The 55,232-nt window shown below is 72.0% G+C and carries 55 protein-coding genes (1 of these 55 running past the window's edge); 33 read left to right on the top strand and 22 right to left on the bottom strand.

The features are described 5' to 3' along the window. From ACFYT4_RS29370 to ACFYT4_RS29350, 5 genes are all read right to left on the bottom strand, one after another. Positions 1–152, bottom strand: partial view of an NUDIX hydrolase gene (locus ACFYT4_RS29370; RefSeq protein ID WP_389275512.1) — the start only. It extends 277 nt beyond the left edge of the window; 152 of the gene's 429 nt are visible here — the first part of the coding sequence; its start codon is at positions 150–152; its stop codon lies beyond the left edge, outside the window. Beyond that, a complete protein-coding gene (locus ACFYT4_RS29365) occupies positions 152–1,411 on the bottom strand; it encodes a CHAD domain-containing protein (protein WP_389275509.1) in 1,260 nt (419 codons plus the stop codon). The genes ACFYT4_RS29370 and ACFYT4_RS29365 overlap by 1 nt, the downstream gene beginning before the upstream one ends. After that, positions 1,398–3,626 carry an RNA degradosome polyphosphate kinase gene (locus tag ACFYT4_RS29360; protein ID WP_389275506.1) on the bottom strand — a complete coding sequence of 743 codons (2,229 nt, stop codon included), beginning with the start codon at positions 3,624–3,626 and terminating at the stop codon, positions 1,398–1,400. The genes ACFYT4_RS29365 and ACFYT4_RS29360 overlap by 14 nt, the downstream gene beginning before the upstream one ends. A 587-nt stretch (positions 3,627–4,213) precedes the next feature. Next, the gene (mshD, locus tag ACFYT4_RS29355; protein ID WP_389275502.1) at positions 4,214–5,137 is read right to left on the bottom strand and encodes a mycothiol synthase; all 924 of its coding nucleotides are present in this window, start codon (positions 5,135–5,137) and stop codon (positions 4,214–4,216) included. Between the two features lie 44 nt (positions 5,138–5,181). After that, positions 5,182–5,757, bottom strand: a complete 576-nt coding sequence (locus tag ACFYT4_RS29350) for a TetR/AcrR family transcriptional regulator (RefSeq protein ID WP_389275499.1) — start codon at positions 5,755–5,757, stop codon at positions 5,182–5,184. Positions 5,758–5,866: 109 nt separating this feature from the next. On the opposite strand from ACFYT4_RS29350, the gene ACFYT4_RS29345 reads away from it, so the two are divergent. Next, a complete protein-coding gene (locus ACFYT4_RS29345) occupies positions 5,867–6,451 on the top strand; it encodes a dihydrofolate reductase family protein (RefSeq protein WP_389275496.1) in 585 nt (194 codons plus the stop codon). Positions 6,452–6,507: 56 nt separating this feature from the next. Here ACFYT4_RS29345 and ACFYT4_RS29340 read toward each other — a convergent pair whose 3' ends face one another. Beyond that, entirely contained in the window at positions 6,508–6,969 is a 462-nt protein-coding gene (locus ACFYT4_RS29340; protein WP_389275493.1) for a MarR family winged helix-turn-helix transcriptional regulator, read from the bottom strand. A 254-nt stretch (positions 6,970–7,223) separates the two neighbouring features. Between ACFYT4_RS29340 and ACFYT4_RS29335 the strand changes: the two genes are divergently transcribed. The 4 genes from ACFYT4_RS29335 to ACFYT4_RS29320 all read left to right on the top strand — a co-directional run bounded on the left by ACFYT4_RS29335 (position 7,224) and on the right by ACFYT4_RS29320 (position 9,786). After that, positions 7,224–8,072 (top strand): helix-turn-helix domain-containing protein, encoded by an 849-nt coding sequence (locus ACFYT4_RS29335; RefSeq protein WP_389275490.1) that lies wholly within the window; start codon positions 7,224–7,226, stop codon positions 8,070–8,072. A gap of 10 nt (positions 8,073–8,082) precedes the next feature. Continuing rightward, positions 8,083–8,283 carry a DUF397 domain-containing protein gene (locus tag ACFYT4_RS29330; protein ID WP_389275487.1) on the top strand — a complete coding sequence of 67 codons (201 nt, stop codon included), beginning with the start codon at positions 8,083–8,085 and terminating at the stop codon, positions 8,281–8,283. Between the two features lie 274 nt (positions 8,284–8,557). Then, a complete protein-coding gene (locus tag ACFYT4_RS29325; protein ID WP_389275484.1) occupies positions 8,558–9,013 on the top strand; it encodes a hypothetical protein in 456 nt (151 codons plus the stop codon). Between the two features lie 119 nt (positions 9,014–9,132). Continuing rightward, positions 9,133–9,786, top strand: coding sequence for a hypothetical protein (locus ACFYT4_RS29320; RefSeq protein ID WP_389275482.1), 654 nt, complete (start codon positions 9,133–9,135; stop codon positions 9,784–9,786). A 320-nt stretch (positions 9,787–10,106) separates the two neighbouring features. Here the strand turns inward: ACFYT4_RS29320 and ACFYT4_RS29315 are convergent, their stop codons facing one another. Continuing rightward, positions 10,107–10,535, bottom strand: coding sequence for a hypothetical protein (locus ACFYT4_RS29315; protein ID WP_389275479.1), 429 nt, complete (start codon positions 10,533–10,535; stop codon positions 10,107–10,109). Positions 10,536–10,711: 176 nt separating this feature from the next. Between ACFYT4_RS29315 and ACFYT4_RS29310 the strand changes: the two genes are divergently transcribed. From ACFYT4_RS29310 to ACFYT4_RS29290, 5 genes are all read left to right on the top strand, one after another. Further along, positions 10,712–11,884, top strand: coding sequence for a sensor histidine kinase (locus ACFYT4_RS29310; protein ID WP_389275477.1), 1,173 nt, complete (start codon positions 10,712–10,714; stop codon positions 11,882–11,884). Further along, positions 11,881–12,549 carry a response regulator gene (locus ACFYT4_RS29305; RefSeq protein ID WP_389275474.1) on the top strand — a complete coding sequence of 223 codons (669 nt, stop codon included), beginning with the start codon at positions 11,881–11,883 and terminating at the stop codon, positions 12,547–12,549. The genes ACFYT4_RS29310 and ACFYT4_RS29305 overlap by 4 nt, the downstream gene beginning before the upstream one ends. A 328-nt stretch (positions 12,550–12,877) precedes the next feature. Continuing rightward, a complete protein-coding gene (locus ACFYT4_RS29300) occupies positions 12,878–13,126 on the top strand; it encodes a hypothetical protein (RefSeq protein ID WP_389275471.1) in 249 nt (82 codons plus the stop codon). Further along, positions 13,123–15,327: an MMPL family transporter gene (locus ACFYT4_RS29295; RefSeq protein ID WP_389275468.1), complete on the top strand. Its 2,205-nt coding sequence runs from the start codon at positions 13,123–13,125 to the stop codon at positions 15,325–15,327. The genes ACFYT4_RS29300 and ACFYT4_RS29295 overlap by 4 nt, the downstream gene beginning before the upstream one ends. A gap of 531 nt (positions 15,328–15,858) precedes the next feature. Next, positions 15,859–17,685: a bifunctional metallophosphatase/5'-nucleotidase gene (locus tag ACFYT4_RS29290; RefSeq protein ID WP_389275466.1), complete on the top strand. Its 1,827-nt coding sequence runs from the start codon at positions 15,859–15,861 to the stop codon at positions 17,683–17,685. Between the two features lie 133 nt (positions 17,686–17,818). On the opposite strand, the gene ACFYT4_RS29285 is transcribed toward ACFYT4_RS29290, so the two are convergent. From ACFYT4_RS29285 to ACFYT4_RS29265, 5 genes are all read right to left on the bottom strand, one after another. Further along, complete coding sequence (locus ACFYT4_RS29285) at positions 17,819–19,222, bottom strand: sensor histidine kinase (RefSeq protein WP_389275463.1); 1,404 nt, start codon at positions 19,220–19,222, stop codon at positions 17,819–17,821. Further along, complete coding sequence (locus tag ACFYT4_RS29280) at positions 19,219–19,950, bottom strand: response regulator transcription factor (RefSeq protein WP_389275460.1); 732 nt, start codon at positions 19,948–19,950, stop codon at positions 19,219–19,221. Before ACFYT4_RS29280 ends, ACFYT4_RS29285 begins: the two co-directional genes overlap by 4 nt. 97 nt (positions 19,951–20,047) lie before the next feature. Continuing rightward, positions 20,048–21,028 (bottom strand): S1C family serine protease, encoded by a 981-nt coding sequence (locus ACFYT4_RS29275; protein WP_389275457.1) that lies wholly within the window; start codon positions 21,026–21,028, stop codon positions 20,048–20,050. Positions 21,029–21,240: 212 nt separating this feature from the next. After that, complete coding sequence (locus ACFYT4_RS29270; protein ID WP_389275454.1) at positions 21,241–22,263, bottom strand: LacI family DNA-binding transcriptional regulator; 1,023 nt, start codon at positions 22,261–22,263, stop codon at positions 21,241–21,243. Between the two features lie 24 nt (positions 22,264–22,287). Continuing rightward, positions 22,288–23,052: a winged-helix domain-containing protein gene (locus tag ACFYT4_RS29265; RefSeq protein ID WP_389275451.1), complete on the bottom strand. Its 765-nt coding sequence runs from the start codon at positions 23,050–23,052 to the stop codon at positions 22,288–22,290. A 384-nt stretch (positions 23,053–23,436) separates the two neighbouring features. Here ACFYT4_RS29265 and ACFYT4_RS29260 point away from each other — a divergent pair, with 384 nt between their 5' ends. The 3 genes from ACFYT4_RS29260 to ACFYT4_RS29250 all read left to right on the top strand — a co-directional run bounded on the left by ACFYT4_RS29260 (position 23,437) and on the right by ACFYT4_RS29250 (position 26,089). Continuing rightward, positions 23,437–23,691, top strand: coding sequence for a MoaD/ThiS family protein (locus tag ACFYT4_RS29260; RefSeq protein WP_389275449.1), 255 nt, complete (start codon positions 23,437–23,439; stop codon positions 23,689–23,691). 10 nt (positions 23,692–23,701) lie between these two features. Then, entirely contained in the window at positions 23,702–25,138 is a 1,437-nt protein-coding gene (locus tag ACFYT4_RS29255; protein WP_389275446.1) for a hypothetical protein, read from the top strand. Between the two features lie 198 nt (positions 25,139–25,336). After that, complete coding sequence (locus ACFYT4_RS29250) at positions 25,337–26,089, top strand: DUF2993 domain-containing protein (RefSeq protein ID WP_389275444.1); 753 nt, start codon at positions 25,337–25,339, stop codon at positions 26,087–26,089. Positions 26,090–26,331: 242 nt separating this feature from the next. Here ACFYT4_RS29250 and ACFYT4_RS29245 read toward each other — a convergent pair whose 3' ends face one another. Beyond that, a complete protein-coding gene (locus ACFYT4_RS29245; protein WP_389275441.1) occupies positions 26,332–26,952 on the bottom strand; it encodes a TetR/AcrR family transcriptional regulator in 621 nt (206 codons plus the stop codon). A 309-nt stretch (positions 26,953–27,261) separates the two neighbouring features. Between ACFYT4_RS29245 and ACFYT4_RS29240 the strand changes: the two genes are divergently transcribed. From ACFYT4_RS29240 to ACFYT4_RS29225, 4 genes are all read left to right on the top strand, one after another. Beyond that, a complete protein-coding gene (locus tag ACFYT4_RS29240; protein WP_350807544.1) occupies positions 27,262–27,345 on the top strand; it encodes a putative leader peptide in 84 nt (27 codons plus the stop codon). Positions 27,346–27,515: 170 nt separating this feature from the next. After that, the gene (locus ACFYT4_RS29235; RefSeq protein WP_389275439.1) at positions 27,516–28,361 is read left to right on the top strand and encodes a sulfurtransferase; all 846 of its coding nucleotides are present in this window, start codon (positions 27,516–27,518) and stop codon (positions 28,359–28,361) included. 30 nt (positions 28,362–28,391) lie between these two features. Continuing rightward, positions 28,392–28,679 carry a DUF1416 domain-containing protein gene (locus tag ACFYT4_RS29230; RefSeq protein WP_338671897.1) on the top strand — a complete coding sequence of 96 codons (288 nt, stop codon included), beginning with the start codon at positions 28,392–28,394 and terminating at the stop codon, positions 28,677–28,679. 121 nt (positions 28,680–28,800) lie between these two features. Beyond that, the gene (locus ACFYT4_RS29225) at positions 28,801–29,058 is read left to right on the top strand and encodes a DUF3099 domain-containing protein (RefSeq protein ID WP_389275436.1); all 258 of its coding nucleotides are present in this window, start codon (positions 28,801–28,803) and stop codon (positions 29,056–29,058) included. A gap of 387 nt (positions 29,059–29,445) precedes the next feature. Here ACFYT4_RS29225 and ACFYT4_RS29220 read toward each other — a convergent pair whose 3' ends face one another. Next, entirely contained in the window at positions 29,446–29,808 is a 363-nt protein-coding gene (locus ACFYT4_RS29220; RefSeq protein WP_389275433.1) for a DsrE family protein, read from the bottom strand. Positions 29,809–29,913: 105 nt separating this feature from the next. On the opposite strand from ACFYT4_RS29220, the gene ACFYT4_RS29215 reads away from it, so the two are divergent. From ACFYT4_RS29215 to ACFYT4_RS29190, 6 genes are all read left to right on the top strand, one after another. Continuing rightward, the gene (locus tag ACFYT4_RS29215) at positions 29,914–31,305 is read left to right on the top strand and encodes a hypothetical protein (RefSeq protein WP_389275430.1); all 1,392 of its coding nucleotides are present in this window, start codon (positions 29,914–29,916) and stop codon (positions 31,303–31,305) included. Further along, entirely contained in the window at positions 31,302–32,063 is a 762-nt protein-coding gene (locus tag ACFYT4_RS29210; protein WP_389275427.1) for a hypothetical protein, read from the top strand. The genes ACFYT4_RS29215 and ACFYT4_RS29210 overlap by 4 nt, the downstream gene beginning before the upstream one ends. Beyond that, a complete protein-coding gene (locus ACFYT4_RS29205; RefSeq protein WP_389275424.1) occupies positions 32,060–33,007 on the top strand; it encodes a hypothetical protein in 948 nt (315 codons plus the stop codon). The genes ACFYT4_RS29210 and ACFYT4_RS29205 overlap by 4 nt, the downstream gene beginning before the upstream one ends. A gap of 328 nt (positions 33,008–33,335) precedes the next feature. Further along, entirely contained in the window at positions 33,336–33,908 is a 573-nt protein-coding gene (locus ACFYT4_RS29200) for an FABP family protein (protein WP_389275421.1), read from the top strand. Between the two features lie 29 nt (positions 33,909–33,937). Beyond that, positions 33,938–34,522, top strand: a complete 585-nt coding sequence (locus ACFYT4_RS29195) for a Fur family transcriptional regulator (RefSeq protein ID WP_389275419.1) — start codon at positions 33,938–33,940, stop codon at positions 34,520–34,522. 9 nt (positions 34,523–34,531) lie between these two features. After that, positions 34,532–35,506, top strand: a complete 975-nt coding sequence (locus tag ACFYT4_RS29190; protein WP_389275416.1) for a YgfZ/GcvT domain-containing protein — start codon at positions 34,532–34,534, stop codon at positions 35,504–35,506. A gap of 249 nt (positions 35,507–35,755) precedes the next feature. On the opposite strand, the gene dtd is transcribed toward ACFYT4_RS29190, so the two are convergent. Further along, positions 35,756–36,193 carry a D-aminoacyl-tRNA deacylase gene (gene dtd, locus ACFYT4_RS29185; protein WP_389275413.1) on the bottom strand — a complete coding sequence of 146 codons (438 nt, stop codon included), beginning with the start codon at positions 36,191–36,193 and terminating at the stop codon, positions 35,756–35,758. Positions 36,194–36,339: 146 nt separating this feature from the next. Here dtd and ACFYT4_RS29180 point away from each other — a divergent pair, with 146 nt between their 5' ends. The 3 genes from ACFYT4_RS29180 (at position 36,340) to ACFYT4_RS29170 (ending at position 39,273) form a co-directional block, all read left to right on the top strand. Next, positions 36,340–36,981, top strand: coding sequence for an ABC transporter substrate-binding protein (locus tag ACFYT4_RS29180; RefSeq protein WP_389275410.1), 642 nt, complete (start codon positions 36,340–36,342; stop codon positions 36,979–36,981). Positions 36,982–37,046: 65 nt separating this feature from the next. Continuing rightward, positions 37,047–38,003 carry an asparaginase gene (locus ACFYT4_RS29175; protein WP_389275407.1) on the top strand — a complete coding sequence of 319 codons (957 nt, stop codon included), beginning with the start codon at positions 37,047–37,049 and terminating at the stop codon, positions 38,001–38,003. 25 nt (positions 38,004–38,028) lie between these two features. Further along, positions 38,029–39,273, top strand: a complete 1,245-nt coding sequence (locus ACFYT4_RS29170; RefSeq protein ID WP_389275404.1) for a GNAT family N-acetyltransferase — start codon at positions 38,029–38,031, stop codon at positions 39,271–39,273. A 36-nt stretch (positions 39,274–39,309) separates the two neighbouring features. On the opposite strand, the gene ACFYT4_RS29165 is transcribed toward ACFYT4_RS29170, so the two are convergent. After that, a complete protein-coding gene (locus tag ACFYT4_RS29165) occupies positions 39,310–39,477 on the bottom strand; it encodes a hypothetical protein (protein ID WP_389275401.1) in 168 nt (55 codons plus the stop codon). Positions 39,478–39,703: 226 nt separating this feature from the next. Here ACFYT4_RS29165 and ACFYT4_RS29160 point away from each other — a divergent pair, with 226 nt between their 5' ends. From ACFYT4_RS29160 to ACFYT4_RS29150, 3 genes are all read left to right on the top strand, one after another. Continuing rightward, entirely contained in the window at positions 39,704–40,588 is an 885-nt protein-coding gene (locus tag ACFYT4_RS29160; RefSeq protein WP_389275398.1) for a GntR family transcriptional regulator, read from the top strand. 124 nt (positions 40,589–40,712) lie between these two features. Next, on the top strand, positions 40,713–41,471 hold the full coding sequence (locus tag ACFYT4_RS29155; RefSeq protein ID WP_389275395.1) for an HAD family hydrolase: 759 nt from the start codon (positions 40,713–40,715) through the stop codon (positions 41,469–41,471). 186 nt (positions 41,472–41,657) lie between these two features. Next, positions 41,658–42,782 (top strand): phosphotransferase, encoded by a 1,125-nt coding sequence (locus ACFYT4_RS29150; RefSeq protein ID WP_389275392.1) that lies wholly within the window; start codon positions 41,658–41,660, stop codon positions 42,780–42,782. A 129-nt stretch (positions 42,783–42,911) separates the two neighbouring features. Here ACFYT4_RS29150 and ACFYT4_RS29145 read toward each other — a convergent pair whose 3' ends face one another. Continuing rightward, positions 42,912–43,676: an ABC transporter permease gene (locus ACFYT4_RS29145; RefSeq protein WP_389275389.1), complete on the bottom strand. Its 765-nt coding sequence runs from the start codon at positions 43,674–43,676 to the stop codon at positions 42,912–42,914. Continuing rightward, the gene (locus ACFYT4_RS29140; RefSeq protein WP_389275386.1) at positions 43,669–44,814 is read right to left on the bottom strand and encodes an ATP-binding cassette domain-containing protein; all 1,146 of its coding nucleotides are present in this window, start codon (positions 44,812–44,814) and stop codon (positions 43,669–43,671) included. Before ACFYT4_RS29140 ends, ACFYT4_RS29145 begins: the two co-directional genes overlap by 8 nt. Before the next feature lie 82 nt (positions 44,815–44,896). On the opposite strand from ACFYT4_RS29140, the gene ACFYT4_RS29135 reads away from it, so the two are divergent. The 3 genes from ACFYT4_RS29135 to ACFYT4_RS29125 all read left to right on the top strand — a co-directional run bounded on the left by ACFYT4_RS29135 (position 44,897) and on the right by ACFYT4_RS29125 (position 48,736). After that, positions 44,897–45,664: a TetR/AcrR family transcriptional regulator C-terminal domain-containing protein gene (locus ACFYT4_RS29135; protein WP_389275383.1), complete on the top strand. Its 768-nt coding sequence runs from the start codon at positions 44,897–44,899 to the stop codon at positions 45,662–45,664. A gap of 68 nt (positions 45,665–45,732) precedes the next feature. Then, on the top strand, positions 45,733–46,407 hold the full coding sequence (locus ACFYT4_RS29130) for a TetR/AcrR family transcriptional regulator (protein ID WP_389275380.1): 675 nt from the start codon (positions 45,733–45,735) through the stop codon (positions 46,405–46,407). A gap of 58 nt (positions 46,408–46,465) precedes the next feature. Then, on the top strand, positions 46,466–48,736 hold the full coding sequence (locus ACFYT4_RS29125) for a HelD family protein (RefSeq protein WP_389275377.1): 2,271 nt from the start codon (positions 46,466–46,468) through the stop codon (positions 48,734–48,736). Between the two features lie 141 nt (positions 48,737–48,877). Here ACFYT4_RS29125 and ACFYT4_RS29120 read toward each other — a convergent pair whose 3' ends face one another. From ACFYT4_RS29120 to ACFYT4_RS29105, 4 genes are all read right to left on the bottom strand, one after another. Further along, complete coding sequence (locus tag ACFYT4_RS29120; RefSeq protein ID WP_389275374.1) at positions 48,878–49,960, bottom strand: selina-4(15),7(11)-diene synthase; 1,083 nt, start codon at positions 49,958–49,960, stop codon at positions 48,878–48,880. Positions 49,961–51,170: 1,210 nt separating this feature from the next. Next, positions 51,171–51,587 (bottom strand): VOC family protein, encoded by a 417-nt coding sequence (locus ACFYT4_RS29115; protein WP_389275371.1) that lies wholly within the window; start codon positions 51,585–51,587, stop codon positions 51,171–51,173. Between the two features lie 10 nt (positions 51,588–51,597). Beyond that, positions 51,598–52,122: a helix-turn-helix transcriptional regulator gene (locus ACFYT4_RS29110; RefSeq protein WP_389275574.1), complete on the bottom strand. Its 525-nt coding sequence runs from the start codon at positions 52,120–52,122 to the stop codon at positions 51,598–51,600. Between the two features lie 91 nt (positions 52,123–52,213). After that, positions 52,214–53,278 carry an ArsR/SmtB family transcription factor gene (locus tag ACFYT4_RS29105; RefSeq protein WP_389275368.1) on the bottom strand — a complete coding sequence of 355 codons (1,065 nt, stop codon included), beginning with the start codon at positions 53,276–53,278 and terminating at the stop codon, positions 52,214–52,216. Between the two features lie 67 nt (positions 53,279–53,345). Here ACFYT4_RS29105 and ACFYT4_RS29100 point away from each other — a divergent pair, with 67 nt between their 5' ends. Next, complete coding sequence (locus ACFYT4_RS29100) at positions 53,346–54,569, top strand: MFS transporter (RefSeq protein WP_389275365.1); 1,224 nt, start codon at positions 53,346–53,348, stop codon at positions 54,567–54,569. Positions 54,570–55,232 lie beyond the last annotated feature (663 nt).

The raw sequence follows: 55,232 nt of genomic DNA, 5'->3' as shown, positions 1-55,232 counted from the left end.
CGCGCGTCCTCACCGTGCTTCAGTTTCCCCTTGGGGTGGGACCAGTCGTCGTACCTCGGCCGGTGTACGAGACAGATCTCCGGGCTCTCGGCCCCGTACGGGGAGCGGCGCCACAGGACGCAGCCCGCCGCCCGGATCGTGGTGTCGTCCATCAGGCCCTCGCCTTCACCGCGATGGAGCCCGGCCAGATCTCCTGGAACGCGAACCGGGCCGCCTCGACCTCATGGCGCTGATCGGCGTGCAGGACACCGAGGGCGTACGCCGTCGCCGGGGCGATGCGCGGGGTGCGCGCCGCCGCCGCGGCGGCCTCCGCGGCCTCGGCGGCGTCACGGTGGCGGTCCAGCAGGCGGCCCGCCCGGGTGAGGACGGGGGCCGAGGCGTCCGGGCGCAGGGCCTCCAGGACCTCCAGGGCGTACCGGTGCAGCCGCAGCAGCCGGCGGACCTGGTGCCAGGGCGCGTCCTGGGACTCCTCCGCCGGGGCGGCGGCCAGACCGTGGACGAGCGCGTCCGCGTTGTACGGATGGCCCGCCCGGCTCAGCGGCAGTGCGGTCACCGCCTCCAGCAGCCGCCGTTCCGCCGTTTCGGCCGACGGGAACAGCACCTCGGCGGCCGGTGAGGCCGCGACCGGCCCGAGCGGCAGTTCCGAGGCGAGCACGGCGACGGCGTCCGCGACCGCGTGGAAGCGGGAGGAGCCGAGCGCCTGGAGCGCGGCGGAGTGCGCCCGGGTCCGTGCCAGGGTCAGCTGCCGCTCTAGCAGTGCTCCGGCCCGTGCGGCGCCGACCGTGACGGTGCCGGCCGCCGGGGCCGTGCCCGCGCCAGGGCCCCCGGCCGGTCCGGACCCCTGCCGTCCGCCGCGCGGTGCGGGCGCCGGTGACACCCCCGACAGCCGTGACAGGGCGTCCAGCAGCCGGTTCAGCTGTGAGGTGCAGGCGTGTTCCCGGGCCAGCGTGGCGGAGAGCCAGGCCAGCTCCGCCCGGAGTCCGTCCGCCCACACGGGGTCGAGCAGCGGGCGGAAGGTGTGCAGGGTGCCGCTGATGCGCCGGGACGCCATCCGCAGACAGCGGGCGGCCTCCGCCACGGCGGCCGTGTCCGCCCCGCTCTCGCCGTGCAGGCGCAGACTGCGCAGGAAGTCGCCCGCCCGCGCGTGCAGATACGCGGCGAGCGTGTCGCCCGCGGGTCCCGCCGCGGAATCCCGTACGGGAGCACCGGCCCGGCCACCGGTCGCGGCCGGCACCCCGGCCGGCGCCGCCGGTGCCTCTGCCGGAACCCCGGCCGGAATCGCCGCCTCCACCGGAACCCCGGCCGGAGCCACCGCGGCCACGACCCCGGCCGGCGGTTCGGGAACCCCGGAGCCCACCGGGGCGTCATGCCCCTGCCGCGGGACACGGGACGACAGATCAGGGCTGTGCACGCCTGCGCCTCCGGGCGTCAATGAGCATCTCCTGGACATTTCGCAGCGGCTGCCCGTCCGCGTCCGTCGAGTGCCGGGTCCAGGCACCGTCCGGGCCCAGATGCCAGGACGAGGTGGTGTCGGACATACCCGTCTCCAGGAGCCGGGTGAGCGCCGCGCGGTGGGCGGGGTCGGTGACCCGCACCAGCGCCTCGATACGGCGGTCCAGATTGCGGTGCATCATATCGGCGCTGCCGAACCACACCTCGGGCTCACCGCCGTTGCCGAAGGCGAAGATCCGCGAGTGCTCCAGGAAGCGCCCGAGGACCGAGCGCACCCGGATGTTCTCCGAGAGACCGGGCACGCCGGGCCGGATCGCGCAGATCCCCCGTACCCAGATGTCCACCGGCACACCGGCCATCGCCGCCCGGTAACAGGCGTCGATGATCGCTTCGTCGACCATCGAGTTGGCCTTGATACGGACATACGCGGGCCGCCCGGCACGGTGGTGCGCGGCCTCCTTGTTTATCCGCGAGACCAGACCGTCGCGCAGCGACTTGGGCGCGACGAGGAGCCGGCGGTAGGTCTCGCGCCGCGAGTAGCCGGACAGCCGGTTGAACAGGTCGGACAGGTCCGCGCCGACCTGGGGGTCGGCGGTCAGCAGCCCCAGGTCCTCGTAGAGCCGCGCCGTCTTGGGGTGGTAGTTGCCGGTGCCGACGTGGGAGTAACGGCGCAGGATCTCGCCCTCCTGGCGTACCACCAGGGACAGCTTGCAGTGCGTCTTCAGGCCGACGAGCCCGTAGACGACATGGCAGCCCGCCTCCTCCAGCTTGCGCGCCCACTTGATGTTGGCCTGCTCGTCGAACCGGGCCTTGATCTCGACGAGGACGAGCACCTGCTTGCCGGACTCGGCCGCGTCGATCAGCGCGTCGACTATCGGCGAGTCGCCGGACGTGCGGTACAGCGTCTGCTTGATCGCGAGGACGTCCGGGTCGCCCGCGGCCTGCTCCAGGAACGCCTGCACGGAGGTGGAGAAGCTGTCGTACGGGTGGTGCAGCAGGACGTCACGCTCGCGCAGCGCCATGAAGATGTCGGGCGCGGACGCCGTCTCGAACTCGGCGAGGTCCCGGTGCGTACCCGCGATGAACTTCTGGTACTTCAGCTCCGGCCGGTCCAGTGCCGCTATGCCGAAGAGACCGGTCAGATCGAGCGGGCCGGGCAGCGGATAGACCTCGGCGTCGGAGATCTTCAGCTCGCGCACGAGCAGATCGAGGACGTACGGATCGATCGACTCCTCGACCTCCAGGCGTACGGGAGGCCCGAAGCGCCGCCGCATCAGCTCCTTCTCCAGCGCCTGGAGCAGATTCTCGGCGTCGTCCTCCTCGACCTCCAGGTCCTCGTTCCTCGTGACCCGGAACATGTGGTGCGCCAGCACCTCCATGCCGGGGAACAGCTCCTCCAGATGAGCCGCTATGACGTCCTCAAGAGGTACGTAGCGCTGCGGGGAGGCTTCGAGGAAGCGGGACAGCAGCGGCGGCACCTTGACCCGGGCGAAGTGGCGATGGCCGCTGACCGGGTTGCGCACCACGACCGCGAGGTTGAGCGACAGCCCGGAGATGTACGGGAAGGGGTGCGCCGGGTCCACCGCCAGCGGGGTCAGCACCGGGAAGATCTGCTGCCGGAACAGGGTGAACAGGCGCGCCTGCTCCTTCTCCGTGAGGTCCGGCCAGCGGATGAGGTGGATGCCCTCCTCGGCGAGCGCGGGGGACACGTCCTGCTGGAAACAGGCGGCGTGCCGGGCCATGAGCTCGCGCGAGCGCGTCCAGATCAGATCCAGGACCTCGCGCGGCTGCAGGCCGGACGCGGACCGGGTGGCGACCCCGGTGGCGATGCGGCGCTTGAGTCCCGCGACCCGGACCATGAAGAACTCGTCCAGGTTGGACGCGAAGATCGCGAGGAAGTTAGCCCGTTCGAGTAGCGGGGTGGCGGGATCCTCGGCCAGTTCGAGCACCCGCTCGTTGAACGCGAGCCAGCTGCGCTCCCTGTCCAGGAACCGCCCGGGGGGAAGCTCCGTGCCGGAGCCGTTGTGGTCTTCCTCGTACCCGTCGAGATCCGCGTCGAGATCCGGCTCCAGATCCGACACCGTGGCGGCGACGGTGTGCGGCCGGTGCGCGGCGATCGAACCGACGGACGGCTGGGGGTGCTGAACCGATGCCTCGGCAGGCTGCTGACTCATAAACCCATTCTTCCGCGTGGAAGGGGTGACAGGCGCGTCGGAGAGTGCCGGGAGGAGGTGGATTTTCCCGTTGGGGGAGCCTGTCCGTGGCGGGGGGACGGAGTCGGGCACAGCTGGCTGCATGGGGCGAGGGTCGCAAGACAGTCTGAATGCCCGGTAACGACGACATGACATACGGGAACCGGAGGCGGGCCCTCGCCGGAGAGTCGGGGGCATCCGGGCCGGTGGGGGCCTCCGGGGCCGCGCGTGGGCGGATTCCGGACATCGGCCGCGGTGGTCACCGGAGGTGAGTTCCCTGTTGCTCTCCGTGTGGAGTCGGTGTCGGGGACTGTACGGACCGGTGGTACGGACGGCCCTGCCCGCGCGGGGTCGAGTCGCGCGGGCAGGGCCGCGCCGACCGGGCGGGGTGCGGCGGCCGGGCGCCCCGGGCGGTGGGCCGGGGTGGCCGGCCGTCGCCCGGGCGCCCCGGGAGTGCCCCGGCACGGGCGACCCGGGCGCTCCGGGGCGGACCCGGTGGGGACCCGCCCGTGGTGCGGTGCGTCAGCCCGTGGTGCGGGACACCAGGTCCGTATGCCAGGTCCGGTACATCAGGTCTCGGTGCGGTACATCAGGTCGACCTCGTACGTGGAGAAGCCCAGCCGTTCGTACACGGTCACGGCCGCCGTGTTGTCCGCGTCGACGTAGAGCATCGCGGTCGGCAGCCCCTGCGCGGCGAGATGGCGCAGCCCGGTCGCGGTGAGCGCCTTGCCGAGGCCGCCTCCCTGCGCGTCGGGCCGGATGCCGACGACGTACACCTCGCCGAGCTGCTCGGTGGCGTGGACCTTCGTCCAGTGGAAGCCGACGATCTTCCCCTCCCGTTCGGCGAGGAAGAACCCCTTGGGGTCGAACCAGGGCTCGCTCATCCGGTCGTCGAGGTCCCGCTGGGTGAGGGAGCCCTGTTCGGGGTGGTGCGCGAAGGCGGCGGCGTTCACCGCGAGCCAGGCGGCGTCGTCCTGGCCGGGGACGAAGGTGCGTACGCTCACCCCGGCCGGGTACACCGGCTCGTCGATGTCCGGCGGGCTCAGGGGCCGCCGCATCTGCCGCAGTTCGCGGAAGAGGGTCAGACCGAGTACCTGGGCCAGATGCCGGGCGGCGGACTTGCCGCCGTGCGCCCACATCCGCAGCCGCTTGCCGGAGGCGGCGAGCAGCGCGTTCCCGAGGGCCCGGCCGTGTCCGCGGCCCCGGTGGGAGGGGTGGACGACCAGCTCGGCGGCCGGGGCCTCCACCGGATCGGTGTCCTCCAGCTGCGCGTATCCGACCAGTTCACCGCCGACGGTGAGCAGGAGGTGCCGTACGCCCTCCCGCTTTCCGCCCCGGAGCTGCAGCCTGCCCTGCTCGGAGACGGCCTGGGTTCCGTCCGCGGCGGCGGCCTCGGCGAGCATGGCCAGCACGTCCTCGGCCCGCTCGGGTGTCAGTGCGTCGAGGCTCTCGATCTGCCGGCCGGGCTCCGGAATCACTGCGTCAGTCGTCATGCCACGAGCCTACGGCGGCGGCCCGGCCGACCGGGGTGCCCGGGTCAGCGCGGCGGGACGACCCGGCTGACGACGGTGTCCACGATCGCGTCCAGCTCCCGGTCGGAGAGCATCCCGGGCAGGGTGAAGTGCTCCAGCAGCACCCCGGTCATGGCGAGGTAGAGGACGAGCACGGTGTCCTCGTCGCCCGGCAGGCCGAAGTCCAGATGGAAGCGGACGCCCTCGTCGAAGGCGGCGCGGACGGCGCGGTTCAGCTCGATCTGGAGGGCGGGGCGGCGGGTGGCCTCCAGCCGCAGTTCCAGCAGGGCGAGATAGCCGGTGCGCTCATCGGTCATCCGGCGCACCAGCCAGCGCATCAGCTCCTTGACCAGCTCGCGGTCGGGCGCCGCGCGCATGGTCTCGTCGACCTGGAACGGGTCGGGGGTCATCCGCACATGGATCCGGCTGCCCGCCTGGGTGAACAGATCGTCTCTGCTCGTGAAGTAGTTGGACGCCGTGCCGACGGGGACGCCGGCCTGTTTGTCGACCGCGCGGAAGGTGAGCCCGCGCGCGCCCTCGCGGGCGAGCACCTCGATGGCGGCGTCGACGAGGGCGGTCCTTCGCCCGGGGTTGCTGACCATGTGCGGCTGCCTCCTGGCATGTGGTGTCGGTCATGGCGCTTGCCTTAACCACTACATGTGAAGCACTATATTCGAAGTGGTTGCGGTCTCGGAAGGAACGGGGAACACCTTGCGCAAGCTCACCTACTTCATCGCCTGCTCGATCGACGGCTTCATCGGGGACCCGGGCGGTGACGCCTCGTCCATGTTCAGGTTCGTCGACGAGGAGTTCCTGGCCTTCCTCACGGCGGAGTACCCGGAGACGATCTCCTCCGAGGGCCGGACGGTCCTCGGCCTCCAGGACATGGAGAACAAGCACTTCGACACGGTGATCCAGGGGCGGGCCAGCTATCAGCTGGCGCTGGACGTCGGTACGACCTCTCCGTACGGACAGATGCGCGAGATCGTCGCCTCCCGGACGATCGAGAAGTCGCCCGACCCCCATGTGGAGCTGATCTCCGGCGATCTCGTCGGCAGGGTCCGCGAGCTGAAGGCGGAGGGCGGCGGGCTCGGCATCTGGCTCTGCGGGGGGTCGCGGATCGCGGGCGAGCTGCTCGACGAGATCGACGAGCTGGTCATCAAGACGTATCCGGAGGTGTACGGCTCCGGGATGCCGATGTTCGGCGCCGGCTTCACGCCCAGGGAGTTCACGCTGGAGTCGGTGCGGGCGTTCGGGAACGGGGTGCTGGTGCGGACGTACGGCCGCAAGCGGTGACGGTGCCGGGCTGAGCCCCGGCGCCTGAACCCCGGCGCCCGGGCCCCGGGGCGGGTCTAGCCGGGGGGCGGGCCGGGGGTGGTGAGGCCCGTGAGGAGCTTGGCGGAGATGCGGCTCAGCTGCGCCAGTTCGGTCCGGTCGAGGTGGCGGCCGAGGGTTTCGTCGAGGACGCGGAGGTGGGTGGCCCGCGCGCGGGTCATCGCCTGCCGTCCGTCGTGGGTGAGGGCGGCGTACACCTCGCGCCGATTGCTCGACGGCCGGTTCCGCTCGATCCACCCGCGCGAGACGAGCCGGTCGACGATCCGGGTCAGGCCCCCGGGTGTCACACCGAGCCGGCCGGCCAGCTCCCGCATCCGCAGACCGCGTTCGGGCGCGGCCGACACCCCGGCGAGGAGGTCGTGCTCCAGGAGGGAGCACGCGGCCTCCTCGGAGAGGCGGCTGTCGAGCGCCCGGCGGACCGTCTCATCGGCGAGAGCGAGATTCCGCCAGGTCAGGAGCACGGCTCCGTCGGCTTCCACGGCGTGACAGTAACACCCTGTTGCCCGGCCGATATGTGTCACCGCGATCACTGCCCGAGCGATGATTCGGCGCCGTCCCCACTCCCTGACGGGCACTCAGAAGGGCCTGTGCCGACCGCCGCCGGGTGCCGGACGGGTGCCGTGGCGGGCCCGGCCCGGGGGCGGTGCAACAGTGGTACGGCTGTCGCATCCCGACGGGTGGACCCGTGGCAGAGTGGGGCGCACACTCGTATCCACGGGAAGGGGAGGGCGTCATGCCGCCGAGGAGCTATCCGACCGCCCGGCAGAAGCGGTTGGGAGCCGAGCTGCGGAAGCTGCGCGAGCGGGCGGGCATGACGGGCAGCACCGCGGCGGCCTTCCTGGGCGGCGAGCGGGCGCAGATGAGTCATATCGAGTCGGGCCGCTACGGCGTCAGCGCCGAACGGGTCCGCCGTCTCGCGTCCCACTATTCCGCGACGGACAGGCATCTCGTCGACGCCTTGGCGGCGATGGCCGAGGAGCGCACCAAGGGCTGGTGGGAGGAGTACCGGGGTGTCCTTCCGCCCGGCTTCCTGGATCTCGCGGAACTCGAACATCATGCGACATACATGCGTCGAATCCATATGCTGCACATTCCCGGCCTCTTCCAGACGAAGGAATACGCCCGGGAGCTGATTCTCGGCGGTGTTCTGGACCTGCCGGCCGCGGAGCTGAATCCGCGTGTGGAGCACCGTATGGCCCGGCGGGGCATCTTCGACCGGCCGCGGCCCCCGGAGTTCGAGGCCCTGGTCCACGAGGCCGCCCTGCGCATGCGGTACTGCGCCACCGACACCATGCGCGACCAGCTCGAATTCCTCCACGAGGTGTCGATGTGGCCGAGCGTGACCGTACGGGTCATCCCCTTCGGCGCGCAGATCACGGGCTCGGTGCAGTCGATGCTGTACGCGGGAGCCTCCATCCCCCCGCTCGACACCGTCCAGATAGACAGCGCATTCGACGGTGGATTTCTGGACGCGGAGGCGCAGTTGGTGTGGTATCGATCCTTGCTCGACTCGGTCAGAGAGATCACGCTCACCCCGGACGAGTCACGTAAAACCATCCGACGCATCGCAAGGGAAATGTGAGTCAAGGCGCATGACCGACCGAATAGTTTGGCAGAAGTCCTCGTTCTCGGGGCCGGACAACAACCCGGACTGTGTGGAGCTGGCCAGCGTGGACGGCCTGATCAAAATGCGTGAGAGCGACGATCCCGACCGGATCATCACCACCTCCGTCGACAAGCTCCGTGCGTTCATCCTCGGTGTCAAAGCAGGGGAGTTCGACCACCTGGTCTGATGCGCGCGCACGTCCGGGCGCCCCTCTCCCCCGGGTGAGGGGCGCCCGGCATATGCCGGTGCAACAGTGTGCCGTCCCACTGTTGCGCCACTGCATGCTGTAGCGCTACGGTCGCTGTGCGTCGCCGCTGCGGGCCTGATCCGGCAGGAGCATGCCCGGCCGCGGTGTGGCTCCCCTGCTCCGCGCCTGCGAGGGGATTCGCCGGTTCCTCCGCCCGCGTCGCCGGTCAGCGCGCGGGAGGGGCACCTCATGCCGATGCTTCAGGAGGCGAGACATGCACATGCCGCCCCTCTCGACATCCCCGCGGGGGACAGCGCGACCGGCCCGGCCGGCTCCCGCCCCGCTCATCCGGTCCGGCCTCTGGTTCGAGTCACTGCTCTGCGCCCCCTGTCCCGACGGCGACGGGGACGGTGATCACGAACGCACCCCGCAGCCCCAGGAGTTGCGGGCCCCCGCCTCCCCGCGGGAGGCCATCCGCATGATCCGGGAGTCCGTGCACGCCACCGCCTCCCGGATGCGGCCGCGCCAGCGCCGCGCGATGCTCGACGCGCTCGACGACCAGGACGACGGGACGGGCGACCCGCGCCCGGGGGACATCAGGGCGCTCGCCTCCCTCCACCGGGGGCAGCCGGTCGCGTTCGCGTACACCGCCGTCGACGGCGTCCACTTCGAATGGGCCGTACGCCCCGTCACCTTCCTCGTCCTGACCCGGCGGGACGACGTCCCGTGAGCCATGTCACGTACCACCGCGGCCGTTCGAACGGAACCGGACGAGATCCTTCTCCTCTTGACCACCGAGATGGTCCGGATAATCATCCTGGGCACGGCGCTCTCTGGTAGGAACGAGAGATGACCGCACAGGACGAGGAATCCCCTCTAGCCGATGAGGAGTTCGAGTGCAGCATCGAACTCGGGCCCGGTTGGGTCGACATGACGCTGCGTACGGGGACGACGGCCGAAGCGGAGGCGCTGGCCGGGCAGATCGTGGGACTGCGCGGCGCGCGGGCCATGACGATCGACAAAGGGGCGTTCTTCGCGGATCTGGTCGAGCGTGCCGTCCGGCTCAATGACGGCGGGCCGATCATGGCGGCCGTGTGCTACGCCGAGAACGGCGAGGCACTGGCCGACTTCGTGATCGATTCGTACCGGGAGGAGGGCCCGACGCGGCCGCGCCGGGCGGAGGTCCACACCCTCCTGCTGAACTGGGCGGGCGTCGAGACCACCGGGGAGAACGAGGTCACCTATCCGGACCTCCCCTCGGGTCCCGCGGTACGCGTGCGGTCCAAGGTGCGGACCAAACAGATGCTGGGGCTCTGGCACCAGGACAGCGGGACCGTCCGGTACGCCGTGGCCCCGCCCGGACTGCGGAGCCTGATCGTCGTCACGGCCAACTGGCAGAACATGGACCGGTCCGACGAGATCGCCTGGCTGGTGGACGAGTTGATGCTCACCCTCCAGGTCACCATCCTCGAAGCCCACGGCGACCCCGTCCCGGCGGCGTAGCGGACCCGGCGCAACCCACCCCGCCCAACGGACCCGGCGCGGCGGATTCCGGGCCGGGGACGGGCGGCCCCCGGCACGGAGGCACCGGGCGGGCCCGGAGAGCGGACGGCGGACGACACGAAAGGCGCGGCCGGTGCGGCGGCCCGCCCCGGGGGTCGCCCGGCTCGCCCCCGGAGTCGCCCGCCCGGTCGCCTGCCCCGGGTGCCGGCCGCCCCGGCTCGCGCCACCTCACCGAACACACACCCGCGGGCGCGTACGGGACCTCCGCGCCGTCGCGCCCGGGACGTGCCCGCGCGGAGGGCCGACTTCCGGCCTCCGTCTCAGGAGGGCGTGCCGCGCATCCGGCGTACACCCATCGCCAGCGCCCCGCAGGCGGCGCCCCACAGGGCGTTGACCAGACACAGCGGGACGAGCGCGTACGGCCGTGCCAGCGGGCCCTCCAGCCGGCCGAGCAGGATGGGGGACAGGACGGCGCTCAGGACCGTCACCGCCAGGGCGTAGGCGAGGCCCGTGACCACCAGTGTCAGCAGCGGATCGCGGTCACGGCGCAGCCCGACCGTGAGAATCCAGGTCAGCGAGATGACCGCCGTGAGGATCAGCGGGGTCGCCGGTTTGCCCAGCGCGTCGCTGAGCCCGGCGGTCGACATCAGCGGGCGGACGAGCGCGACGGCCGTCAGCACGGCCACCAGGGGCCGGTTGAGGGCGCGCAGCCGCTGTGTGAGGGAGAGATCGGTCCGCGGTGCGTTCATGGTGCCCAGCGTCGGGGCCGGGAGCGCGTGCGGCATCGGGCCCCGGCTGACACCGTGCCTACCCCAGTGGTTGCGGGTCCACGGGCCTCGCGTACCCCCGTGGTTGTCGAACGGGCAGATCCGTTTCCGCCGTACGGACGGAGGCGCCCACCCGTCCCCCGCCCTAGGCTGACCACATGTTTGCTGGAGCGCTGTCCCGTCTGGGGCTCGGGCTGCCGCACGGGCGCGCGGCGGACGCGGCCGTCGCCACGGGTGTCCTGGCGCTGGTGTCGGTCGGCAGCCTCCGGTCGCTGATCGGGGAACGGGAGGAGCCGTGGCCGGCCACGGTCCTCGGCTGGACCCTCCTCGTCCTCGTCTGCGGGTCGCTGTACTTCCGCAGGCGCCACCCGGTGGCCGTCGCCGCGTTCACGATCGCCGGCGGGGCCGCGTACTACCTCACCAGCACCTATGACGGGCCGTTGCTGGTCTGTGTGGTCGTGGCGCTGTACGCCGTCGCCGCCGAGGGGCGGCTCCAGGCGGCCGTCGCCCTGGCGTCCCTGACGCTCATCGCCACCGGGATCGGCACGCTCTCCGGGAACGAGGACGTCAACAGCGTCGCCCTGTTCATGCTGACCGGCTGGATCGTGGGCGTCGTCGCGCTCGGCCGGCTGCGGCACAGCCGCCTCGTCCACGCCCGCGAGGTGGAGCAGCGCGCGGTGAGCGAGGAGCGGCTGCGGATCGCGCGCGAACTGCACGACGTCATCGGGCACCACATCTCCCTCGTGAACGTCCAGTCCGCCGCCGCGCTGCGCCGTCTGCGCAAGGATCGCGCCGCCGGGGCCGCGCAGGCCGAGGAGGCCCTCGCCGCGATCAAGGACTCCAGCCGGGAGGCCCTGCGGGATCTCCGGGCGACCCTGGGCGTGCTGCGGGAGTCCGGCGAGGCGGCGCCGACCGCGCCCGCGCCGGGACTCGACCGGGTCGGCGAACTGGTCGAGTCGGCGCGGCTCGCCGGACTCGATGTGCGGACGCGGGTCGGCGGGGAGCGCCGCCCCCTGCCGACCGAGGTCGATCTGGCCGCGTACCGCATCCTCCAGGAGTCCCTGACGAATGTGACCCGCCACGCCCGCGCCACGGCCGCGACCATCCAGGTCGGCTACGGACCCCGGGAGCTGACCGTCGAGGTCACCGACAACGGCCAGGGCGCCGCGCTCCACGGCACCGGCGCCGTCGGCAGCGGTATCACCGGAATGCGGGAGCGCGCCCGCGCCCTCGGCGGGGAGTTGACCGCGGGGCCCCTGCGGGAGGGCTTCGGGGTACGGGCCCGGCTGCCGTACGCGTCCCACAGGAACGGAGTGTCACCACTGCCATGATCAGAGTTCTGCTGGCCGACGACCAGCGTCTCGTACGCGCCGGATTCCGGTCGATCCTGGAGGACGAGGACGACTTCGAGGTCGTCGGCGAGGCGGGCGACGGCGCCGAGGCCGTCGCCGCGTGCCGTGAACTGCGCCCCGACGTCGTCCTCCTCGACATCCGGATGCCCGGTGTCGACGGGCTGGAGGCGGCCCGCCGTATCGGCGCGGACCCGCGGCTCGACGCCGTCAAGGTCGTCATCCTCACCACCTTCGACCTGGACGACTACGTGTACGGCGCGCTGCGCGCCGGGGCGAGCGGCTTCCTCGTCAAGGACACCGAGCCCGAGGAACTCGTCCACGCGGTACGGGTGGCCGCGCGCGGCGACGCCCTGATCAGCCCCGGGATCACCCGCCGGCTGATCTCCGAGTTCGCCGGACGCGTCAAAGCGCCCTCCCCGAGTCCCCGGCTGAACGCGCTCACCGGGCGGGAGCGCGAGGTGATGCACCTGGTCGCGGCGGGCCTCACGAACGACGAGATCGCCGAGCGGCTGGTACTGAGCCCCTCGACCGCGAAGACCCACGTCAGCCGCATCATGACCAAGCTCGACATCCGCGACCGCGCGCAACTGGTCATCCTGGCCTATGAGTCGGGCATGGTCCGCCCGGGGTGGCTGGGCGGCTGACCCCGGGGGCGCGGGGCCGCGGGGCTGATCCCGGGGCCGGATCAGGGGCCGCGGGGCTGACCTCGGGGGCGGGGCGCGTGCCGGGAGTGCCGACGGCCGGTGGTGCGGGGCGGGTTCGCAGGTACGGGCGGCGCTCGCCGGTCCGCGTGCGCTCGCGGTGCCGGGGACCCCGGGGCCCTGTGGTGCGGGGTTCCTCACGGTGGCGCCACAGCCGCCGACCGCAACCGCGGGTGTACGCGTGCCACGGTCATCCGCTACCGCCGTCGTATGCCCACTGTCCGCTCCCGGCCGACGCCCGCGCGCGTACCGTGACCCGAGCCTGAGGGGCATGAGCACACACGCACACTTTCCGCCGGGCAAGGCGGGCGCAGCGGTTGTCGGAACACTGGCCGGGGGAGCCGCCGGATTCCTCGTGGCCGAACTGGTGGCCGTGTTCCTCGGCTCCGTGCTGGGCTGGACGCCGGACGAGGACGGCTCCGTGCTGCCGGCCCCGTTCCTCATCGGCGCACCGGTGGTCTGCGCCGTCGTCGGCACGGTCGTCGCCGTACGGCTCGCGGGGCGGGGGCGGCGGTCATGACCCCGGCGAACGGCAGGACGGCGCCCGCCACCCACCGCGCGGGGGTGTTCGCGCGGCTCGCCTCCTGGGCGCAGCGGCGCCGCTGGGGCGCGCTGCTCCTGTGGCTCCTGGTCGTCGCGGCGATCACCGCCGCCTCCCAGGCCGTGGGCAGCAGGTACCAGAACGACTTCTCGCTGCCCGGCACGGACTCCCAGACCGCCACCGATCTGCTGCGCGAACACGGTTCCGCGCAGGCGGGTGACAGTGTGCAGATCGTCTTCAAGGACGGCGGCGGGCTGAACGCCCGGCGCGACGGCGTCGAGAAGATGCTCGCGACCGTACGCGGCCTCCCCGGGGTCGCGGACGTCCGCAGCCCGTACGAGGACACCTCCGCCCTCTCGAAGGACGGCACCATCGGCTACGCCACCGTCACCCTCGACGGCAAGGCCGAGGAGGTGCCGAAGGCGGAGGTCACCGCGATCATCGACACCGCGCGGGCCGCGGCGGCGGACGGGCTGGAGGTCCAGCTCGGCGGGGACGCCGTCAGAGGGGCCCAGGAGGAGTCGGGCGGCGGGGCCGAAGGCGCCGGAATCCTCGCCGCTCTCGTCATCCTGGTGCTGCTGTTCGGCTCGCTGCTGGCGGCGGCCGTGCCGCTGGTGACCGCGCTGTTCGCGGTGGGCAGCGCGATCGGGCTGATCGCGCTGGCCTCCCGGGTGTTCACCGTCGCGGACTTCACCCCGCCGATCATGATGCTCGTCGGGCTGGGCGTCGGCGTGGACTACGCGCTCCTCATCTTCTACCGGTACCGCCACGAACTGATCCGGGCCGCCGAACGGAACCCCGGATCGGCCCGTACCGGCGGAGCCGCAGCGCTCGCCGACCGGGACGCGGCCGTCCGTACCGCCCTGGACGCCGCCGGGCGGACCGTCTTCTTCGCCGGCTGCACCGTGATCATCGCGCTGCTGGGGCTGGTGGCTCTCGGCCTCGGGTCGCTCCAGGGCGTCGCGCTGGCCGTGGCGCTGACGGTGCTGGTCACCATGGCCGCGTCCCTGACGCTGCTGCCCGCACTGCTGGCGGTGTTCGGCGCGCGCATCCAGCGCCAGGTGCTCCGGCGCGCGGCCAGGGCGAAGGCGAAGGGCAGGCGGGAGGGCAACCGCTGGCGTGCGCTGGCCACCGCCGTGCAGCGCAACCCGCTGCCCGCGCTGCTGGCCTCCGTCATCGCGCTGCTCGCGCTGTCCGCGCCCGCGCTCGGGCTGCGCCTCGGCTTCGCCGACGCGGGCAACGACGGTGCCGACACCACCAGCCGCCAGGCGTACGACCTGCTCGCCGAGGGCTTCGGGCCCGGCTTCAACGGGCCGCTCGTCGTCGTCAGCCGGGGCGACGAGGCCGCCGCCCAGCGGCTGCGGTCCGCCCTGGACCGTACGGACGGGGTCGCCGCCACCACTCCGCCGCTGCCCACGGAGGACGGCGCGGTCTCCACGGTCATCGTCTTCCCCACGACCGCGCCGCAGGACGAGGGCACGGCCGATCTGGTCCACACCCTGCGCGACGAGGTCCTGCCGCCGCTGGGGCGGGAGACGGGCGCGGAGTACCTGGTCGGCGGAGCGACCGCCGCGACCCAGGACTTCGCCGACGCGGTGTCGTCCCGGATGCCGCTGTTCGTGGCGATCGTGGTGGGGCTGTCGACGCTGCTGCTGATGGCGGTGTTCCGTTCGCTGCTGATCCCCCTGAAGGCCGCGCTGCTCAATCTGCTGTCCGTGGCCGCCGCGCTGGGCACGATCACGCTCGTCTTCCAGCACGGCTGGTTCGGTGTGGAGCCCGGACCCATCGAGGCGTTCATCCCCGTGATGATCTTCGCGATCGTGTTCGGGCTCTCCATGGACTACGAGGTCTTCCTGATCTCCCGTATCCACGAGGAGTGGGAGCGCACCCGGGACCACTCGGGCGCGGTACGCGAGGGGCTGGCCGCCACCGGCAAGGTGATCACGGCCGCCGCGGCCATCATGATCGTGGTGTTCGCGGCCTTCGTCCTGAGCCCGGGCCGCATGCTCCAGCAGTTCGGCCTGGGCCTCGCGGCGGCGATCCTGCTGGACGCGGTGGTGATCCGCTGCCTCGTCGTCCCGGCGGCGATGGAGCTGTTCGGCCGGCGGGCCTGGTGGCTGCCGGGGCCGCTCGCGAAGGTCCTCCCGAAGATGGCCATCGAACGGCCCGGAGGGAGCTGATTTTTTTGTGGCTCCTCCCATTTTTTGTGGCTCGGTTCGCCTCCGGGCCGCTTCAGCGTGTGTCGACGGTCGACCGTGCTCGATCCTTCGTTCCTCAGGATCTCCGCGCGCTCTCCCTTTCGACACCCGCGCGGCCCTTCGGCTCACTCGCCCAAGGGGCGAGGGTCTCCGCGTGCTCGGCTTCCCGCTTGGCCCCGGCTCGCCTGCCGGTACCCCGCGCGGCCCTTCGGCTCACTCGCCCAAGGGATGCGGGGCCTGTACCGGCTCGGCACCCGGGGCGGGGGGGGGGGGGGGGCCCCCCCCCCCCCGCCCGCCCCCCCCCCCCCCCCCCCCCCCCGGCCCGCACCCCGCACACAGGTGCGGTCCCGTTGGTTCCGCTCCTTCCGATGGCCGGAAGAAGCGGGTGAAGGTAACCAGGTCGTCACCCCTTCCCCCTGTTGCGCTACGCGCGTTGACCCTAGGCTGCCGCTCGCAGCGCTCCATCACCCGCCGAGCCGTCAACGAGCCGTCAACGAGCCATCAAGGGGAAAGATGTCAGCCAGCCCGCACAGGACGAGACCCCCCAGGCCCCACAAGAGTCGCCGCCGTATCCTCGCCGCGGTCGCCGGACTGACCACCGTCGGCGCGCTGGTCGCCGCGGTGCCGGCGGGCGCCCAGGAGAGCCGGGAGCACCGGGACCGGGGCCACAGCCACGGCCGCACCGTCGACGTGCAGTTGCTGTCCTTCAACGACCTGCACGGCAATCTCCAGCCGCCGTCCGGCTCGGGCGGCCGGGTCACCCACACCAACCCCGACGGCACGACCCGGACCGTCGACGCGGGCGGTGTCGAGTACCTCGCCACCCATCTGCGCGAGGCGCGCGAGGGCAACCGCTACTCCATCACCGCCGCCGCCGGTGATCTGATCGGCGCCACCCCGATGCTCTCCGGCCTCTTCCACGACGAGCCCACCATCGAGGCGCTGAACCGGCTGAAACTCGACGTCACCTCCGTGGGCAACCACGAGTTCGACGAGGGCGCCGTGGAGCTGGCCCGTATCCAGAACGGCGGCTGTCACCCCACCGAGGGCTGCTTCGAGCAGGGCAAGAAGTTCAAGGGCGCCGACTTCCCCTATCTCACCGCCAATGTGACGCACGAGAAGAACGGACGGCCGCTGCTCGACCCGTACGTCATCTGGGAGCGCAACGGCGTCCGGATCGGCTTCATCGGCGTGACCCTGGAGGGCACACCGGACATCGTCAACGCCGCGGGCATCAAGGGCCTGAAGTTCGGCGACGAGATCGAGGCGATCAACAAGTACACCAGGATCCTGGAGCGCAAGGGCGTCAAGTCCATCGTCGCGCTGCTGCACGAGGGCGGGGCACCGGCCTCCTCCTCGTACAACTACGACTGCGACAGCCCGGGTCCCGGCGACGGCATCTCCGGCCCGATCGTCGACATCGCCAAGAAGGTCAGCCCGCAGGTCGACGCCCTGGTCACCGGCCACACCCACCAGGCGTACGCGTGCACCGTCGCGGACCCGGCGGGCAAGCCGCGCACGGTCACCTCGGCGGCCTCCGCCGGACGGCTGTACACGGACACGACGCTGACGTACGACCGCCGTACCAGGGACATCGTCCGTACCTCCGTCGCCGCGGCCAACCACGTCGTCACCCGCGACGTGCCCAAGGCCGCCGACATGACCCGGCTGATCGACCGCTGGAACACGCTGGCCGCGCCGGTCGCCAACCGTCCCGTCGGCCATGTCTCGGCCGACATCGACAACCCCGCCGCCGAGGAGCGCCCGCTGGGCAATCTGATCGCGGACGCCCAGCTCGAAGCCCACGCGCCCGCGGACAAGGGCGGTGCGCAGCTCGCGCTGATGAATCCGGGCGGCATCCGGGCGCCCCTGGTCCACAAGGCGTCCGGGAGCGAGGGCGACGGGGTGGTGACCTACGGCGAGGCGTTCACCGTCCAGCCGTTCACCAACATGATGAACGTCGTCGACCTCACCGGAGCGCAGCTGATCACCACGCTCCGGCAGCAGGTCAGCGGCCCGAACCAGGCGTCCCCGAAGATCCTTCAGGTGTCGCGGGGCTTCACCTACACCCTCGATCTGACCAAGGCGGGCGCGGACCGGATCGTGACGGGCTCCATCAGGCTGGGCGGTGAGGCGATCGACCCGGCGAAGACCTACCGGGTCGCCCTCAACGAGTTCCTGGCGGGCGGCGGCGACGGATTCTCGGTCCTGAAGGAGCACAGCAACAAGCTCGTCGGCACGTCCGACCTCGATGTCCTGATCGCCTACCTGGGCGCCCACTCCAGCGCGTCGTCCCCCCTCGCGCCGCCGGCCCTCGGCCGCATCACCGTCGTCAAGTAGCCCGCACCCGCCGAAATCCGCCGAAGAGCCGAGATCCGCCGAAATCCGCAGAAGAGGGGAGGGGGCGCTAACGCTCCCTCCCCGCGGCCGGAACGCCGGTGTCCGCTCCCGGCCGTCGAGGACCCGCGCCCTCTCACACCCGCTCCGGCGGCGGCTCCCCCGCCCCCGGCAGGCGGATGACCGCCACCGTCCCCCCGCCCTCCGCGGGCTCCAGCCGGATCTCGCCGCCCGCCTGCTGCACCGTACGCGCCACGATCGACAGCCCCAGCCCGGACCCCGGCAGCGCCCGCGCCGACGGTGAGCGCCAGAACCGCTCGAAGACGTGCGGCAGCTCATCGGCCGGAATGCCGGGCCCGTGATCCCGTACGGTCAGCTCGCCGTCCTTGAGCCGGACGTCCACCGTCCCGCCCGCCGGCGAGAACTTCACCGCGTTGTCCATGACATTGACCAGCGCCCGTTCCACCCCGGCCGGCTCCGCCCGTACGTACCAGGGGTCGAGATCCGCCGCGAACACGAGCTCCGGCCCCCGCAGCCGCACCCGTTTCACCGCAGTCTCCGCGATCTCGTGCAGCGGCACCACGGTCAGCGGCCCGCTCTGGGCCGCGTCCGGCCGGGACAGCTCCTGAAGGTCGCCGATCAGCGCGGCCAGCTCCGCCATCTGCGCCTTCACCGACGCCATCAGCGCCAGACGGTCGGCGGGCGGTATCGCCCGTCCCGTCCGTTCACTGCGCGCGAGGAGTTCGATGTTCGTCCGCAGGGACGTCAGCGGCGTACGCAGCTCATGCCCCGCGTCCGCGATCAGCCGGGCCTGCCGGTCCCGTGAGGACGCCAGCGCCGCGGTCATCGAGTTGAACGAGCGCGACAGCCGGGCGATCTCGTCGTCGCCGTCGGCGGGAATGCGTACGGCCAGATCCTCCGTCCGCGCCACATGCTCCACCGCTTCGGTGAGCCGGTCCACCGGCTTCAGCCCGGCCCGCGCCACCCACAGTCCCGCAGCCCCGGCGCCCAGCACCCCGACGCCCGCGAGTCCGGCCAGCAGCAGGGCGAGCCGGTTCAGCGAGGTGCTGATCTCGTCCAGCGGCCGGGACACGGAGACGGCCACCCGGTTCCCGCCGACGGTCGTGTAGGTGGTGTGCACCCGTACGGGCTGCCCGGTGCTCGTGACACTGTCGTGGAGGGCGTACTCCAGCGAGCCGTTCGCGACCCCGACGTCCACCGCCTTGACCCGCACCGGCAGGTCGTACTGGGAGACGCAGCGGGAGCCGTCGTGCAGCACGACCTGGGTGTACGCGAACGTCGCGGACCCCTCCCGGGGCACCGGGTTGTCGATGCAGTCCACCAGCGCGTTCCGTACGACCTGTTCCGGCGCGCGGGTGTTCTTCAGCGAGGTGTTCAGCTCGTCGTTGAGCTGCGTCCTGGTCAGCAGCCAGGCGGCGACCGACACGGCGGCGACGGCCGCGGCGACGGCGACGGCCACCAGCAGCGCGAGCCGGGATCGAAGCGGCAGGCTGCGGAACCGGTGGACCAGTCCCGTCACGCCTCACCGCCGCCGGTACGCAGCACGTACCCCACCCCGCGGACCGTGTGCACCAGCCGGGGTTCACCGCCGGCCTCGGTCTTCCGCCGCAGATACATCACATACACATCCAGTGAATTGGAGCTGGGCTCGAAGTCGAAGCCCCACACGGACTTGAGGATCTGCTCCCGGGTCAGCACCTGCCGGGGGTGCGCGAGCAGCAGTTCGAGGAGCGTGAACTCGGTACGGGTCAGCTCGACGGGCCTGCCGCCGCGGTGGACCTCACGCGTCGCCAGATTCATCCTCAGATCCGCGAACCCCAGGACGTCCTGGTCACCGTCGCCGTCCGCGCCGCCGCCCATGGCGTACGAACTGCGCCGCAGCAGCGCGCGGATCCGGGCGAACAGCTCGTCCAGTTCGAACGGCTTGACCAGGTAGTCGTCGGCGCCCGCGTCCAGTCCGGTGACCCGGTCGCCGACGGTGTCGCGCGCGGTCAGCATCAGGATCGGCACGGTCGAGCCGGAACCCCGCAGCCGGCGGGCGGCGGTCAGCCCGTCCATACGCGGCATCTGGATGTCGAGCACGATCAGGTCGGGGCGGTACACGTCCGTCTTCTCCAGCGCGTCGAGCCCGTCGACGGCGACCTCGGTGCCGTACCCCTCGAACGCCAGACTGCGCTGGAGCGCCTCTCGGACGGCGGGCTCGTCGTCGACGACGAGGATGCGGTCGCCCTCACGCGAATCAGTCATGCCTTCAGCGTCCCACGCGCTGTACGGGCCGGGGTCGTGACCGGGGCCGGGCCCGGGGTCCGGGCACACGGGCCCGGCGGGATCCGGAGGGGAGGTTCTAACCGCCGGAGCGGAGGTCATCGAGAACGCCCTTCACCGTGTCGACCGGGATGGCGAACCCGAGACCGACACTGCCCGCGGTGGAGCCGTTGGAGGCGCTCGGCGAGTACATCGCGGAGTTGATCCCCACGATCTGCCCGCTCATGTTGATGAGCGCGCCGCCCGAGTTCCCGGGATTGAGGGAGGCGTCCGTCTGGATGGCCTTGTACGTGGTCTTCGAGTCACCCGTGTCCCCGTTGAACTGCTGCCCGCCGAACTCGAAGGGCCACTCCCCGTCCGGCTGCCGCCCCTGCCCCGGCCCGGGCTCCTTGGCGACGGTCACATCCCGGTCGAGCGCCGAGACGATCCCGCTGGTCACCGTGCCGGTCAGCCCCTCCGGCGAGCCGATCGCGACGACCTCCTCGCCCACCTTCAGCTGGTCCGAGTCACCGAGAGCCGCCGCCTTCAGACCGCTCGCGCCCCGGAGCTTGACCAGCGCGAGGTCCTTGTCCGGGGCGGTGCCGACGACATCGGCGGTGTACGTCCTCCCGTCGCTGAGCCGTACCTTCACCGCGTCAGCGCCCGACAGGACGTGGTTGTTCGTGACGATCTCGCCGTCCCCGGTGATGATCACGCCCGAGCCGGTCGACTGCCCCGAAGCCGTCTCCGCCCTGATCTCCACGATGCTCGGAGACACGGCCTGGGCGACCCCGGCGACCGTGCCCGTGCTGCTGCGCGCCACATTGGTCCCGGCCACCCCGGTCCCGTCCGTGCCGCCGCCGTCCCCGGTGAACCGGTCCACGAGCGCGGACGCCCCGCCCCCGACCGCCGCCGCCACGATCGCCACCGCGACGAGGAGCGCCACCGGCCGCCTGGCGCGCGCCCGGGACCCGGCGGCGGCCTGCTGCGGAGGCGGCGGCCACGCACCCGTGCCGTACGCCGTGGAGTAGGGGTCGGTGGGCGGCGGGGGCTGCGACTGGTCGCGGTAGTAGTCCGTCATGGCAACGACTGTCCGTCCCCCGGATGAGAACAGTCTGAGGTGCCACTGAGAAGGGGGGCAGAACTGTGCAGGACCCGCCTAAGGACGCGGGACGCGTGTGGCGGACGCGGGACCCGGCCGAGGACACAGGACCGGCCGGAGACCCGGTACGGGGACCGGCCCCGCTCCCCGACCCGGCCTGATCCACCCCGGCCTGATCCGAACGAAAAACGTCAGCCGCAGCCGCACGAGCGGCGGATCACCAGTCCCGACGGGAACTGCTTCACCCGCTCGCGCCGCGAGCCCGTCACCCGCAGGCTGTCGTCCAGCACCAGGTCCACCGCCGCCCGTGCCATCGCCGGCCGGTCCGAGGACACGGTCGTCAGCGGCGGGTCCGTCAGATGCGCTTCCTTCACATCGTCGAAGCCGGCGACGGCCAGCTCCCCGGGCACGTCGATCCGCAGCTCACGCGCCGCGCGCAGCACACCGAAGGCCTGGTCGTCGGTGGAGCAGAACATCGCCGGCGGCCGGTCGGGGCCCGACAGCAGCTTGAGCGCCACCTGATACGCGTCGTACCGGTTGAAGGGCGCCTGGAAGAGCCGCCCCTCCACCTCGCGCCCGGACTCCACCATCGCGCGCCGCCAGCCCTCGACATGGTCGGTGACCGGGTCGCCGACGGGCGGGGTGTCGTCGGGACCGCCGAGGCAGGCCACGTACGCGTAGCCGTGCTCCAGCAGATGCCGGGTCGCGAGCTGCGCGCCGCCGATGTCGTCGAGCACGACGGCCACGTCGTCGATCGCCTCGGGGCGCTCGTGCAGCAGCACCACGCGCGCGTCCCACGCCTCTATCTCCTGCGCCGCCTGCTCGGTGAGCCCCTGGCTGACGAGGATCAGCCCGGAGACCCGCATCCCGAGGAACGCCCGCAGATAGTGGACCTCGCGCTCACGGCGGTAGTCCGAGTTCCCGACGAGGACCATTTTCCCGCGCTCGGCGGCGGCCTGTTCCACCGCGTGCGCCATCTCCGCGAAGAACGGCTGCCGCGCGTCCGGCACGATCATGCCTATGAGGTCGGTGCGCCGGGAGGCCATCGCCTGGGCGACCCGGTCGGGCCGGTACCCCAGCTCCTTGATAGCGGCGAGTACCCGCTCGCGTGTGGCCGGGGCGACCGGCCGGGGTCCGTTGTTGATGACATAGCTCACGACAGCGGTCGACGTACCCGCCAGTCGCGCCACATCGTCCCGCGTCACCTTGGCCACACGCGGCAGTCTACGCGGGGTGACCTACCTCTGGGCAGGGCGTACGGCGGATTCCTGCAGCTCGGCCGGGTCTTCCGTACGGGTGACGGCGGCCGCGCCCGCGGCCTCGCGTTCCGCTTTTTCCGGCGCCACGAACCGGTAGCCGACGTTCCGTACGGTCCCGATGAGCGACTCGTGCTCCGGGCCGAGCTTCGCGCGCAGCCGGCGCACATGGACGTCGACCGTCCGGGTGCCGCCGAAGTAGTCGTACCCCCAGACCTCCTGGAGGAGCTGCGCCCGGGTGAACACCCGCCCGGGGTGCTGCGCCAGATACTTCAGCAGCTCGAACTCCTTGAAGGTCAGATCGAGGACCCGCCCCTTCAGCCTGGCGCTGTAGGTCGCCTCGTCCACGGACAGATCGCCGTTGCGGATCTCCATGGGGGAGTCGTCCGTACCGAGCTGCCGTCGGCCCGTCGCCAGCCGCAGCCGTGCCTCGACCTCGGCGGGGCCCGCCGTGTCGAGGAGGACGTCGTCCACGCCCCAGTCGGCGGTGACGGCCGCGAGGCCGCCCTCGGTGACCACGAGGATCAGCGGGCTGCCGGGCCCGGTCGACCGCAGCAGCTGGCACAGCGACCGCACCTGCGGCAGATCGCGGCGGCCGTCGACGAGGATCACGTCCGCGCCGGGGGTGTCCACGAGTGCCGGGCCCTCGGCGGGGGCCACCCGCACGTTGTGCAGCAGCAGTCCGAGGGCGGGAAGCACCTCCGTCGACGGCTGGAGTGCGTTGGTGAGGAGCAGCAGAGAGCTCATCGCGCCCCACCTGCCCGGGTCTTTCTGCTGTTGTGCACGGTTCGCTCGCCCATAACGTCGGTTCCTCCTCGGTCCCTGCGAGGACGTTGTGCTGCGGCCCTGCTCTGGCTGTACGGTGCGTCCCGTTCACCTGCCTGTAACAACGGGCAGGAAACGCAAAAGGACCCGGGGGCTGCTTTGCCCGGATCCTGATCTCAGCAGGATAGCCCACATGCCGTCCGGGCCAGAGGGCCGATTTCACACTGTGGGATGTCTCCCAGTTCCCTTCCGGGCGTCGGCACGCAAGGCTCCGGACCTCCGATGGTGTCCGGATTGAGGCGATTTTTCAAACCAGTGGGCCCGCGTGCATGGCCCATGATGGAGGCCGACGAAAGGAGTGGCGCCATGGCAGCGGGGACGATCCGCTACTGGGCCGCGGCCAAGGCGGCGGCCGGGACGGCGGAGGAGCCGTACCGGGCGGTGACGCTCGCCGAGGCACTCGAAGGAGTCCGCACGCGCCACCCGGGTGAGCTGACGCGGGTGCTGAAGAGGTGTTCCTTCCTCGTCGACGGCGATCCCGTCGGGACGCGCGACCATGAGACCGTACGGCTTGCGGAGGGCGGCACGGTCGAGGTGCTGCCGCCGTTCGCAGGAGGGTGAACCGGACAGCATGAGCAGCGACCAGCAGTTTCCGTACGATCCGTACCGGCAGCAGCCGCAGCGGCCGTACGACCCCTACGCGGAGCCGCACCCGGGCCAGTCGGGTCACCCCGGGCGCCTGAGCCAGTCGGGTCAGCCGGGTCACCCCGGCCAGTCGGGTCACCCGGGACCGTACGACGGGCAGGGGTACGGGCAGCCGTACCCGCGGCCCCAGCCGTCGCCCGTGCACCAGGACCCGGCCCAGACCTGGGAGGGCGAGACCTGGGACACCCAGTACCAGCCGGCGGTCCCGCCGGCCGGGACCGCCGCGGCCGGTCCCGGTGAGCGGACCGCGTATCCGCCGCCCGTCCCTTCCGCGTACACCGCCGGCCCTGCCGAGGAGACGGCGTATCTCCCGCCGGTCCCGCCGATCCGCTCCGAGCAGGGCGGCCACGACATCGGGCCGGCCGAGGAGACCGCGTATCTCCCGCCCGTGCCGCCCGTGCACACGGCCGGTCCCGCCGAGGAGACGGCGTATCTTCCGCCGGTCGTGGGGGGCTCCCGTCCGCTGCCGCCCGAGGTGCCGTACGGAAGCGCCACCGCGGGTCCCGCGGGCCCTGCCTCGCCGGTCGCGCCCGCGCCGCCCGTCCCGTCGGCGGGCGCCGCCCCGGCCGAGGGCTACAGCAGTCCCACCGTCGGCGGCAACACCCGGGTCACGGACGCCCAGCGCGCCCGCGCCGAGGGCCGTTCGCCGATCATCGCGCCCGGGATCCAGCCGGCCGGGCTGACCGCCGTGCTCGGGCTGCTGCTCGCGGGTGGCGCCGCCATCGGCTCGTACGCGCTGCTCGTCCCGCTGGTCGTGCTCCAGGCGGTCACCGCGGCCGGGTGGTTCCGGCTGAACGGCATGTGGCCCGCCCGCCAGGGCATCGCGCTCGCCTTCGCGGGCGGCCTGGCGGCCGACGCGGTGCTGCTCGGGGTGGGCCGCCAGAACGCCCCCGCCGCGATCATCGGCACGCTGGGCGTGTGGGTCCTGATCACCCTCGTGCTCCAGCTCCGCAGCCACGCGGGCGCCGACGAGCGGATGCAGGGCCTGATGGCGACGGTCGCCTCGGCCGCGCTGACGATTCTCGCGGCCGGGTATCTGGCGTCGGCGGACGACGCCGTGGTGATCGGCGGTATCGCGGTCGCGGTCGCGGCGGTGATCCGTGCGCTGCCCCTGCCCGCCGTCGCCTCCGTGGTCCTGTCGCCGCTGGCGGCGGCGGGCGCGGGAGCCGTGGCCGGAGCCCTGACGGACGTGGGGCCCCGGGGTGCGCTGCTGGGGCTCACCGCGGGCGTCCTCGCGCTGGTCGGACTGCGGGTGGCGAGCTACGACTACCCGTCGCGGTTCGTCCACTTCACCGCCGGGGTGGCCCTGCCGCTGACGGCCGCCGCGCCCGCGCTGTATCTGCTCGGCCGGGCCCTGACGTAGCCACGAGCGGGTCGCGGGACGGGGTCATCGGGCGGCGGCACGGAGGGGGTCACCGGACGGGTGAGCCGGACCACCCCGGCGTGGTTGCGGAACCATCGCCACCGTTCGGACGTCGATCAGTAACGACAAGGCGTCGTCCCGACCGGCTCAGGCTCGTGGGCGTCACGGGGCCGGACGAATCATGGGGGACAACGGGTCATGCGCGCGTTGCGAATACTTCTGATCACCGCGGTGATCCTCGGCGGCCTTTTCATCGCCGCGGACCGGATAGCGGTGAACATGGCCGAGTCGGAGACGGCCGACCGGATCAGGAGCAGTCAGGGCCTGTCCGCCACGCCCGAGGTCTCCATCAAGGGCTTCCCCTTCCTCACCCAGGTCGCGGGCAAGCAGCTCGACGAGGTCGACGTCAGCCTCGCGGGCATCACCGCCACCGCCGGCGGACACACGGTCAATGTCACCGAGGTCACGGCGGAACTGCGCGATGTGAAGGTCAACAGCAGTTACTCGTCCGCCGTCGCGGGCAGCGCTGACGGCTCCGCCCGGATCTCGTACGAGGACCTGACGAAGGCCGCTCCCGAGGGCGCGACCGTGAGTTACGCGGGCCCCGAGCGGGCCGCCAAGGGCCAGGTCAAGGTCACCGGCCCGCTGCTCGATCTGCTGAAGGGCGCGGGTGTGGACATCCCCGGCCGCGCCGAGCCCCTGCTGAAGGGCGCGGGCGATGTCACCACGTACAGCTCGGTCGTGCTGAAGGGCGGCACCACGGTCCAGCTGAAGGCCGAGACCCTGCCGGGCATCCCGGTGCCGGGCTTCGAGCGGAAGCTGCGGGAGATCGTCGACTACGACCTCAAGATCGAGGGGATTCCCGCGAGCCTGAGCCTGGACCGGGTCGAGACGACGGCGGACGGGCTGAAGTTCGCGGGCAAGGGCACGAACGTGGCTCTGGTGGGCTGACCCGGACAGCCGGACAGCCGGACAGCCGGAGAGCCGGACAGCCGGACAGCCGGAGAGCCGGACAGCCGGACAGCCGGACAGCCGCGACCCGGCGGCTCGTCGGCAGGACCGGCGGCGGAGTTCAGGCGCCCGAGGGCTGGGCGACGGGCGGGCCGGTCAGGACATGACAGCGCGCAGGACATACAGAGCGCAGGACGTACAGCGTGTCAGGCCGTACGTCGGCTCAGGACGTACAGAGCGCGTCAGGGCGTCGAGAGGGAGATCAGCCGGGCGAGATGGCGGCCCGCGAGCAGCAGCGGCTTGTCGTCGCGGGAGACCTGGGCGGCCAGTTCGGCGCCCTCCAGGGTGCTGATCACCGTGCAGGCCAGATCCGACGCGTCGTCCTCGGGGACCCCGGCGGCCCGGAGGCTGTCGAAGACCAGGGACTGCCAGTGCGCGAAGGCCGCGGCGGCGGCCTGCTGGATGTCGGGGAAGCGCCCGGCGGTCCCGAGCGCGGTGGCCGTGACCGGGCAGCCGTCGGCCCAGTCCGACTCGCGCAGCCCGTCGGCGAGGCTGCGGGCGCAGGCCATGACCGCCTCGGCCGGGTCCCGCTCGCCGTCGAGGATCTCCCGCAGGATCGTGGCGAAGTCCTGCTCGCCGTGGCGCACCGCCGCGGTCGCCAGCTCCTGCTTGCCGCCGGGGAAGAAGTGGTAGACGGAGCCGAGCGTGGCGTCCGCCTCCTGCGAGATCTGCTTGATCGAGGTGCCGTCGTACCCCTGGCGCTGCATCAGTACCGAGGCCGCGCGGACGATCCGCTCACGGGTGCCGGGGATACCGCCCCACGCCGTCGCTGCCGTCGCGTGCTCTCGTGCCGTCGTCTTCACCGTGCCAATCTAGTGGATGGAACGACCACTACAGAGGGGTACGGCCGGTCGGCGGCGCTCGGACGGCCTCGGGAACACGGTGTGTGACGGGCAGTCGCCCCTCGGTCGATCCGCGGGGCGGCAGCCGGAACGCATGGCCGGATGGTGAGACGGGCCCGTCCGCAGGGTAGGAGCACGAGGAGCCCGAAGGGCCGCGCGGGCCCCGGCGGGGACCTCGCACCCTCCACTCGTATCGCATGGCGGACGATCGTGTCTCAATATGCGACACAACGGTGACATTGCGGCCGACTCGTCCCTACGATCGGACGCATGAAGCAGCGACAGGCGGATCTCACGAAGCGGCGGGCAGTAGACCTGTGCCGCGTCGCCGCCATGCTCTGTCGCGCCGTCTGAGCGGGAGCCCCGCTCCCGTATCCCCTGGCCCGTCGACCACCGATCAGGGCCGCCCCGTGCGGTACACCGCCCTTCCGCGTACGTGCACCACCGCCCGCGTGACCCCGCGAACCGCACCGCACAGCTCTCCCGTTCCACACCGCCGCACACTGCCCCGGAGGAGAAACACAATGAGCCGCAGCGACGTCCTGGTAGACGCCGACTGGGTGGAGTCCCACATCGACGACCCGCAGGTCGCGATCGTCGAGGTCGACGAGGACACGTCCGCCTACGACAAGAACCACATCAAGAACGCGATCCGGATCGACTGGACCAAGGACCTCCAGGACCCGGTCCGCCGCGACTTCATCGACCAGGAGGGCTTCGAGAAGCTCCTGTCGGCCAAGGGCATCGCGAACGACACCACGGTCGTTCTCTACGGCGGCAACAACAACTGGTTCGCCTCCTACGCGTACTGGTACTTCAAGCTGTACGGCCACGAGAGCGTCAAGCTCCTCGACGGCGGCCGCAAGAAGTGGGAGCTGGACTCCCGCGACCTCGTCGACGGCGCCCAGGTGCCGAACCGCCCGGCCACCGACTACAAGGCCAAGCCGCAGGACGCCTCGATCCGCGCCTTCCGCGACGAGGTCGTCGCCTCCATCGGCGCGCAGAACCTGGTCGACGTGCGCTCGCCCGACGAGTTCAGCGGCAAGCTGCTCGCCCCGGCGCACCTCCCGCAGGAGCAGTCGCAGCGCCCCGGCCACATCCCGACCTCCCGCAACATCCCGTGGTCGAAGAACGCCAACGACGACGGCACCTTCAAGTCGGACGACGCCCTCAAGGCGCTGTACACCGACGAGCAGGTCGACCTGTCGAAGGACACCATCGTCCTGTGCCGTATCGGCGAGCGCTCGGCCCTGACCTGGTTCGTGCTGCACGAGCTGCTCGGTGTCGACAACGTCAAGAACTACGACGGCTCCTGGACCGAGTACGGCTCCCTCGTCGGCGTTCCGATCGAGCTCGGCGCCCCCAAGTAATCCCGACCAACGGACTTTTGGAGTAACAGCATGTGTGGAGCGCAGGTCGGGGGCCCCGACGCCTCGACGATCAAGCCCGGTGAGACGACCATCCAGGGCCAGGTGACCCGCGACGGCGAGCCCGTCACCGGTTACGTCCGTCTGCTGGACTCGACCGGCGAGTTCACCGCCGAGGTCCCGACCTCGGCGACCGGACAGTTCCGCTTCTACGCGGCCGAGGGCACCTGGACCGTACGCGCCCTGGTGCCCGGCGGCACCGCGGACCGCACGGTCGTCGCGCAGACGGGCGGCCTCGCCGAGGTCGCGATCGCGGTCTGAGCGACCGCTCTTCCGCAGACCGGCCGAAGGGCCGCACCCCCGGGGGTTGGACGCCACTGGGATCGGGGTGCGGCCCTCCGGTCGTCTGTCCGCGAGGGCCCTTCCGCCGTACCCTGGAAGCATGTACGCACAACGGCGGCGTGCCTATTTCCTGCTCATGGGCGGGTGCATCTTCCTCTTTGTCTCCGCCTGGGCGGTCGTACGGCTCTGGTCGGTCCCGGCGGCGATCGCGATGTGTGTGGTCGCCATGGTCATCCCGCCGATCGCGGCGATGGTGGCGAACCACCGGGGCCCGGAGGACCGCTGGTGGGACGATCCGTCCGGAGACCGCCAGTCGGACGAGTGGTGGGACGAACTCGACGGCAAACGCCGGCGGTGATTCCGTCCGGCCTGTACGGAACAGACGCCGTACGGACTCGTCTGCGCACGGGCTTCCCCGGTCGGTCCCCCCTACCGCGGGTCCGCTCATCTGCTTCCCTGCCCACCGGGCTCCCGGGCCCGTCCATACTGCCGACCCGTCCCGGCGCCTCGTCCGTGCACCCGCTTCCTGGTCCGTTCCGGTGGCTGGTCCGCGTACAGGTATCCCGCCCGGTCCGTCCCCGGCGGCGGGCTGCCTACCCGCGCCCCGGTCCCTTCCCGGCGGCGGTAACCTGCCCGCGCGCCCGGACGGCCGACGCGCGCCCGGTCGGCAGGCGCCGTCCCGGCCGTCCACCCGCGCCGGTTCATCCGCGGATCGTGCCCCGCGCGGTAGCGCCTTCGCGTGGGCTCAGTAGACGAGAGCCTGGACGCCGTCGGCCATGATCTCGCTCACGAAGACCTGAGCCCCCGCGATCCGTACACCGTCGAGCACGTCCTTCTCCGTGATGTCCCGGCGCGCGGCGCACTGGGTGCACAGCGTGACCTGCCCCGCCGCCTGGATCGACTCGATCAGATCGGGCAGCGGCGCGGCATGCGGCAGCGCGAACTCCGCCGCCCGCCCCGGCAGCGCGAACCACGACGACTCACCGGTCAGCCAGAGCGACACCTCCACTCCACTGGCGGCGGCGACGGCCGCCACGGTGAATGCCTGCGAGCACCGCTCGGGCGCGTCTGCCCCGGCGGTCACCTTGATCACGAGCTTCTTGGCCATGACCGAACTGTAATGCGGGCCTCTGCAACCCCATGCGTCACCCATGAGTCTGCTGTGTACATGCGACCAACGGACATCGCTGGTCAGGTCTCGTGGGGGGACCCCTTGGACAAGTTGGACAAGCAGGAAACACCGGCGGGACAGCCGGAGGACGAGAGGCCGTCGGTACCCGGTCAGGCACCCGCCCCGGAGCAACCGACCGCCGTGGGGACACCGCCGCCCGTGCCCGTGCCGCGCGAGCCGGCCACCGGGCACCCGCAGGACGCGGGACGGGAGCCCGCCGCCGGGCCGGAACCCGAGCCGGGCGCAGCCGGACCGGAGCCCGTATCACCCGCCGAGCCGCCGTCGGTAGCCGAGCCCCCGTCGCCCGCCGCCGATGCAGACGCGGCCGCCGAGCAGGAGGTTGCCGCCGCGCCGGAGTCGGACACCGAGCCCGGGACGACCGCAGGATCGAAGCCCGCGTCGCCCGCCGCGTCGCAGCCCGCCGCCGAGCCCGAGCCGGTCGCTGCCTCCGCGCCGCCGCAGCCCGTCGCCGGTACGGACACCGCCGCCGCGCCCCGGCCGGTCGCCGACTCCGTGCCGCAGCCCGTCGCCGAGCCCGAGCCGGTCGCCGCCTCCGCCGCCCCGCCCGCGCCCGTACCGGTCGCCCCCGTGGCGGAACTCGGACCGCAGGCCACGCCGACACCCGCGCCCGCGCCGCCGCCCGCGGCACCACCGGTCGCCGCGGTCACGGAACCCGGACCACAGGTCCCGCCCGCGCCCGCGCGGACCCGGCGGCGGGGGGCGACCGCGCTTCTCATCGCCGTGGCGGCCGTCATCGGCGTCGTCGCCGGAACCGCCGTCGGCTACGGCGTCCAGGCCGAGCGCGAGCCGACCCCGCTGCCCGCCCTGAGCGCGCGGAACCTCACGTACCCGGCGAAGCCGCTCGCGGACGACAAGCGCCGCGCACCGCTCTCCGCCGCCGAGGACCGCCAGGTCAGGACGGACGGCGATCTGCGGAAGCTGTTGCTGCCCAAGCCCCCGGGCGAGCGCGTGTCGGACAAGAAGTGGCGGAACGGCGCGTGGGTCGACCCTCCCGCGTTCGTCATGTACTTCGACGATCCGAGCTACATGCTCGGCGAGCTTCTGGAGGACGACATCCGCCGGATCGCGGGCACCGAGTGGAAGACGGGCAACCGGGAGACCCAGCTGTACCTCGTGCAGTTCCGTGGAGCCCGAGGCGCCCAGGAGTTCATCGCCGGCCAGCAGAGCTACATGGGCGAGGACTACGAGGAGTCGTCCGGCGCGGGCAACGAGGGCGACCCCGTCAAGGGCAGCGGCAACGGCCGGTATTACCTGTACGAGGTCCAGAGGGAGGCGGGCTATCTGCCGTTCTACCGGGCCCGTGCCCTCGTCCAGCGCGGTGACATCGCGATCGTCATCGACGTCTACGGCGCCAAGGCCATCAGCAAGAAGACCATCCGCACCCTGGCCGAGCGACAGCTGGAGCGCCTGTGAAGACCGCACTGATCCGCCGGGCGCTCGGCGGGGCGCTGGTGCTGGGGACCGTCGCCGGCGGCCTCGGCTACACCGCCGCGACCGTCGACGGCGCCGACCGCACCGCGCCCACCACGACCTGGGGCAAGCCGGCGGGCGCGCCCGCCGAGGACCCCGCCGGGGATGTCGGCCGGGGCCGGGCCTCGACCCCGCTCGGCAAGCTCCTCCTGCCGGTGCCGGAGAACTACCGCCTGGGCCCGGACAGGGAGCTGTACGGCAACGACCAGGAGCTGACCGGCAAGCAGGCCGCCGCCGTGATGAAGGACGAGGGCCGGGGGCTCACCGGCGAGAAGCGCCGTGAGTTCGAGAAGATCATCGACCGTCTCGGTGTGCGGGGCATCGCCTCGCGTACCTACGCCCTCTTCGACAACACGCTTGTCGTGCAGGTGGAGGTCGCCCGGATGAAGAGCGGGAAGGACGTCCGGACCCTCTACGACTTCAAGGCCGGGCTGTCGGAGCTGGTGGGGCTGAAGAAGGGCCCGAAGATCGAGGGCCACAAGAAGGCCGCCTGCTTCATGCTCCCGATGGACCATCCGGACGAGGACCGGAACGAGGACGGAGAGGACACCGGGGTCGACAGGATGACGTGCACGGCGTACGTGTCCGACATGCTGGTGTCCGTCTCCGCGTACGGCTCCCGGCCGTTCGACAAGTCCGCCGCCACCTCACTCGTGAAGCGGCAGCTCGACCACCTCACCTCTCCGGGGGAGTACGTATGACCGAGCAGACCGCCTCCCGGCCCGCCCCGCAGGCACCGGAGCCGGAGCCGAAGACCGCGCCGACGCCCGTTACGCCGGTGGCCCCGGGCGAACCGGCGGCCCGGGCCGAAGACCCGCCCGAGGTCCTGACGCCGCACGACCCCTCACACGCGGCCTCGCACGACTCCTCACACGCGGCGCCCCCCGCGCGGGACCGGCGGGTCCTGCGGGCCGTGGGCCGCTGGAGCGCCGCCGTGCTCGTGTGCGTCGGGCTCGGCGCGGGCACCGCGTACGGGATCACCTCCATGGAGCGCACCGACGTCCCCGGTCTCGCCACGGAGAGCGACGGCCGCTGGGACTACCCCCGGCTGTCGCTGCCCGCGCTCCCCGAGGGCAGCCCGCGTCCCTTCAGCAAGGGCAACGAGGAGGAGACCCACCACGCCGATCTGCGAGACCTCCTGCTGCCCGCGCCCGAGGGCGCCCGCGCGGACAAGAAGCTCGACGGCGGCTGGACGACGATCGAGCGGTTCGGGTCCGAGTACGCCGAGGAGAGCCGGGCCGACGTCCGGCAGGCGCTCACCGATGTCGCCGTACGGCATATCGCGGCCCGTGGCTGGACCATGCCGGACGGCACGGTCTCCCGTGTCTATCTGCTCCGGCTCGACTCCGTGGACTCGGCGGACGGCTTCGTGCGTACGGACCTCGGGGCCAGACTGGACCCCGGACTCGCGCTCACGGGCATGCCGGAGGGCGAAGTGGACCCCGACTGGCAGACTTCGGGCGGCTCCGAGTCGACCAACTCGTACGTCTACCGGGAGACCGGGGACCCGGGCCCGCTCCACACCCGCCAGGCGTACATCCTCGCGGGCGACACCGTCGCCCTCGTGGTCCACGAGAAGAAGGGCGGGTCGGCCGCCGTGCCCTTCCACCAGACCGTGGCCCTCCAGAATCAGCTCCTGAGCTGATCCCGGGCCGCGCGGACCGATCGCGGGGCGAGCGCGCGGACCGATCCCGGGCCGGGCCGCGCGGACGGCCACGACCCACCTCACACCGGTCTCCGGGCCCCACCCATTAGGCTGGGGCCCGGACTCCGGTTCACCGTGTCGCCCACCGCTCATCCGAGGAGCACCCCGTGCTTGAGGCATTCTTCGAAGCCCTGCTGGTCCTGGTCTGCATCGGCGTCGCCGCCTTCGCCGTGCTGACCGTGAAGAAGCTGTACCAGGGCCAGCGCTGATCCAGGCCCGTACTCCACGCCCGGCACACACGCCCCCGCACAGATAGCTGTAGCCGCTCATGATCGAGATCCCGTCCGACCTGAACCCGGACCTCGTCCCCCTCGCGTTCCTCCTCGGCACCTGGGAGGGCGCGGGCGTATCGGACTTCCCGGACGCCGAGAAGTGCAACTTCGGGCAGTCGGTCACCTTCCGCCACGACGGCAGGGACTTCCTGGAGTACGCCTCGCACACCTGGGTCCTCGACGCCGAGGGCAACAAGGTCAGGCCGCTGGAGAGCGAGCACGGCTACTGGCGCGTCGACAAGGACCGCAAGGTCGAGGCCGTCATGGTCCGTGACCAGGGCATCGTCGAGATCTGGTACGGCGAGCTGGCCGACCAGAAGCCCCAGATCGACCTGGTGACGGACGCCGTCGCGCGGACCGCCGCCGCCGGCCCGTACAGCGGTGGCAAGCGACTCTACGGCTATGTGAAGGGCGATCTGATGTGGGTGGGCGAGAAGGCCACCCCCGAGGTCGAGCTGCGGCCGTACATGTCGGCGCATCTGAAGAAGGTCGTCACGCCCGAGCAGGTCGAGGCATGGGCCAAGGACCTCGGGGACCTTCCCGACGACGGAATCACGTTCTTCACGTAGGGGCCCCGCCCCCTGCCTACACTGGGGGCGTGGTGAGCACCGACTGGAAGAGCGATCTGCGGCAGCGCGGCTACCGGCTGACCCCGCAGCGGCAGCTTGTCCTCGAAGCCGTCGACACCCTGGAGCACGCGACACCCGACGACATCCTCTCCGAGGTGCGCAGGACCGCCTCCGGGGTGAACATCTCCACCGTCTACCGGACCCTGGAGCTGCTGGAGGAGCTGGGGCTGGTCTCGCACGCCCACCTCGGGCACGGGGCGCCCACCTACCACCTCGCCGACCGGCACCACCACATCCATCTGGTCTGCCGGGACTGTACGCAGGTGATCGAGGCGGATGTCGAGATCGCGGCCGGGTTCACCGCGAAGCTGCGGGACGCCTTCGGGTTCGAGACGGACATGAAGCACTTCGCGATCTTCGGCCGCTGCGAGCGGTGCGCGGCGGGCGCGGGCGCCCCTGCCGGAGCGGCCTCCCGGCCCTCCCCGACGGCCGGGCCCTCCGCGTCCGCGGCACCCCGGCCGTCGTCCCCGTCGCCGTCGTCGCGGGCGTCCGGCGCGGGCGGAACCGGGGCGACCCGGCAGCCTTCCGCTGAGGCTTCAACTACCGAGTCGTAGGCTTTTCCCATGGCCACTGTGAAGAGCCCACTGCTGTCCCTGCCCGGCGCCGTCCCCGCCGAAGGCGCCGACGAAGGCGTCGCCGCGCACTACGGCGACATCTTCCGTGAACAGCGTGCCCTCGCGGACGGCAAGGGCCTCGTCGACCTCTCCCACCGCGGTGTCCTCACCGTCACCGGGGACGACCGGCTGAGCTGGCTGCATCTCCTGGTCACCCAGCATGTGAGCGAACTGCCGGCCGGGGAGGCCACCGACGCGCTGATCCTCTCCGCGCACGGCCATATCGAGCACGCGCTCTATCTCGTCGACGACGGCGAGACGCTCTGGGCCCATGTCGAGCCGGGCACCCGGCACGCGGTGACCGAGTACCTGGACTCGATGAAGTTCTTCTACCGGGTGGAGGTCGCCGACCGCACCGACGACTTCGCGATGGTCTTCCTGCCCGCGGGCTCCATCGCCGAGGTCCCGGACGGTGTGGTCGTACGGGAGACCCCGTACGGCCGCGATCTGTTCCTGCCGCGCGCGGACCTCGACGCGTACGCGGCGCAGAACGGTCCGGTCGCGGGGATCCTGGCGTACGAGGCCCTGCGGGTCGAGGACCACCGTCCCCGCGTCGGTTTCGAGACCGATCACCGCACGATCCCGCACGAGCTGGGACTGATCGGCTCGGCGGTCCACCTCCAGAAGGGCTGCTACCGGGGCCAGGAGACCGTGGCCCGCGTCGAGAACCTGGGGAAGCCGCCGCGCCGGCTGGTCTTCCTGCACCTGGACGGCAGCGAGGTGCATCTGCCGCCGCCCGGTACTCCGGTCCGGCTCGCCTCGGACGGCGAGGACGGCCGCAAGCTGGGCTTCGTCACCACCTCCGCCCGCCACCACGAGCTGGGGCCGATCGCGCTCGCCCTGGTCAAGCGGAACGTGCCGGTGGACGCGCCGCTGATGGCGGGGGACACCGCGGCGTCCCAGGAGACGGTGGTCGAGCCGTAGCCGCCCGGCCCGTGTGCCCGGGCCGGAACCCGTACAGCCTCCCGAGCCCCGGCCCGTGAGCCCCGGGCCCGGAACGTACAGCCCGTGAGCCCCGGCCTGGAACGTACAGCCCGTGAGCCCCGGGCCCGGAACGTACAGCCCGTGAGCCCCGGGCCCGGAACGTACAGCCCGTGAGCCCCGGCCTGGAACGCACAGCCCGTGAGCCCGGCCCCCGGTCCGTGCAGCTCCCCGGGCCCGGCCCGTGGCGCCCTACACCTCGATCAGTACCGTGAACGGGCCCTGGTTCGTCAGCGAGACCCGCATGCTCGCGCCGAACCGGCCCGTCTCCACCCGCGCCCCCAGCGCCCGCAGCCGGGCCACCACCTCGTCGACCAGGGGCTCGGCCACCGGGCCGGGCGCAGCCGCGTTCCACGTGGGGCGCCGGCCCTTCCGGGCGTCCCCGTAGAGAGTGAACTGCGAAATCACCAACAAGGGGGCATTTACGTCCGAGCAGGATTTCTCACCCTCCAGGACGCGCAGCGACCAGAGCTTGCGGGCCAGCCGGTCCGCCTGCTCGGGAGTGTCCTCATGAGTGACTCCCACCAGCACACACAGTCCCTCGCCGATGATCTCGCCGACCGTCCGCGATCCGGACTCGTCCGTGACGGCGACGCTCGCGCCGTCGATCCTCTGCACCACTGCACGCATACAGCCCAACCTATCTGGGGCTGAACGGGTGCAGAGCACCTGCGTGGGACGGTTGTGGAGTGGCACGATGCACAGAGGCGGTGCAGCCCCCGGTCCTCCGGGCCTGGGGAGCCCCGTGCACCGGTCGAGGGGACGGACATACGCATATGAGCACATCTGGCACCGGGCATACGGCTGAAAGCGCGCCGGCCGGGATCGTGACGACAGCAGCGATGGCCGCCCCCGTGCAGGCGGCCGGCCAGGCCGGCCGCCCACCCCAGCAGCGCACCGCGGACAGCCACCGCGCCGCGGACACCTTTCCCGACCCTCCGCAGTACGACCTGCCGGAGCTGCGCCTGGCGGAGCTGCGGACCCTGCGCCGGGACTCCCAGCGCGACGAGGCGGACCTCAGCTATGTGCGGCGGCTGCTCCAGGGCCGGATCGACATCCTGCGGGCCGAGCTGGCACGCCGTACGGACCCGGAGACACCGGTCGTGGACCGGCTGTCGGAGATCCTGGCGGACACGCCCTCGCGGCACCGCACCTCCGCCCGCCATGTGACCGTGTCCACCCCGCACGGCGAGGAGTACCGGCGGCTGGCCGCCGACATGCTCGCCGATGTGGAGCTGTCCGACCTCGCCGCGCGTACGGACGACGAGCTGCACGCGGCGATGGGACGGCTCGTCGGCTACGAGCAGCAGGTCTCGGGGCGCCGGCAGCTGCTCCAGCGCACCGCCGACGACTGCAGCGCCGAGATCGCCCGCAGGTACCGTGAGGGAGAAGCACAAGTAGACGACCTGCTCACCTGAGGCGCGTCCGGGGCGATCCTCCGGCACTGTTCTCACCGGCGGGTTCCCGCCCCGGAAGGCCGCCCATGAACACCACCGCGCCGATATCGCCCGTCCTCGCCGAGGTCGTACGGTCCGGTTTCACCGAGGGCCACCACCGCGGGGCGCTGGTCGTCCTGGCGCCCGACGGCAGTGTGGAGCGGGCGCTCGGCGATGTGACCGCGCCGGTCTTCCCGCGCTCCAGCAACAAGCCGCTGCAGGCCGCGGCCGTTCTGCGGGCCGGGCTCGGCCTCGCGGGCGAACGGCTGGCACTGGCCGCCGCGAGCCACTCCGGGGAGGACTTCCACCTCGATCTCGTCCGCACGATGCTCGCCGAGCACGGGCTGAGCGCCGCCGAACTGCGCACCCCGCCGGATCTGCCGCTGGACCCGGCGGAGGCGGAGGCGTATCTCGCGGCGGGCGGGGTCCGGGACCCCGTCGCCATGAACTGCTCCGGCAAGCACACGGCGATGCTGGCGGCCTGCGCCCTCAACGACTGGGACCGGACTTCCTATCTCGATCCCGCCCACCCCCTCCAGCGCCTCGTCCGGGAGGTCGTCGAGGAGGCGTCGGGCGAACGGGTCGCGGCGGTCGGCACCGACGGCTGCGGGGCGCCGCTGATGGCGATCAGCCTGACGGGGCTGGCGCGGGCGTTCCGCTCGCTCGTGCTGGCCGCCCCCGGCACCGACGGGCGGCGGGTGGCGGACGCGATGCGCGCGCACCCCGAGTATGTGGCGGGTACCCGCCGCGCCGACACCTGGCTGATGCGCGAGGTGCCCGGGACGCTCTCCAAGATGGGCGCGGAGGCCGTGCAGGCGGTGGCGCTCGCGGACGGCCGTGCCCTCGCCTTCAAGGTCGACGACGGCGCCGTGCGGGCGCTCGGCCCGGTGCTGGGGCGGGCGCTGGAGCTGATGGGCGTGCGCGCCCCGGTCGTGGCGAGGATCCGCAGTGCGCCGCTGCTCGGGGGCGCCGCGGAGGTCGGGAAAATCCGGGCGACTTTCTGACACCCCGATGCTTAGCGTGGCCCGTATGAGCCTGGAAACCCGTACCGTCTCGGCGGCCGACTACCCCGACTGGCTGCGCGCCCTGTCCACCGGCTTCCTGCTGGCGCCGACCCTCTCCGAGGGGGAGGCCGAGGCGCGTTCGGCGGGCCTCGATCTGTCCCGTGCCTCCGGGGTCTACGACAAGGGCCGCTGTGTGGCGACGTACCGTTCGTTCGACCAGCGGCTCACCGTCCCCGGCGGCGCGGCCGTCGAGGCGAACGCCGTCACCAGCGTCACCGTCACCGCCACCCACCGCCGCCGAGGCATCCTCAACCGGCTGATGACCGCCGATCTGCGCGGGGCACGGCAGCGCGGTGACGCGGTGGCGACGCTGATCTCCGCGGAGTACCCGATCTACGGGCGGTTCGGCTTCGGCCCGGCGACCTGGACGACCGAGTGGGCCGTCGACGTCCCGCGCGCCGGTCTCGACCACCGCCGGTCCGGTCAGCCGGACGGTGGCCGTATCGACCTCGCCGACCTCGCGGAGATACGGAAGGCGGGCCCCGGGCTCCACACCCGTCTCACGGCCCTCCAGCCCGGCGCGGTGAGCCGGGACGAGCGCTGGTGGCGACTGAGCACGGGGGCGATGACGTTCCCGAACCGGCCCTGGACGGAGCCGTTCCACGCGGTCTACCGCTCGGCGTCCGGCGAGGTCGAGGGCCTTGCCGTCTACCGGGTCGACGACAAGTGGGGCGATGCCAAGCAGCCGCTGAACACGGCGACGGTCAGCGATCTGCTGGCGCTGACGCCGGCCGCCGAGCGCGCGCTGTGGCGGTTCCTCTGCTCGATCGACTGGATCACCACCCTCCGGACCGGCTACCGCGCCCCGGACGACCTCCTCCCCGATCTGCTCCCCGATCCCCGGGCCGCGCGGGCGGTGACCCACGCGGACTTCCTGTGGGTGCGGATCCTGGACGTCGCCCGCTCCCTGGAGGCGCGTGCGTACGGCACCGCCGAGACCCTCGTCCTGGACCTCCGGGACTCCCTCGGTCTGGCCTCCGGCCGCTTCCGACTGGAGACCGGCCCGGACGGCGCCTCCTGCACCCCGACATCCAAGTCACCGGATCTGACGCTGGACGTACGGGAGCTGGGGGCGCTCTATCTGGGTGACGCGTCGCCGGTCCGGCTGGCGGCCCTCGGCACCCTGGAGGAGAACCGGCCGGGAGCGGTCTCGACGGCGGAACGGGTGTTCCGGACACCGAGGCGGCCCTGGTGCCCCGACATCTTCTGACCCCTTCCGATCTCTTCCGGCCTCTTCCGAGACCGGTCAGGTTCCCGCCGACACGGCCGGGGCGATCAGCAGGGCGCCGCCGATGCCGGCGCAGGTGGCGTTCTCGGACTTGATACCGACGGCGAGCAGAGCCAGTCCCAGTCCGGCCATGAAGCCGAACCGCATCTGCACGTACTGCTCAACGACAAGGGCGATCAGGGGCACGGCGATCCCTCCTCATGGTGGGGAGTGGAACGGCAGGGGACGCGGGTCGGAACCGCGCCGGGTACCCCGTACGACATTGGACGGGGAGCAATGAGTTGTGCGGTGACACATCGGCAGATCAGCCAAGTGGCGACCAACTCTAATGAAGTTGTCCCCACTTGGTTGAGATTTATAAACAACTTGCATACATCTCCCGGAAAGTGGCCCGGAGTTGTAGCGTGCTGTTGTGACCTCTGAGCACCGTGCAGTGAACGGCACCAGGAAGCCCTCGCCGACCGAGGTGGCGGGCATCCTGCGCGACCGCATCCGCGCGGGCGAGCTGAGGGGCGGCTCGCGGATGCCGACCCAGAACAACCTGGCCGACGAGTTCGGTGTCGAGCGCCGGACGATCCGCCAGGCGCTGGAGCTGCTGCGCGACGACGGCCTGATCACCGCCGCCGTGAAGGGCGCGCCGGCCCGGGTGGTGTCCTCGCCCGGCAAGGACACCGCGGTGGAGGGGCCGCAGCTCACGGACGCCGGGCTCGGGCCGCGGATCCTGGAGGCGTTCCAGTCGCCGGACGTCCGCGTGGACGCGGTGTGCCTGACGTCGGAGTCCCTCAATCTGGCGCTCGCCGAGCCGCTGACGCTGATCCGGACGGGGCGTCTGAGTCCCCGGAGCGTCAAGGTTCGGATCCTGCTGCCGTCGCGCGATCTGGCGATGGCGTTCCCCCGCGCCGTCGAGGAGTCGGGCGACGACCGGGGCGTGCACCAGCACTGGCTGTCGCTGCGCAACAGCCACGGCAAGGTGCTGGTGAGCAGCTTCGAGGCGCTGCGCACCGTCCGCGGGCTGGATGTGGAAGTGACCCTGAAGGCCCTTCCGTTCACCCCGCCGTTCAAGGTCTATCTGCTGAACGGGGCCACCGCGCTCTTCGCGTACTACACCGTGGAGAAGCGCGAGGAGCGCATCGACGGCACCCTCACCACGATCTACGACACCCTCGGCGGCAACTCGAAGCTGTTCCGCTTCATCCGGGGCACGGGGGCGCGCGACGATGCCTATGTGACGGAGTCGCAGGAGTGGTTCGACAGCCTCTGGGGCACGCTCGCCATGGACATTACCCTCGGCAGCTGACCGGTACCGCTCCGGTGAGCGCTCCCGCGCCTCCGTAACTGTTCGGCCACCGACGGCTGTTGCGGGGCAGTATGGGGAGTCACGGCACCGGCAAACCGACCTCTGCCCCGACGGACGGAGCGATGTGGCTTCCTCGCACCCGACCGCAGTACTCGGCCTCTTCGCCGGTGCCAAGTCCGTGCTGTTCGACTTCGACGGGCCCATCTGCCATCTTTTCGAACGGCATCCGGCGCCCAGGATCGCCGCCGAGCTGAGGGACTGGGCCCGGCTGAATCTCCCCGACGGTCTGCCCGCGGTGCCGTCCGCGTCCTTCCACGATCCGCTCGCACTGCTGCGGGCCGCCGCCGCCCGGCACCCGGAGAGCGAACTGGTGAGCCGGATGGAGTCCCGCCTCACCTCCCACGAGCGGCGCGCGGCCGGGATCGCCGATCCGACTCCCGGCGCCGACCAGCTGATACGGCGGCTGGACGAGGCGGGCTACCAGCTGGCGGTCACGACGAACAACTCGCCCGACTCGGTGCGGATCTATCTGGACCGCATGGCGCTGACCCGCCACTTCGGCGAGCGGCGCATCCACGGCCGTACGGGGGATCTGACCCTGATGAAGCCGAACCCGGCCTGTCTGAGGCGGGCCCTGGCCGAGACCGGCTCGACTCCCGCCGAGTCCCTGATGATCGGGGACTCGGCGGCGGACTGTCAGGCCGCCGCCCGGATCGGAGTGCCCTTCCTCGGCTACGCCCGCAACGAGCCCAAGTGGCGCCAGCTCATCGAGGCCGGTGCGACCGAGATCGTCTCCTCGATCAGCGAGCTGCTGCCGGTGCTCGACGACCTGGAGTCGGTGGCCCCGCCGAGCGACCGGCCAAGTACATCCAAGTTTCTCTGAGTTGGCTGGACCTGTGCAAGGGCTGTCGAGTGCTGTCCGGCTGCTGTAGGTTTGCGACACCGATGCTCCCCATATCGGCGACATCACCGAAAAGAGCCTCTGGAACATTGGCCGGAAGGTAGCTTCCTCTCAGCACTTCCGTACCCGGAACACCGAACGGCACGACGAGCACCAAGGGCACCAGCGATGACAGTCGAGTTGGCTTCGGACGTACGTCGGCGGGCCGGTGAGCTGAGCCACGGCGGCCAGGAAGTCGAAGGCCCCCTCAAGGGCTACCACAACGAGACCTACGCCATCCCGCTGCCTCCCGAGAACGCGCTCTCCCAGCGGTTCGCGCGCGGCAAGTACCGCGCCCCGCGCCCCGGGGTCCTCTGGTACGACCGGCGGTGCTTCGCCTCCGAGGACCGGCTGCTGCTCGCCCTCCAGGGCCGGATCTCCCGTATCCCGGAAGTCGTCGAGATCTCGGAGAACGTCTTCGTCCAGGGCTTCGTCGAGGGACGGCCGCTCGGCGGCGGAACGCTGTCGGGCCGTTCCCTGTCCACCCATCACGAGCAGCAGCTCGGCCAGCTTTTCGGGGAGCTGGTGACCTTCGGCACCGGGGCCCTCGGCGGCGTGCCCCGCACCGACTGCGTCCCGGGGGACCACCCTCGGTCCGAGGACACCCCGACCGCGTTCCTGAACCGGCTCATCGACTTCACCCTGATGCAGGTCTACGACGAGAACGTCAAGGTCTACGGCACCCTCTTCGACGGGCTCGGCGCCTCCAGGGACGCGCTGGAGAAGCTCAGAACACCGGCGGAGCTGCTCGGGCACCGCCCCTTCACCCTGGTCCACGGCGATCTGCACCGCCACAACTTCATCGTCGACCGCGCCGGTGACCTGTGGACCATCGACTGGGAACTCGCCATGATCGGCGACCCTCTCTACGACCTGGCCACCCACTTCCACCTCATGGGCTACTCGCCGCGCGCCGAGCGCCGGGTCGCCGATCTGTGGGTGGCGGCGATGGAGACCGCCTGGTCGGGGGAGAGTACGAAGGGGTGGGAGGCGGATCTCGCCCGGCTGCTCGCGTACAAGCGGGTCCAGTCCGTCTTCACCGACGTCGTACGGGCCGCGAAGGTGCTGGAGACGGCGGCCCGGGGGCAGGAGGCCCCCGGGCGCACGGACGGGAACTGGCGGGTGCTGCGCGCGGCCCGGAAAGTCCGGCGCGCCCTGGTGGCGGCCCGGGTACCGCTCGGGATGACGACCGTGCCGACGCTGACCCAGGTCCGGACGGTCTTTCTGAACTGGCTGCGCACGTCCGGGGTGTGACCCGGCGCCGTCCCGCGTACGGCCCGGCGCCGTCCCGCGTACGGCCCGGCGCCGTCCCGCGTACGGCCCGGCGCCGTCCCGCGTACGGCCCGGCGCCGCCACCTCGTACGGCCCCGCGCCGTCATCGCGTCACCGCGTACGGACCCGGAAGAGCGCCCCCGACATCCCCACCGCCGCCACCAGGATCCCCCCGCACCACGCGAGCGCCACCCAGGGAGAGGTGCCCACCGGCTGGGAGAGGAGCAGGCCGCGGAGGGACTCGATCAGGGGGGTCACCGGCTGGTGTTCCGAGAAGGCGTGCAGCCAGCCGGGCATGGTGTCGATCCGGACGAACGCGCTGCTCGGGTAGGGCAGGAACGTCATGAAGAAGGTGAAGCCGCTCGCCGCCTCGGGAGTGCGGGCCAGCAGGCCGATCGCCGCCGAGAACCAGGAGAGCGCGATCAGGAACGCCACCAGCAGGCCGAGCGCCGCGAGCCAGCCCGCGAGGGAGGCGGAGGGCCGGAAGCCGATCAGCAGCGCCACGGCGAGGACCAGCGCGGTCGAGGCGAGATTGCGCAGGGTGCTCGCGGCGACATGACCCGCGAGGACCGCCGTGCCGCTCACGTCCAGGGTGCGGAAGCGGTCGATGATCCCGCCCTTCATGTCCTCGCTCACCCCCACCGCCGTACCGGCCGCGCCGAAGGAGGCACAGAGGATGAGGATGCCGGGGACGACGTAGGTCACGTACTCCGTCCCGGTGTCGATCGCCCCGCCGAAGAAGTAGACGAAGACCAGCATCAGCATCACGGGGAGCGCCATCGAGGTGATGACGGCGTCGACGTTGCGCCGGCTGAGGCGGACGCTCCGGCCCGCCATCGTCGTCGCGTGGGTCCAGCCGGTCAGTACGTCAGACATGTGCGGGCTCCTCTCCGGCCGACGGGCGGCCCTTGCCGTTCGCCGGGCCGTGGCCGGCCGGGGTGCCGCTGTCGGTGAGCGGGTCCCCGCCGAGGAGCGGGTCCCGGTCGTCCGGCGGGCCGTCACCGGCCCGGGTGTCCCCTCCCGCCGACGGGCCCGTGCCCGTCAGGGTGAGGAACACGTCGTCGAGCGTGGTCTGCTGCAGGGAGAAGCGGATGACGTCGCACCGCTCCGGGTCGATCTCGTCCAGCAGCGCCCGTACGCCCGCGGCCGTGCCGTCCGTCGGCAGACCGATCGTCAGGCTCCCGGGGGAGCGGCGGACCGTCCGGCCGTCCGGGAACCGGCCCGGAAGCCGGCTCTCGACGCGCATGTACGCCGGCGCGTCCGCGAGGACCAGATCGATACGGTGGCCCGCGACCTTCACCTTCAGCTCCGCCGCCGTCCCCTGCGCGATGATCCGGCCGCCGTCGACCAGGGCGATCCGGTCCGCGAGCCGGTCGGCCTCCTCCAGATACTGGGTGGTGAGGAAGACCGTCGAGCCGCCCGCCGACATCTCCCGTACGACCTGCCACAACTCGGCCCGGCTGCGCGGATCGAGACCGGTCGTCGGCTCGTCGAGGAAGATCACCTCCGGGTGGCCCACCAGCCCCGCCGCGAGGTCGAGGCGCCGTCGCATACCGCCGGAGTAGGTGCCGGTCCGCCGGCGGGCGGCCCCGACGAGATCGAAGCGTTCCAGCAGGTCGGCCGTGCGGCGGGCCGAAGCCGCGCGGGACAGCCCGCAGAGCCTGGCCATCATCCGCAGGTTCTCCTCACCGGTCTGCTTGTCGTCGATGGCGGCGAACTGGCCGGTGAGGCCGATCGCGCCCCGTACCCGGGAGCGCTGGGCGACGACGTCGTATCCGGCGACGCGGGCGTGCCCGGCGTCGGCCGTCGTGAGCGTGGTGAGGATCCGGACGGTCGTCGTCTTGCCCGCGCCGTTCGGGCCGAGGAGCGCGAAGACGCTGCCCTGGTCGATACGCAGGTCGATGCCGTCGAGCACTCTGACCCTTCCGTACGCCTTGACGAGACCCGCGGCCTCGACCGCGGGCGGCTGTTCCCCTGTGTGTTCCACTGTGCGCACTCCTTCTGCGTATGTCATACGCGTTACTGTGTAAGGGTTACGCATTACTAGGATGGGCGTCAAGGGAACCAGGCGAGGGACAACGGAGAAGGGGTGAGGGGTGACCGAGGGCCATGACGGCGAGCGGACCGGACTGCCCGCCAGCGTCGAAGCGGCGTGGGGCCTGCGCGAACGCCCGGCCAAGGGGCCGAAGCCCGGTCTCAGCCTGGACCGGATCGTCGGCGCGGCGGTCGCCCTCGCGGCGGCGGAGGGGCTCGGCGCGGTGTCGATGGGGCGGGTCGCCAAGGAGCTGGGCGTCTCGACGATGTCCCTCTACCGGTATGTCGGCGCCAAGGACGAGCTGTACATCCTGATGCAGGAGGCGGTTATGGGCCCGCCGCCCGAGCCGCCCGCCCCCGGAACGGACTGGCGGGAGGCGATCACCGACTGGGCGGTGGCGCAGCGCGTGCTCTTCCGCCGCAACCTGTGGGTGCTGCGCGTCCCGATCTCGGGCCCGCCCGCGACCCCCAACTCGGTGGCCTGGTGGGAGCGGGGCCTCGCCGCGCTGGAGGGCACCGGTCTCGACGACGGCGATCAGATCTCGCTCCTCGTCCTGATCTCCGGTTTTGTGCGCAACGACTCCCTGCTGACGGCGGATCTGGCGGCAGCGGTCGAGTCCAGCGGGGTGAGCGCGGAGGAGGTCATGCGCCGGTACGCCACCACGCTGAAGCGGCTGGCCGACCCGGCACGCTATCCGTCGGTGGCGCGGCTGCTGGAGTCCAGGGTGCTGGACGAACCGGACGTGCCGGACTACGGGTTCGAGTTCGGCCTGGACCGGATCCTGGACGGGGTCGCGGTCCTGATCGAGAAGCGGCGGGCCGGCTCATGAACGCGGGGCCGGGCGCCGACGCGGGCGCTGACATGGGTGGGGGTACGGGCGCGGATCGGGGTGCTGAGGTGGGTACGGGCGCCGAGGGGGTACGGGGTACGGGCGCGGGCGCGCCGGGACTCCCCGGGGGCGGCGGACTGCGCGAGCGCAAGAAGCGGCGGACCCACCGCGCCCTGTCGGACGCCGCGATCGCGCTGTTCCTCCGCAAGGGCTTCGACGGTGTCTCCGTAGCTGAGATCGCCGAGGCCGCCGAGGTCTCCAAGCCGACGCTCTTCCGCTACTTCCCCGCCAAGGAGGACCTGGTGCTCCACCGGTTCGCCGACCACGAGGACGAGGCCGCCCGTGTGGTGACGGGCCGGCCGCCGGGGATCTCGCCGCTGGACGCGCTGCACCGGCACTTCCTCGACGGCCTGGAGCGGTCCGATCCGGTGACCGGGCTCAACGACCATCCGGACGTGCTCGCCTTCCACCGGCTGCTGTACGGGACGCCGAGTCTGGTCGCCCGGCTGTACGCGTACCAGGGCAGGTCGGAGGAGGCGCTGGCCGGCGCTCTCGGCGGGGGTGTCGCGGACCGGCTGGCCGCCGGGCAGATCGTCGCCGTCCTGCGGATCCTCGCCGAGGAGAACTGGCGGCGGATCGCGGCGGGCGAGAGCGCGGACGCGGTACGACCCGGCGCGGCGAAGGCGGCCCGTCTGGCGTTCGACCAGCTCAGAGAGGGCATCGGCGGGCTGCGCAAGCCCTGACCTCGTATCGAATGTTGCCGAGTTAAGAAAGTTACTCGGTTACGTTATTCTCGGCGGAATGACGGAGCCAGATGACGCACTCAGCCCTGCCTCCCCGGAGGCCCCCGCCCCCGCCCCCGTCCTCTCCGACGAGCACGCCCACGACCACGGCCACGCCCTCGTCCGGGAACGCGCCTACCACGACACCTGCCGCGCCGCCCTGGCCGCGATGGTCGACGACGCGGACCACCAGGTCGTCATCGGCGAGAACGCCTTTGCGTCGGGTGCCGACGCCGAGGTCCTCGGCCACTGGCTCCGCAGCCGGGCCAAGGAGATGAAGGAGGAGCCGGACGGGCCCCTGTTCTTCGGACGGCTGGACTTCGCGGACGACGAGAGCGCCGGAGACCACCGCCGGCAGAGCTACCACATCGGCCGTCGCCGTATCACCGACCGATCGCGGGGGCAGACGGCACCACCACTCGTCGTCGACTGGCGCGCCCCCGTCTCGCGCACCTTCTACCAGGCGGGTTCCCGGGACCCGCAGGGCGTGTCGGTACGCCGCCGCTTCGGATGGGCACCGTTCAGCCGGGGCGACTCGGCGGATCTGACGGGCCTGGAGGACGAGCACCTCGTCCGCGACGAGTCCGCGCCCGCCGGAGCCGTACCCGGCCCGGCTCCCGTACCCGGTTCGACCGACCCGGCAGAGGCGCCTCACCCGACCGGTCCGACCGGTGTCACCAGCGCGATCGTCGCCGACGAGATCGAGCGTCCCCGCGTCGGCCCGATGCGGGACATCGCCGCCACCATCCAGCCCGAACAGGACGATCTCGTACGGTCGGACCTCACCCGGTCCCTGTGTGTCCAGGGCGCGCCCGGCACGGGCAAGACGGCCGTGGGCCTGCACCGTGCCGCGTATCTCCTCTACACCCACCCGCAGCGCGTGCGGCGCGGCGGACTGCTGATCCTCGGGCCGAACCGCGCGTTCCTCTCGTACATCTCCCAGGTGCTGCCGTCCCTCGGCGAGCGGGACATCCGGCAGTCGACCCTCCAGGAGGAGATCGCCCGCCACGAGGTCCTGGCCGTCGACAGCCCGGCCGCCGCGGCGGTCAAGCACGACGCCCGGATGGCGGAGGTGCTGCGCCGGGCCCTGTACGCGAGGGTCGCGCAGCCCGCCGGACCGGTCACCGTGCCCGACGGCTCGTACCGCTGGCGCGTCCCGCTCGGCGAACTGGAACGGATCGTCGAGGAGGTGCGCGAGGCGGCGCCCCCGTACTCCGTGGGACGCGAACGCGTCCGCACCCGTGTGGTGCGCGCGGTCCAGCTCCAGGCGGAGCGGCGGGCCGGGCCCCAGGGCGGCTCCTGGGCGCAGCGGGTCGGGCGGTCCCGGCCCGTCACCGCCTTCCTGGACACGGTCTGGCCCAGGACCCGGCCCGAGGAGGTGCTGGCGGCCCTCCTCACCGATCCGGCCGCCGTGCCCGGGCTCGGCCGGGACGAACAGGACGCGATCCGCTGGGAGAAGCCGCCGCGTACCCACCGCTCGGCGCGGTGGACCGAGGCGGATCTGGTCCTGCTGGACGAGCTCGCGGGACTCGTCGAACGCCCCGGCGGCTACGGCCATGTCGTCGTCGACGAGGCCCAGGACCTCTCTCCGATGCAGTGCCGGGCGATCGCGCGCCGTTCGGACTTCGGCTCGCTGACCGTCCTCGGGGACCTCGCCCAGGGCACCACTCCCTGGGCGGCCACCACCTGGCGTGCGCAACTGGCCCACCTCGGCAAACCGGACGCGGCCGTGATCCCCCTGACGACGGGCTTCCGCGTCCCGGCGGTGATCGTCGGTCTCGCGAACCGGCTCGTCGGCGCGCTCGGGGTCGATGTGCCGGCCGCGCGTTCCCTGCGCCGCGACGGCGAGCTGAGCATCCGGCGGGTCGGCGATCTGGCGGCGGCGACGGTCGACGCCGTACGGGCCGCGCTGGCCCGTGAGGGGTCGATCGGGGTGATCGCGGCCGAACCGGACACCCACCGCCTCCGCGCGGCGCTCACAGCCGCGGGCATCCCGGTGGACGACGGCCCCGGGAACGCGCCGGACGCCCGGGTGACCGTGCTGCCCGCGACCCTCGCCAAGGGCCTGGAGTACGACCATGTCGTCGTCGCCGAGCCCGCTGCCGTCGTGGCGGCGGAGGCGCGCGGCCTGCACCGGCTGTACGTGGTCCTCACCCGGGCCGTCTCCGCGCTGGACGTACTCCACGAACGCCCGCTGCCCGGGGAACTGCTCACCGCGACCGAGGACGGGCGGAGCCGTGGGTTCCGAAGCGGCCCGGGAGTCCCCGGCGCGAACCGGGCCGGAACGTGAGCGCCGCGGGTCCCGTACGGCACTCGGCGCCCCGGCTCCCGTGTCCGCCGTGCGCCGGGGCGGACGGCCTCGGCCCCTGCCACCGCGGTGAGCGCGGTGGCAGGGACCGTACGGGATCGCGCTCCCGGCCGGAGCGCCGGATCAGACGGTGGCCGCCTGGAGGGGCCTGCGCTCCGTCTGGAGCAGGTTCCACCACCAGCTGATCACCGGGATGTCGAGCGGTACCTCGCTGTCGTCGGTCGGCGTGGCCCGGAAGGTGCTCGGCAGATTCGCCGGGTCGTGCGGGGTGGTGTAGCGCAGCGAGCTGATGCCCCAGTCCTGGGCGCCGCGGATGAAGTGGGACAGGCTCGCCAGATACCGGCGCAGCTGCGGGCTGCCGGTGACGTCCAGCATCTCCTGCAGCCGCAGGAAGAGGCACATCACCCGGTCGCGCTGGGCGATGACGGTGGCGAGCGCCTCATCGGTGGTGAGGCCCTCGTGGTGTTCGAGTACCCGCAGGGCGTTGAGGTAGTAGCCCCGGCTCGTCCTCTCCTTGTGGTGGGAGAAGATGTCGTTGTCCCACACGATGATGAACGACGCCATCTCGCCCGCCGCGCGGGTGGCGGGATGATCGCGCTCGTGCGGCTGGAGTTCGTAGTCGTGCGCCATCTCCAGCATCGGGAGGACGACGGTGGTGGCACCGTCGTACAGGCGCATGAGCGTGTAGTCGTTGAGGTCGGGCACCGTCCCCGCGCGACGGTGGTCGGCCTCCCAGGCGACGGAGAAGAAGTACTCCCGCAGGGCGTCGACCCACCGGGCGGACTGCCCGTGCGTGCCGTAGCGGGCGATACGGGCCCGCAGGTCCCGCAGTCCGTTGGCCAGCGGGTCGGTCAGCAGGAACGGGCTGTCGGGGTTCTGGGCGACCCGCAGCAGGCGGTGGAGCACGCCTGCGAGATCACCGGGGCGATGGCCCAGGTCGCTCTCCTCGCAGTAGCCGTCGTCGACACCGAAGAGCCAGAGGATGAAGTCGGCGAGGAGGGAGACGACTTCCTCGCGGCCCTCCGGAAGGATTCTGGCCGAGAACGTACCGATGTCGTGACGGACGAGTCGGCTGCGCAGTTCCGGGGAGCCGATGCCGAAGGTCTCCGCCCAGGTTGCTGTCTGGGCGTCGATATCGGCATGGCTCGGGTGGATCGCCGGAGATATCGGGGAGTAGATCGGCGGAACGATGAGCTGGGGCCCCACCCTTGATCACCTCTCTGCGGAATTGACCACTATGTGTACGGACATGCGCGGGGGGTGTCGTGTATTGATCAACTACGCCGCATAGTACTCATGGGTCATAAGCCGTCCAACAGGGGCTTCTCGCCACACCGTCGCCCGGCACTCTCCCGTACGTCGGGCGCGGCGGCATCTGTGATGACCGGAATCGATCGGTCGGTCCGCGGGGTTCCGCAGGGACTCTTCGGGCAAAACCCCTGGTGGGGCGCCCTGAGTGAGGTTGGCTGGAACATGACGCGCCGCGGTCCGCGGGTGATCGGGGCGCTGATGCTCCCGGGGCTGGCGTGCCGGGATTACAGCGGGTGAGACATCCGACACACTCAGCAGGCAAGTGGGGGGTAAGTCAGAGTAAAAACGGATACTTCTGCATCAAGAGGGGCATGAGGGCGGGGTCGGTCCGGGATGCCCGTCGGCGTGTCGACATGGCGATCTCTCGTCAACGTGACGCACCTTGGCCAGAAATGCACGTTTGGGAGGAGACGGCGTCAGAAGGCCCTCGAAATGGCCGGGTGACTCAGTGCTCCGGCACCCCGAAATGGGACCACAGTGCATCGAGCCGACTTCGCGGCCGTCGACGGTGCCGGCCCTCCAGCGCCGTATGTCAGGCCAAGGGCACCGGAAACCGGACGGTGGCGGGCGGGGGACGTGCGGGCGTGCGAGCCGCAGGGTGGCGGGCGGCGGGCGTGCGGGCTGTGGGGAGGCGGGCGCCGGACGGCGGGCATGCGAGCCGCAGGGGCGGCGGGTTGGGCCGGCCGCACCGGCCTCGGGCCCGCGCGCGGGTCGCTTGTCGGCCGGGGGGCGGTCGCTTGGTCGCCAGGCGGGCGTCGGTCGGCGGTCAGGTATATCGGACAGCGCTCAGGTGCCGGACGGCACGCGGCCGGGGCGGGAGTCGCGGGGCGCGGCAGCCCTCGGCGTATCTCCCGGGCGTCGCGCGATCACCGCGTGATCCTCACCGCCCGGCTGCGGGTGGAGCGGGCCCGGCGGGTGGCGCCCGGTGGCATGTCCTCCACCTGGCGTACCGCCAACCCCGTGCCGCCGGTATCTCGGCCTTCCCCCGCTGTCGCGCCACCGACCCCGGACTGGGCCCGCAGCAGCACGGAGCCGTGCTGTCCCGGCAGTGCGGGACGGCACGGCTCCGCGGCCGCGTCCGGAGTCCGTCCGGCCCTCGAAGTGATCAGCCGGTACGGCGCTGGGTGAACCTGAGCATGTTGCCGGCCGGGTCGCGGAAGGCGCAGTCGCGGACGCCGTAGGGCTGGTCGATCGGCTCCTGCAGCACTTCGCCGCCGGCGGCCCGGATACGTTCGAAGGTGGCGTCACAGTCGCCGGTGGAGAAGATCACGCCGCGCAGCATGCCCTTGGCCAGCAGCTCCGCCATGGCCTGCTTGTCGGCCGGCGAGGCGTTGGGGTCGGCGAGCGGCGGTTCGAGGACGATCTCCACGCCCGGCTGCTCGGGCGACCCGACGGTCACCCAGCGCATCCCCTCGAACGCGACGTCGTTGCGCACCTCCAGACCGAGGGTGTCGCGGTAGAAGGCGAGCGCCTTGTCATGGTCGTCGACGGCGATGAAGCACTGTGAGAGCGTGATGTCCATGCCGTCGACGCTACGGCGCGGCGTCGGGTTCCGCTTCTCCGATCGTGACCGGCTCGCAGTCCGTGACCGGCTCGCTGTTGGCGACCGACGTGCTGTTCGCGACCGGCCGGCCGTTCCCGACCCGCTCGCCGTTCCTTCTGACCGGCCGGGTGAAGGTCTTGGCGACGCACGCCGGAATCGCGGCGCCGGCCTCGTGGCGGCGGGCCCGGTACGCGCTCGGGGTCTCGCCGACCAGCTCGGTGAAGCGTGAGCTGAACGACCCGAGCGAGGTGCATCCGACCTCGAAGCAGACTTCCGTCACGCTCAGGTCGCCCCGCCGCAGCAGCGCCTTCGCCCGCTCGACACGGCGGGTCATCAGGTAGTTGTACGGCGTCTCGCCGAAGGCGGCGCGGAAGCTGCGGGAGAAGTGCCCGGGTGACATGAGTGCGACGCGGGCCAGTGCCGGAACGTCCAGCCGCCGCGCGTAGTCGCGGTCCATCGTGTCCCGCGCGCGCCGCAGCCGTACCAGGTCCTCCAGCATCACGTGCACCAGCATCGCACGGCACCGCCCGCCCGCCACCGCCCCGATCCGGCGGAGCGGCACCCGTCGCGCCCGTTCCGTCCGGGAAGCCGCGAGCCAGTTGTCGTCAACCATGCCTCCTGACCAGGGAGTTTCTGGACTGCTGAGCACTGTCGCCGGGCCGGCCGGTGGATGCCCGGTCCGGCTCCCGGCCACCGGTACCGGCCCCCGACGCCTCCATGAGGACCTCCCCGGCCGCCGTTCGCACGTACAGCACCGACCGCCCGGCCCGCCGCCGCTCCACCAGCCCCGCGTCCCGCAGCACCCGCAGATGCCGCCCCACCGACCCCAGCCCCTGCCCGGTCACGGCGACCAGCTGCGTCGTACTCATGGGAGTCCCGAGCAGCACCAGCAATCCGGCCCGCGCGGTCCCGATGAGCGCCCCGAGCCCGGACGGGACGGGCCGCCGGCCGTGGTCGTCGGCGAGCACCCCGAGACACGGGTAGACGACGGCGTACCGCTCCCGTCCCTCCCACGACACCCAACCGGTCCTCGGTGTGACCGGCATGAACAGCAGCTCGGCCCCGGCGGCGATCTCCCGCGGCGGATACGCGTTCGGGTTGACCTGGAACCGGCTCTCCCCGAGCCACCGCGTCGTCCCCGGCTTCAGCGAGTCCAGCGCGGCCGCCCAGCCGCCCTGGTTCACCCGCGCGGTCCGCGCGACCATGTCGGCCTCCAGGATGCGCCGCCTGCGCTCCCAGTACGGCCGTACGGTCTCCTCCCAGACGTAGGTCAGGAGCGCGGTCGCCCGCTCGGGAAGGTCGTCCCGCTCCAGGGCGGCGGGGAGCGGGCCCCGGAGGGACACGCGGAGGTCGGCCCGTGCCTCCCCGGTCCCGGCCGCCCGTACCCGGGCCACGGTCTCCTCGAAGCTCTCCCCGACGCACGAGGTGGGGCAGAAGAAGTCGGCGATCCAGGACGTGCCGATCGCCGCTCGCACGAGCGGCGCGGCCACCGGGTCGGCCGCGAGGCGCGCGTGGTAGCCGGGCAGGTGCGCGCGCAGCCAGGCATTCTCGCCGGGATGGGCGCCGGTCCCCGCGTGCAGCAGTTGCAGGCTGGCGAAGGTCTCGGCGAACGGCGAGAGCGCGAACCGGCTGCGGGCGAGGGTGTCGGTGCCGATCTGCCACAAGCCCATGCGTACGACCTTTCGCGTGTCGGCGAAACAGTAAACACGGTCCCCGGCCGCTCCGAGACTTCGACGCATGCCCAGCTACCGCTCCCTGTTCCGCACCCCGGAGTTCACCCCGTTCCTGCTCTCCTTCGGTACTTCCGCCGCTGCCCACACGATCGGCGGCCTGGCCCTCGGCACCCTGGTCTTCCGGGCCACCGGCTCCCCGTTCCTGTCCGCGGTGAGCATGTTCGGCCCGCAGCTGGCGCAGTTGCTGGGGGGCGCGTTCCTGCTCTCGGGCGCCGACCGCCTGCCGCCGCGCGCGATCCTGTCCGCCCTCGCCCTCGCCTTCGCGGCCACGACGGCGGTGCTGGCACTGCCCGGCCTGCCGCTTTGGGCGGTCTTCGGCGTCGTACTCCTCCAGGGCCTGGTCGCCTCGCTGGGCGGGGGAGTGAACGGGGGACTGCTGAACGAGATCCTGTCCAAGGACGGCTACGTCCTGGGGCGTTCGGTGTACAACATGCTCTGGGGCCTGATGCAGATGGCCGGTTTCGCGACGGGCGGCGCACTGCTGGCATTCCTCTCCCCACAGACGTGTCTGCTCCTCGCGGCGGTGCTGTATCTGCTGTCGGCCCTCGTCACCCGCCTGGGCCTCACGGCCCGCCCACCGCGCTCCTCCGGCCGCCCGTCCGTCTCGGCGACCTGGCGCACCAACGCCCTCCTGTGGTCCTCACGTCGCCGCCGCCTGACGTACCTGGGCCTGTGGGTCCCCAACGGCCTGGTGGTCGGCGGCGATTCGCTCTACGTCTCCTACGCGCCCGCGGCCGCCGGCACGCTGTACGCGTGCGGGGCGCTGGGCATGTTCGCGGGCGACATGGCGGTGGGCCGGCTGGTACCGGCCGCAGTACGCCCCCGTCTCGCGACCCCGCTGCGCCTGCTGCTGGCGGTTCCCTACCTGTTCTTCGTCCTGCGGCCGGGAGTGACGCTGTCGGCCGTGGCCGTCACCGTCGCCTCCGCCGGCTTCGCCGCGAGCCTGGTCCTCCAGGAACGCCTGATGTCCCTCACCCCCGACGACCTCGCGGGCCAAGCCCTCGGACTGCACGCCACCGGCATGGCCGCCCTGCAAGGCGTCGGCGCCGTCCTCGCGGGCACGCTGGCTCAACTGACCTCCCCGGCCACGGCGATGACGCTGATGGCGGCCGGATCGGTCACCGTGACCCTGATCCTCGCGGCGCTGGGCGGGCACGAGGAACGACGACATCCGTCCGTCCCCGCTATGCGCCCGGGTGTCCTGCCGGAACCCGCCGCCACGGACTAGCCAGGGCCTTCCACTCGGATCGGGCCGTGCCGGGGAGCGGGGTCCGGCGCCGGGGTGTGCGTTCCCAGTGAGGTATCTCTGAGCTGCGCTGTGTCAGTTCTGCCGCGCACCCGATCCCCGACCCTCAACGCCGCCCGTGCCCCTGGGCGCCCGCTCACCGAGCCTCCGCCCGCGACACCGGCGTGGCATCCGACAGGGGTCGCGACAGATCCGCTGTCAGCTGTCCCGGCCAGAGCAGGTGGAACACCGTCGCCAACACCGCGATCGGATCACCGAGCAGCGCAGCCGCGGACCGGCCGCCCGGCCTCGAACGGCACCGAGACCGCATCCGCCAATGGCAGCCGATGTTCACCCTGGTCGTCCCGCCAGTCGACCGCGAAGCCGTGTACTTGTGACGGCTTCGTCCCCTCCAGCACACCCAGCCCCATGCATGCCACGGCCGAGTGATGACACAGTCCGCCGCGATGCTCCGTCGCCGGGCCGTGTCTCTTCACTGCTGAGGCGAGGCGAGGGGCCTTCGGCAAGACTCGTGGTGGCGGCGCAAGCCCGCACGGCCCATGGCCACCGGCCCTGACCTCGCTGACATTCGGCAGGGGCTGAGCGTCACGTCGGCGGTCGGGTGAGTTTGGCGGCCACGGCGTCGAGGACCCAGTCCAGTCCGAT

This window comes from Streptomyces sp. NPDC004609 (assembly GCF_042873655.1).
Taxonomy (GTDB): Bacteria; Actinomycetota; Actinomycetes; order Streptomycetales; family Streptomycetaceae; genus Streptomyces.
This window is presented reverse-complemented; position numbering and strand designations above follow the sequence as displayed.

Bases quoted from the DNA above. Each gene is read 5' to 3' on its own strand.
- ACFYT4_RS29360 (WP_389275506.1), bottom strand. From the start codon at position 3,626: ATGAGTCAGCAGCCTGCCGAGGCATCGGTTCAGCACCCCCAGCCGTCC.
- mshD (WP_389275502.1), bottom strand. From the start codon at position 5,137: ATGACGACTGACGCAGTGATTCCGGAGCCCGGCCGGCAGATCGAGAGC.
- ACFYT4_RS29350 (WP_389275499.1), bottom strand. From the start codon at position 5,757: ATGGTCAGCAACCCCGGGCGAAGGACCGCCCTCGTCGACGCCGCCATC.
- ACFYT4_RS29335 (WP_389275490.1), top strand. From the start codon at position 7,224: ATGCCGCCGAGGAGCTATCCGACCGCCCGGCAGAAGCGGTTGGGAGCC.
- ACFYT4_RS29330 (WP_389275487.1), top strand. From the start codon at position 8,083: ATGACCGACCGAATAGTTTGGCAGAAGTCCTCGTTCTCGGGGCCGGAC.
- ACFYT4_RS29325 (WP_389275484.1), top strand. From the start codon at position 8,558: ATGCACATGCCGCCCCTCTCGACATCCCCGCGGGGGACAGCGCGACCG.
- ACFYT4_RS29320 (WP_389275482.1), top strand. From the start codon at position 9,133: ATGACCGCACAGGACGAGGAATCCCCTCTAGCCGATGAGGAGTTCGAG.
- ACFYT4_RS29315 (WP_389275479.1), bottom strand. From the start codon at position 10,535: ATGAACGCACCGCGGACCGATCTCTCCCTCACACAGCGGCTGCGCGCC.
- ACFYT4_RS29310 (WP_389275477.1), top strand. From the start codon at position 10,712: ATGTTTGCTGGAGCGCTGTCCCGTCTGGGGCTCGGGCTGCCGCACGGG.
- ACFYT4_RS29305 (WP_389275474.1), top strand. From the start codon at position 11,881: ATGATCAGAGTTCTGCTGGCCGACGACCAGCGTCTCGTACGCGCCGGA.
- ACFYT4_RS29300 (WP_389275471.1), top strand. From the start codon at position 12,878: ATGAGCACACACGCACACTTTCCGCCGGGCAAGGCGGGCGCAGCGGTT.
- ACFYT4_RS29295 (WP_389275468.1), top strand. From the start codon at position 13,123: ATGACCCCGGCGAACGGCAGGACGGCGCCCGCCACCCACCGCGCGGGG.
- ACFYT4_RS29290 (WP_389275466.1), top strand. From the start codon at position 15,859: ATGTCAGCCAGCCCGCACAGGACGAGACCCCCCAGGCCCCACAAGAGT.
- ACFYT4_RS29280 (WP_389275460.1), bottom strand. From the start codon at position 19,950: ATGACTGATTCGCGTGAGGGCGACCGCATCCTCGTCGTCGACGACGAG.
- ACFYT4_RS29275 (WP_389275457.1), bottom strand. From the start codon at position 21,028: ATGACGGACTACTACCGCGACCAGTCGCAGCCCCCGCCGCCCACCGAC.
- ACFYT4_RS29265 (WP_389275451.1), bottom strand. From the start codon at position 23,052: ATGAGCTCTCTGCTGCTCCTCACCAACGCACTCCAGCCGTCGACGGAG.
- ACFYT4_RS29260 (WP_389275449.1), top strand. From the start codon at position 23,437: ATGGCAGCGGGGACGATCCGCTACTGGGCCGCGGCCAAGGCGGCGGCC.
- ACFYT4_RS29255 (WP_389275446.1), top strand. From the start codon at position 23,702: ATGAGCAGCGACCAGCAGTTTCCGTACGATCCGTACCGGCAGCAGCCG.
- ACFYT4_RS29250 (WP_389275444.1), top strand. From the start codon at position 25,337: ATGCGCGCGTTGCGAATACTTCTGATCACCGCGGTGATCCTCGGCGGC.
- ACFYT4_RS29240 (WP_350807544.1), top strand. From the start codon at position 27,262: ATGAAGCAGCGACAGGCGGATCTCACGAAGCGGCGGGCAGTAGACCTG.
- ACFYT4_RS29235 (WP_389275439.1), top strand. From the start codon at position 27,516: ATGAGCCGCAGCGACGTCCTGGTAGACGCCGACTGGGTGGAGTCCCAC.
- ACFYT4_RS29230 (WP_338671897.1), top strand. From the start codon at position 28,392: ATGTGTGGAGCGCAGGTCGGGGGCCCCGACGCCTCGACGATCAAGCCC.
- ACFYT4_RS29225 (WP_389275436.1), top strand. From the start codon at position 28,801: ATGTACGCACAACGGCGGCGTGCCTATTTCCTGCTCATGGGCGGGTGC.
- ACFYT4_RS29220 (WP_389275433.1), bottom strand. From the start codon at position 29,808: ATGGCCAAGAAGCTCGTGATCAAGGTGACCGCCGGGGCAGACGCGCCC.
- ACFYT4_RS29205 (WP_389275424.1), top strand. From the start codon at position 32,060: ATGACCGAGCAGACCGCCTCCCGGCCCGCCCCGCAGGCACCGGAGCCG.
- ACFYT4_RS29200 (WP_389275421.1), top strand. From the start codon at position 33,336: ATGATCGAGATCCCGTCCGACCTGAACCCGGACCTCGTCCCCCTCGCG.
- ACFYT4_RS29190 (WP_389275416.1), top strand. From the start codon at position 34,532: ATGGCCACTGTGAAGAGCCCACTGCTGTCCCTGCCCGGCGCCGTCCCC.
- dtd (WP_389275413.1), bottom strand. From the start codon at position 36,193: ATGCGTGCAGTGGTGCAGAGGATCGACGGCGCGAGCGTCGCCGTCACG.
- ACFYT4_RS29180 (WP_389275410.1), top strand. From the start codon at position 36,340: ATGAGCACATCTGGCACCGGGCATACGGCTGAAAGCGCGCCGGCCGGG.
- ACFYT4_RS29175 (WP_389275407.1), top strand. From the start codon at position 37,047: ATGAACACCACCGCGCCGATATCGCCCGTCCTCGCCGAGGTCGTACGG.
- ACFYT4_RS29170 (WP_389275404.1), top strand. From the start codon at position 38,029: ATGAGCCTGGAAACCCGTACCGTCTCGGCGGCCGACTACCCCGACTGG.
- ACFYT4_RS29150 (WP_389275392.1), top strand. From the start codon at position 41,658: ATGACAGTCGAGTTGGCTTCGGACGTACGTCGGCGGGCCGGTGAGCTG.
- ACFYT4_RS29145 (WP_389275389.1), bottom strand. From the start codon at position 43,676: ATGTCTGACGTACTGACCGGCTGGACCCACGCGACGACGATGGCGGGC.
- ACFYT4_RS29140 (WP_389275386.1), bottom strand. From the start codon at position 44,814: ATGACATACGCAGAAGGAGTGCGCACAGTGGAACACACAGGGGAACAG.
- ACFYT4_RS29125 (WP_389275377.1), top strand. From the start codon at position 46,466: ATGACGGAGCCAGATGACGCACTCAGCCCTGCCTCCCCGGAGGCCCCC.
- ACFYT4_RS29115 (WP_389275371.1), bottom strand. From the start codon at position 51,587: ATGGACATCACGCTCTCACAGTGCTTCATCGCCGTCGACGACCATGAC.
- ACFYT4_RS29110 (WP_389275574.1), bottom strand. From the start codon at position 52,122: ATGCTGGTGCACGTGATGCTGGAGGACCTGGTACGGCTGCGGCGCGCG.
- ACFYT4_RS29105 (WP_389275368.1), bottom strand. From the start codon at position 53,278: ATGGGCTTGTGGCAGATCGGCACCGACACCCTCGCCCGCAGCCGGTTC.
- ACFYT4_RS29100 (WP_389275365.1), top strand. From the start codon at position 53,346: ATGCCCAGCTACCGCTCCCTGTTCCGCACCCCGGAGTTCACCCCGTTC.